Origin of the sequence: Streptomyces sp. NPDC101219 (assembly GCF_044767675.1) — a bacterium.
In the GTDB taxonomy this organism is placed as follows: Bacteria; Actinomycetota; Actinomycetes; order Streptomycetales; family Streptomycetaceae; genus Streptomyces.
On the sequence record NZ_JBIWOK010000004.1, the window covers coordinates 56222 to 111592 of the forward strand.

The following is a 55371-nucleotide window of genomic DNA, read 5'->3' on the forward strand; positions in this document are numbered from 1 at the left end:
CGCAGACCGACCGGGTCCGACAGGGGAGGAATGGGATGGGTTCGAGCCATGGAACCCCGCCGCGACAGGGCCCGCGCGCGGGGTCCAGGAGCCCGCGGCCACCCGGGGGCGGCTGTCATACCCTCGCGGTACGCTGCGCGAAAACGACCTTTCCCCCATATGGGAGGTTCTCGTGACCACGCGCCTCAACCCCTATCTGAGCTTCGACGGCGACGCCCGCCAGGCGATGGAGTTCTACCGGGACGTCTTCGGCGGTGAGCTGCGGCTCAACACGTTCGGCGAGTTCGGGCAGGCCGACACCCCGCACGCGGACAAGATCATGCACGGCATGCTGGAGAGCCCCTCCGGCCTGACCCTGATGGGTGCCGACACCCCGCCGGGCATGGAGTTCGAGCCGGGCGGCGGCTACTCCGTGAGCCTCAGCGGCGACGACGAGAGCGAGCTGCGCGGATACTGGGAGAAGCTGTCCGACGGCGGCTCGGTGTCCGTACCGCTGGAGAAGCAGATGTGGGGGGACGTGTTCGGCATGTGCACGGACCGCTTCGGCGTCCCCTGGATGGTCAACATCAGCACCCAGGACTGACCGGGCGGCCCGCCGGACCCGGGATCCCCCTCGTCCGGGGCGTCTGGCACGCTCGGGCGCGAACGCGGGCGGGGCCTCCTCGCCCGCGGTGCGTTCCCCCAGTGATCCCCCGTGGAGAGGCGACGGCATGCGCATCGGACTGCTCGGCACCGGCCCCTGGGCCCGGCTGGCCCACGCCCCGGCCCTGAGTGAACACCCGGACCTGGACTTCGTGGGCGTCTGGGGCCGTCGTCCCGAGGCCGCCGAGGAACTGGCCGAACAGCACGGCACCCGGGCCTACCCCGACGTCGACGCCCTGCTCGCCGACGTCGACGCGGTCGCCGTCGCGCTCCCCCCGGACGTGCAGGCCGAGCTGGCGGCCCGCGCCGCGCGGGCGGGCCGCCACCTGCTGCTGGACAAGCCGCTCGCGCCGACCGTGGCGGAGGGGCGTGCGGTGGTCGAGGCGGCCGAGCGGGCCGGGGTCGCCTCGGTAGTCTTCTTCACCACCCGCTTCCAGCCGGAGCCCGCCGCGTGGATCGAGGAGCAGCAGAAGGCGGGCGGCTGGTTCACCGGCCGCGCGGAGTGGCTGGGAGCGGTCTTCACCGTCGACGGCAACCCCTTCGCGGCCTCCCCCTGGCGCCAGGACAAGGGCGCCCTGTGGGACGTCGGCCCGCACGCCCTCTCCGTCCTGCTGCCCGTCCTCGGGGACGTCCGGCGGGTCACGGCGGCGGCGCCCGGCCCCGGCGACACGGTGCACCTCGTCCTGGACCACACGGACGGCGCGTCGAGCACGCTGACACTGAGCCTGACCGTGCCCCCGGCCGCCGCCGGGGCGACGGTGGAACTGCGGGGCTCCGCCGGCGTCACCCGACTGCCGGATGCGAGCCAGGGCGAGGTCGCGGCCCTCACCCGCGCCGCGGACGGCCTGCTGGCCGCCGCGGACTCGGGCCGCCCGCACCCCTGCGACGCCGCGTTCGCGCTGCGCGTCACGGAGATCCTCGCCTCGGCGGAGGACCTGCTGAACGCCGACCGCTGAAGCGCTACCCGGGGGGCACTCCCGCGCGCCCCCCTTAAGCGATCCTTAAGGAGCGGTTAAACAATCGTGCCGCTCTGTACGCCGCACCAAGAAGGCGCAGCTCAGGGCGAGTTGAGGGACAAGTCGGACCCGTTGGCGGGGCCGGTCGCGGTCCGTACCATCAGGGCCGCGCGCCGGTCCCGACGGTCGTCCTGAGAGCGCTCTCACACCGAGGGCGTTCCCGGCACGTCCACCCCCCTCGTCGGCCGGCGCGGTCCACGACCCGCACGAGCCATCAGGAGACCCCCCACATGACTCCTCGTCACCAGCGCACCCTCGGCCGTCGCAAGGTGCTCTTCGCGCTCGGCGGCGCGGCGGTGGCCGCGCCCGCCGTCGCGGCCCTCGCCCCGCACGCGCTCGCCGACGGGCCCGGCGCCCGGACGGCCGCCGCCGCCCTGCCGCTGACGATCGTCAACAACAGCGGCTCCTTCGACAACGCGAGCGTGCACCTCTACATCGTCGGCAACCAGGACGGCCGCCAGGTGCGGCTCACCCCCGAGGGCACCCTCGCCCCGATCGCCCTGTCGGACAACGGCCCCGACGGCTTCACCGACTACGCGATCAGCCTGGCCGGCAGCGGCGAGACCCGGCTCTCCCTCCCCCACATGTCGGGCCGGATCTACGTCGCGCTCGGCGGCAGGCTGAAGTTCAAGGCGGTCGCCGACGGCGACGGCAACGCGGCCCTCCAGTACCCGGCCGGCTGGGTCGAGTCCGACCCCAACTACGGCGTCCTGCACGACTGCGCGGAGTTCACGTACAACGCGGCCGGCATGTTCTGCAACACCACGATGGTCGACATGTTCAGCGTGCCGCTGAGCATCCGGCTGACCGGCGCCGGGGACCAGACCACCGGCACGGTGCGCGACGGGGGCCGGGCCGCCGCCTTCGACACGGTCCGCGGGCTGGACGCCTTCTCGCGGCTCGTCGTGGACGACACCCGGATCATCGCCCCCGGCCACGGCCTGGACGCCGGACTGTTCGACCAGGACTACCTCGCCCCGTACATCGACGAGGTGTGGAGCACGTACACCGGACGGGACCTGAAGGTCACCACGAACGCGGGCACGTTCACCGGCCGGGTGCGCGGGGACCGGTTCACCTTCGACGGACCGGCACAGGTGTCGTTCGGCCGGCCGTCCACCCGGGACGTGCTGTTCTGCGACGGCGCGCTCGCCGCGCCCAACGACGGCACCACCGGCCCGGTCGCCGCCGTGCTCGGGGCGGGCTTCAACCGCTCCACCCTGCTCAGCCACCCCGACCAGCCGACCACGGACGCGGAAGCCTTCTACCGCACCGAGCTCACGAACCACTACGCCAAGGCCGTGCACGCGGCCACCGAGGACGGCAGGGCGTACGGCTTCGCCTTCGACGACGTGGCCGACTTCGCCTCCTACATCCAGGACACGGCGCCCACGGGGCTGCGGCTGACGCTGTCGCCCTTCTAGGGCTTCTCGTTCGGATCACGCCGGGCGCGCGGGGTGCGGCCTGATCCGAACCAGACCCTGGCCGGACCCGCCGGGCCGGGAGCGGGCCGTCACGCCTGGCGCCCGGCCCGGCGGCGTGCCGTCCGGCGTGCGCGTCCCGGTCCGGCGTTGCAGCGTGGTCATGTGACAGGAGTGCGGGCCGGGCCGCCCCACCGGGACCGGGTGGGATATCTGCGGGGAGCGCCGCCGCCGGGCTGGGCCCGGCTGGTGCCGGTCGTGCTGCTCGCTGCGGTGTGCGTGGCGACGGCCGTGAGCTCCGAGCCGCTCGACATCGGCTTCGTCCTCGGCGCGGTCCCGCCGCTCGCCGTGCTGGCGAACGGCCCGGTCGCCACCGCCGTGCTGGGTGCCCTGACGCTGCTGGTGCTGAGCATGCCGGTGTTCAACCTGGACGCACCCGGCAGCACCGACATGCTGACCGTGGCGTTCGTCGCCGTGCTGAGTGTGCTGCTGTCCTTCATCCGCAGCCGGCGGGACGCCCAGCTGGTCACCGAGCGGGCCGTGGCCCGGGCCGCCCAGCGCGCGGTGATGCCTCCGCTGCCGGACCGGGTCGGCACGGTGCGCTGCACCGGTCTGTACCGGGCGGCGCAGCGCGGGACGCTGGTCGGCGGGGACTTCTTCGACGTCCGGGCCGGGCCGTTCGGGGTGCGGGCGGTCATGGGGGACGTGCAGGGTCACGGGCTGTCGGCGGTGGCGACGGTGGCGTCGCTGCTGGGCGCGTTCCGGGAGGCGGTGCTGGACGAGCCGGACCCGGAGTCGGTGGCGGCCCGGCTGGACCGGCGCCTGGCGGTGGACGCCGATGGGGATCCGCACGCCGAACTGTTCGCCACTGCGGTGCTGCTGGACTTCTCCGCCGACGCGCGGTCGGTGCGCCTGATGGCGTGCGGCCAGCCGGGGCCGTTCCTGCTGCGGGACGGGCGTGCGGTGGAGCTGGAGGTCGAACCCTGCATGCCGCTCGGCCTGGGGCTCGCGGAGCTCGGCACACCCGATGTGTCGGCGGTGCGGCTGCAGCCCGGTGACCGGCTGTTCCTGGCCTCCGACGGGGTCTTCGAGGCCCGCGACGCCGAGGGAGTGTTCTATCCGCTGGCCGAGCGGCTGACGCGGTTCGCCGACGGCGACCCCGCCGACCTGGCCGGGCGGGTGTGGACGGACCTGCTGCGCCACTCCCCCGACGTCCAGGACGACGTGACAATGCTCGTGCTGACGCCCGCCCCGCCAGAGGAGCGCGACGGCGGGCCGTGAACGCCGACGGCGCCCCCCGTCCCCGCGGTGGGCCGCGGGGACGGGGGGCGCCGGTGTGCCGTGCGACCGGCCCCCGGGTCAGTCCCTGTTGACGCAGACGTTGCCGAACACCGGGCTCAGCAGACCACCCGGAGCGAGTGAGTTGCCGCAGAAGTTGAGGTCCACGTCGACCGGATTCTGGATCACGTTTCCGGAGAGGACGCCGGGGCTGTGGGATGCGACGCCGACCGTTTCCGGACCGTCGTGGGCGACGGCCGTGCCGGCGGATGCCAGCAGGGCCGCACTCGCCAGGCCGGCCGCGGTGATCAGACGTGTGCGCATGGGAAGGCTCCTGTCGTTCGCTCGGACATGTGAGTCCACCTTGGCTCCGGCTGCCGCGGCACGACATCGGTGGGCGTCCGAACGGGCGGGCGGCCCCGCGCGCGCAGGTTTCCCGGGCGCCCGGGAAGGTACTCCGGCAGCCAAGGAGCGGCCCTCCACCAGGCGGCCCCCGCGCGCTTGCGGATGCACGCCGGGCTCCCGCGTTGAATGGTGAGAGCGGACCCGATGACCGCACCGGGGCCGCTACAGCGATCCGGACCGAGGAGCCAGAAGATGTCGACGTCCCAGCCCGACGCGTCGCAGCCCGGCGCGTCCCGGCCGCCCGAGGGCGGCACCACCCCGGACAACCTGCTCCACGCCCGCACCGGCACCGACGTGTCGCCGGAGGACGTGGTGCTCGCGTCCGGCAAGGACATCACGCCGGAGAACCTCGAATGGGCCAGGCGCAAACTGGCCGAGGAGGGACCCGCCGCCCTGGACAAGCTGCTTCCCTGAGGGCCGGACCACCGGGCGGTCCGGCCGCGGGGAGCCGCGTCCCGCCCGGGACGACGCCCTTGTCACGCGGACGGGCCGTGGCGGGTCCGGCGTTCACGCGCCGGGCCCGCCACGGCCCGTCTCCCGCACAGGTGCCTCGCGGGTCACCCGGGTCGGGGTCCGCCGGACGTCAGGGTGCCTCTTGGTCCTCCGGCAGCGCCGTCCCGTCCTCCACGACGTGCATCGCGGCCTCCTCGGCGCCGGCCGCCCCGCCGTCGATGCCCACGTCCTCGGCGACGGTCTCCTTCGTGGTGTCCTCGCGCACGCCCTCGTCCGGGGCGACCAGGCGCCCGGCCCGGCCGGTGCCCGCCTCCGGGTCGACCGGCTCGCCCTCGCCGCCGGGCAGGTCGCCCACCCCGTCCCCGGCCTGGCCGGGGGTGTCCGGCACCTCTTGCGCGAGCCGCTGGTCGAGGCTCTCGCCGTCGTGCTGCTCGGCGGCGGTGGTGCCGTACTTGGTCACGCCCAGCGGTTTCTCCGGCGGGGAGTAGCCCTCGTCGAGGGTCTCGTCGTAGGTGCGCTCGCCGAGGGCGTCCTGCATGTCCAGCGGCGCCGCGTCCTCCTGCTGCTCGTTGGTTCCGGTGGGCTGGTAGGCGTCGTCCGCCATCGGGCTGGTACCCATGCCGTCCTCCCTGTCGCACTGCGTCGGCTCGGTTCGTCCCGGGTGTCTGATCCGCGTTTCCCGTGACGCGATCTCTAACCTCGCCGAAGCGGTGTTCATCCCCCGGCCCGCTCCCCGGGCGGCGGCGCCACGCGGACTTCCAGCTCCCCGACGCGGTGGGCGGGCCAGGACCGGGCGTACGGGGCCGCGGCGCCGCCCGGGGCGACGAGCGTGGCGACCGGTACCCGGCCGGCGGTGCGCAGGATCGTGGCGACGGTGGTGTTCGCGTTGTTGCCGGAGGTCGCGCCGGAGGAACAGCCCGTGTAGTAGCCGATCGGGATGGCCTGGTGGCCGGTGATCAGGCAGGGCGGGCGGACGCCGAGCCGGTGCAGTTCGCGGGCGGTGCGGGTCCAGTCGCGGCGGCTGTCGATGTTGCGGTCGGCGGTGTACACGAGCACGGTCAGCTGCACCGCGAGGTGGCCGGCCACGCACAGGGCGACCAGGGGGGCCAGGACGGGCCGCCACCCGCCGCCCGGCCGCCGGGCCAGGTGCCACAGTGCGGCGGCCACCGGGAGGGCGAGCAGGGCGTAGGAGGGCTGGAGGAAGCGGGGCGCCGCGTAGCCGATCATGAACAGGTACGGGAGGGCCGCCGTGGTCGCGCAGGCCAGCGGCAGCAGGGTGCGTGTGACGCGCCCGGCGCGTACGGCCACGTGGAGGGCGAGGAGCGCGAGCAGCGGCAGGGCGAACCACCACAGGGTGATCACCGGGTGCGGCATGGATCCGGTGCAGGGGCGGCACAGGGCGCGCCCGCCCAGGCTGCGCAGCTGGTCGTCGACGGCGATCTGCCAGCCGAGGCCGCCCTGGATGCGGGACGCCTCCGCCAGCCGCTGCCCCAGTCCCCCGTAGGCGGTGTGGGCCTCCACGACCCACTCGGCCGCGCCTGCCGCGAGTCCCCCGGCGAGGACCAGCAGGAGCCGCCCGCGCCGCCGGACCAGGGCGAGGACGACCAGCGGGACGCTCACCCAGACGGCGTCCGTGGGCCGCATGACCGCCATGAGCGCCGCCCCGCCCGCCACACCCCACAGCGCGGCCCGGGCGGACGGGTTCTCGCTCCGGCGCAGGAAGCAGCCGACGGTCACCAGCGCGCCGATGGCGACCCAGTAGTTGGGCATGGCCTGCGGACCGTAGAAGAGGGTGATCCACAGGGAGGCGAAGAACGCCCCGCCGGTCACCAGCACCCGGGTGGGGAACAGGCCGCGCCACGCGCGCAGCGCCGCGTACAGGGCCAGGCCGGACAGCACGGCCAGGTAGCAGCGCAGCAGGACCGTCGAGGAGGACCAGGAGGCGACCGGCGCCACCAGCAGCGGGACACCGCGTGAGCGCGGGGCGCTGAAGAAGGCGGCGGGGTGGTGGGAGGTGACCTGGCTGACGTAGACGATCTCGTCCCAGCCGAGGCCGAGCACGGGGCGGACGAGGAGCAACTGGGCGACGGTGAAGACGGCCGCCACGGCGGCGAGCGGGCCGGTGCCGGCGACCCGGCGGCCCGGACCGGACGCGGACGTACGGTCGTTCCGCCGCTTGCCGAGGAGCAGGGCAGCGGTGCCGTCGGCCATCGTCGATCCCCGTTCCCGCGTGGTCGTCCGTAGCGGATCCCGCACCCGCCCGGGCGCACGCACCGGACGGTGAAGATCACATATAACGGTCAAAGTACCCCCGGGGTCGACGGCACGCAGGGCAGGACACGGCCGGCCATGGCACCGGGACCCGAGTGCCGCGGGGCCGCTGCCCGGCGCGCGTCGGGCACCGGCCGGGCCCTACGGTGCGCCGTCCAGGAGTTCGGCGAGGTCGGCGACGACGCGGTCGGCGCCGTGGGCGTACAGCTCGTCGCGGCGGCCGGTGCGGTCCACGCCGACGACGAAGCCGAACCCGCCCGCGCGGCCGGCCTCCATGCCCGCCAGCGCGTCCTCGAACACGGCCGCCTCGGAGGGCCGCACACCGAGGTCCCGGGCGGCGGCGAGGAAGGTGTCGGGCGCGGGTTTGCCGGGCAGTCCGCGTGCGGCGGCGGTGCCCGCGTCGACCCGGACGTCGAAGAGGTCCTCGGCGTCGATCGAGCGCAGGACGTCCCGGCAGTTGGCGCTGGAGGAGACGATCGCGGTGCGCAGTCCGCGGGCACGGACGGCCCGCAGGTAGCGCAGGGTGCCGTCGTACGCCTCGACGCCGTCGGTGCGGATCCGCCGCAGCAGCTCGGCGTTCTTGCGGTTGCCGAGGCCGTGCACGGTGGCGGCCCCGGGCGGGTCGTCGGCGTGCCCCTCGGGGAGGTCGATGCCGCGGGAGGCGAGGAAGGCGCGGACACCGTCGGCGCGCGGGCGGCCGTCGACGTGGGTCGCGTAGTCCGCCGTGGTGAAGGGGCGGAAGGCCGTGCCGTCCCGTTCGCGCAGGAAGGCGTCGAACATCTCCTTCCACGCGGCCTCGTGCACGACGGCCGTCCTGGTGACGACGCCGTCGAGGTCGAAGAGGCAGGCGCGGATCGTGCCGGGCAGACCTGTGTCCGTCATGAGGACACTGTGCCCCGGCGGCCCTCCCAGGACCCGGCCGCCGGCGCGCGGCGGGTGACACACTCTGCGGTGTGGCGCTGACCTTCGACGACCTCCTCCGCCGGGCCCGGGCCCTCCCCCGGGACGGCAGGCGCGCGATCCTCGGCATCGCCGGCAGTCCCGGCGCGGGCAAGTCCACGCTGGCCGAGCGGCTGGTGCGCGAGCTGAACGACACCGGAGGGCGGGCGTGGGCCGCCCACGTGCCCATGGACGGTTTCCACCTCGCCGACGCCGAACTGGTGCGGCTCGGCCGCCGGGACCGCAAGGGCGCCCCCGACACCTTCGACGCCGCCGGGTACGCGGCCCTGCTCCGGCGGCTCCGTGAGCAGCGGGACGACGAGACCGTCTACGCGCCCGCCTTCGAACGGGTGCTGGAGCAGCCGGTCGCCGGCGCCCTCCCCGTACCGTCGGCCGCCCGTCTGATCGTGACGGAGGGCAACTACCTGCTGTGCGGCGAGGGCGCCTGGGCGCGGGTGCGGCCGCTGCTGGACGAGGTGTGGTTCTGCGCCCCGGACGAGGACGAGCGGGTCCGGCGCCTGGTCGCCCGGCACGTGCGCTTCGGCAAGCCGTACGACGAGGCGGTGGCGTGGGTACGGCGCTCCGACGAGCGCAACGCCGCGCTGGTGGCGGCGACCCGTCCCTCGGCCGACCTCGTGGTTCCCGCGTCGGCGCTGCCGGAGCCGGCGGACGGCTGAGCCACGGTCCTGTCGGGCACGCCCGTGTCCGGCCCCCTCCTCCGAGCAGGAATCGCGGGAGGGGACCGGACGGCGCGACCCTCAGCGGTTCGCCAGGCCGAAGCCCTCGGCGCTCACATGGGGCATGACGCTGCTCGCCACGCGGTAGCGGCCGTTGGGCACGTCGCCGGACCTGCCGACGTGGACGGCGAGGGGGCCCGCCCACTCGTATCCCTTGCGGGCGCCGTGCCGGGCCAGACTGTCCGTCAGGGCCTGTCCCACCCGGCCCCCGCGGCGGGTGAGTTCCTCGTGCACCGGGCCGGAGAGTTCCACCTCGTAGGCGTTGGGGACCATCACGCGTCCCTCCGCGCACACGACGGCGTTGCTGTCGCACTCACGTCGCAGGGCGTCGACGAGTTCGACCTGTCCACGGTCGGACATCCGCGCCCACAGTGCCTCCCATCGGGTCTCCAGGGCCTTCTCCAACGCGCGCAGGGCGCTCATCGCGTCCTCCTGCCCGACGTCACCGGTTCCGGCCGTCGTCGAAGTCGTCGGGGCGCACGTCGGCCTCCTCCAGCGCCTCGCGCATCGTGCGGCCGGTGGCTCCCCGGTCGTGGGCCGCGGTCTCCTCGTCGTGCCGGCCGATCGTCTCGTCGGTGTCGTGGGTCTTGGGCCGGTTCTCCTCGGGGACGGTCATGTCCGTCGCGCTCCTCATGTCGTGGGTGGTCCTCGTGCTGTGACGGCGGGTTCCCAGGGGGCGCCGGGATATCCCCGACGGGTCGGGTGAGAAGCGCTGGTCACCACGGTGCGTGAGCTATGTTGAACTCTCGTGGGAGACGAAGGAGGCGTACACGTGCCATCGCCGCAGCAGGCACGCGCGCAGGCATCCGCGATCACCTCGGGCAGGGCGGCGCAGGACACCGACGTGTCCCCGACGTCCCGGCTCCGTGCGCTCTTCGACCGGCCCCGGCTCTCCCCCGGGCAGCGGCGCATCGCCCAGTACCTGATCGAGCACATCAACGAGGCCGCCTTCCTGTCGATCACCGATCTCGCGGACCGGGTCGGGGTCAGCCAGCCCTCGGTCACCCGGTTCGCGTCCGCGGTCGGCTTCAGCGGTTACCCCGCCCTGCGGGAGAAGCTCCAGTCGATCACCCTCGGCACCCTCACCGGCGGCCCCGACGAGGAGAGCCGGGGCAACGAACTGCAGGCGGCGGTCGACGCGGAGATCGAGAACCTGGAGAACCTGCGGCGGGACTTCGCGGACGCCGACCGGGTCATCGAGATGGGCCGCAACCTCGCGGCGTCCGCGCCGCTGACCGTGCTCGGCCTGCGTATCTCGGTCTCCCTGGCCGAGTACTTCGCCTACGCCGCGCGCCGCATCCACCCCGACGTGCGGGTCGTGACCCGGGGCGGCAGCGTCGCCTACGACGCGCTGCTGCAGTCACGGGAGGCGGGCGGCACCTGGGTGCTGGCGTTCTCCATGCCCCGGCACGCCCACGAGACGCTCACGGCGGTGCGGGTGGCGCGGGAGGCCGGACTCAAGGTCGCCCTGATCACCGACCTGGCGCTCGGACCGCTGGCGGACGAGGCCGACGTCACCTTCGCCACCGGCACCGGCTCCCGCCTCGTCTTCGACTCCTACGCGGCCCCGGGCGTGATGTGCGCGGCGCTGCTCCAGGCGATGACGGACGCGGATCCGGAGCGGTCGCAGGCCCGGCTCGAGGAGTACGAGCAGGTGGCGGACCAGCTCCAGTTCTTCCTGCGGGAGTGACCCGCGCCGACCCGTTCCGGCACTGGACCGGCCGGGCCGGGCGGAGCCCGCGGGCGTCAACGGGACGGCACCCGCGGCCCGTTGCCCCCGTGGCCGCACGGAGACCGCTGGATGCCCCGCGATCGAAGCGCGCATGAATGTTTTCATACGTCTTGCAAACCCGATGGCATATATAAATACTGCTCACGGATCGCGCCCGACCGCTCCGGACGCGATCCGCACGCTTCGTACCACCCGCTCCGCCCGGAAAGCCGACGGTCCGCCCATGCGCCGCATCACCACCTCGCCGCGGACGTTCGCCGGCTCCGACCGGGCCCCAGTGCGAACACCCGAAGCCGCCGGGTCCTACCCGCTCCGGCGGCCACGGTGTTCGGCCGGGCGTCCCCTTGCCCGGCCACCGTGGCGGCTCCGGTCATCCCCTAGACCGGGGCCGCCCCATCCCGTCGTCCACCCCAGCGACGCCGCACCTCTGGAAGCGATGACCATGACCGTGACCTCCACGCGCCTCGGCCCGGACTGGCCCTGCCAGGTGAAGACCCCCGGCAGCTACGACTGGGAGCGCTCGGCCACCCGGTGGCTGCGCGAGCTCGTGCCCTCGCGCTACGCGAGCTACCCCGCGTTCGTCCGGCAGCCCGTCCTGCTCGCCCGGCACGCGCAGATACAGGTCGAGCACGAGATCCGGGTGGCTCGTACCGCCCTGCAGACCGCCCGGGCCGATCTGCCCCGGCTGGGCCTCCACGAGGGTGTCATCGAACACACGATCAAGCTCTACGCGGCCGAGGTGATGCAGTTGCAGCACATCGCGCGCAGCGTGCGGGCGGTGACCCGCGCCCTGGTGGCCGCAGGCCGCTGACCGGCGCCCGGCCCGCGCCGGAATACCCGTCGCGGGGCTCCGGCGCCGTTCCGGCGGGGGCCGCCCGCTCCCGTCCGGGAACAAGCCGCTCTTCGAAAAAGATTTCGTGTGCGATGCTCAAGTCGTGATGAGCGAGCCTGTTACTCCACCAGAGCAGGGAGGCGTTCCGGGGCTGGCCGAAATGACCCGGGTCGTCGCCCGGCAGCGCGCCGAACTCGACCGGTTGCACGAACAGGCGGCGACCGCGGCCGTCGTCGAGCGTGCCAAGGGCGTGGTCATGGCGCTGACCGGCTGCTCCGCCGAGGCCGCGGGCGACACCCTGCTGCGGCGTTCGGTGACGGCCGGGCACAGTCTGCTGGAGGAGTGCCTGCTCACCCTCGGCGCGTCGGAACGGTCCGGTCCCCGGAGCCCGGAGGAGGTCCCGGCCACACCCGAGGAGCGACCGGCCGCCGGGACCCCCGGTGACGGCTCCGACGACGGCCTCGGACGCCTCGCCCTGGCGCTCGCGCACGCCCTCACCCCGCAGGACGTGGCGCAGTGCGTGCTCGACCACCTCTCCGCCGACCACGCCGCCGACTCCGTGGTGCTCTACGCCCGCCGGGCCGACGGCAGCCTGAACCTCATCGGCCACGCCGGCCTGGACTCCCGGGACGCGGCGCCCTGGCGGCAGCTCCCCCCGTTCAACGGGCTCGCCCCGCTGGACGCCCTGCGCGCCGGTGAACCGCGCTGGCTGGAGGACTTCCCCCAGGACAGCAAGCGGTACCTGCTCATCGGGGAACCCCCGGAACGCTGGCGCTCGCGGGCCTGGCTGCCGGTGCCCGGCGACGAGGGCGCGGACGCCTGTGTCGGCGTCCTGCGCTCAGGGGAGCAGCCGTTCTCCCCGGGTGACCGGGCCCACCTGCTGGAGGTCGCCCGGCTGTGCGCCGGCCCTCTGCGCACCTTCACCGCGGCGGCCCGGAGCCCGGGTTCGGCACCGGCCGACCCCGTCGGATCCCTGTTCGAGGCACTGCCCGTCGCGGCGATGCTGCTCACCCCGCTGCGCACCTCCTCCGGAGACACCGAGGACTTCCGGATCGAGGCCGCGACCGCGCAGGCGGGCGCCTTCCTCGGCGGCGACGGCGACCCGGTGGGGCAGCGGCTGCGCGCCTACCGGCCCGGGGTGGCGGACGAACCGCTGTGGCAGTGCTGCCTGGCCACCCTGGCCACCGGCGAGCGGCACGAGGGCGAGCCCTTCGCGCACGAGGAGACGGTGGACGGCGCCACCGAGCTGTCCACGTACACCGTGCGGGTCACGCCCCTGGAGGACGCCCTGGTCGTCATCTGGGTCCGGCACGCCCCGTCCGACCGGCAGGAGCAGCGGCTCGCCGACCTGCAGCGGCTGGGCAACCTCGGCTGGGCGAACTGGAACCTGCACACCCTGGAGGCGTCCTGGTCGTCCCAGGCGTACGCCGTCCTCGGCCGTGACCCCGCCCTCCAACCGGTCCCGCTCGCCGACCTGCCGCAGCTGGCCCTGCCCGAGGACCGGCCCGCCCTGAGCTGCGCCGTGCGGGACATGACCGGGGAGGGCCGCCCCTTCGACGTCCTGTTCCGGGTGCGCACCGCGCAGGGGGTACGGCATCTGAGGCTGGTCGCCGAGGCCCTCGCCGACGTCCATGGCAGACCGGTCGACGTGCACGGCTTCATACAGGACCTGACCGCGCGGCGCCGGGCCGAACTGGCCCTGGTGGAGAGCGAACGGGAGATCCTCACCCAGCACGACGTGCTGCGCACCGAGCGGGCCCTCGTCGCCCGGCTGCAGCACGCCCTGCTGCCGCTGCCCGGGCAGCCGGTGCACCCGGCGGGACTGCGCGTCGAGGTCGCCTACCTCCCCGCCCAGGCCAACATCCACGTCGGCGGCGACTGGTTCAGCGCCATAGAGCTGCCCGACGGCGACGCCCTGTTCGTGGTGGGGGACGTCGCCGGGCACGGCGTCGACGCGGTCGCCACCATGGCCCAGCTGCGGTTCACCGCGAAGGGCATGGTCATCACCGGTTCGTCGCTGACCGGCGCGCTCGGGCGGCTCAACACGCTGCTGCTGCACTCCCGGGACACCCGGGCCACCGCGACCATGGTCCTGGCCCGCTACCGGCCCTCGGAACGCCGGCTCGTGTGGGCCCAGGCCGGTCACACGCCGCCGCTGCTGCTGCGCGACGGCGGCGTCACCTATCTGCGCCGCCCGCCCGGCATGCTGCTCGGCGCGGCTCCCGCCCCGCACTTCGAGGAGGCCGAGTGCGTGCTGGAACCGGGCGACCGGCTCCTGATGTACACGGACGGCCTGGTGGAGCGTCCGCCGGAGAACATCGACGTGGGCCTGGAGCGGCTCGCCGAGGCCGTGGCCCGGCACCCGGACGAGGAGTCGGGCTCCCTGCACGGGCTGCTGGAGACGATGCTGGCGGAAGACGACCGCCGCGACGACGTGTGCGTCCTCGACATCCGCGTGCCCAAGCAGGAGGAGTAGCCGCCGGTCCCGCGCCGGCGCCGGGTCACCTGCTCCCCGCCGGCGTGCGGGACTCCAGTGCCTGGCGGGTGTCGTCGCCGTAGACACCGTTCTCGTCGCCGCGGATGCCGTACCAGAGCTGGAAGCGGGCGACCGCCGCGGTCAGGGCGGTGTCGTAGCGGCCGTCGGTCCGGCCGTCGCGGTAGACGTCCGGGATGCGCAGCAGGCGCTGCTGCAGTTCGCTCACCTCCGGGCCCGCGTCGCCCTCGCGCAGCACGCCCGGCCCGGCCGGTGCGTCCGGCGCGGGCGGGGGCGGGGTGCTCGTCGCCGGGTCCGGGGCGGGGGCCGCGCCGTGGGCGGGCGGCGTCCGCCGGTCCGGGCCCGCCCGCTCCCCGGCGGTCCCGCCCAGGAGCAGCGCGGCGGCCCCGAACCCCAGCAGGGCCGCGGCGGCGGTGGCGATCACCACGGCGGCGCGGCGCTGTCCCGGGCTGTGGGCGGGCGTCCACGAGCGGACCGGCCGGGCGTCGGGCACCGGGGGCAGTTCCCGCGTTTCCGCCTCCGCGCCGCCTGCCGCCGGCGCCGGACCGGACAGGGGCACGGGCTCGTAGCCGGCCGCGGTGTCCCGCTCGAACTCCCGGAAGAGTTCGGCGAGGGCGTCGGTACGGCGCGGGCGCAGGACCCGGATGGGTTCGAGGGGCGGCCCGTCGTCCGGTGGCCGGGGGCCGGGTGGTGTCGGCACGCTGCTCTCCTTCCGCCGGGGCGGGCACGGTCGCCCGTACGGGGAGGGATACGCGGCGCGGGACGCGGTGGTTCAGCGGTGGGCGTCCAGGAAGCGGTGCAGGGAGGACGTCAGGGCGGCCACGAAGGAGTCCCGGCCCGCGTCGTCGAGGGCGTCCAGGGACAGGTAGGGGTTGTGGTCCTCCAGCTCCACCAGCAGGAGTTCGCCGCCGGGGGCACGGCAGGCGTCGACGCGCTGGATGCCGTGGGCGAGGGTGTTCCACTCGATGAAGCTCCGGGCGAAGGCGAGGTCGGCCGGGTCCGGCCGGTAGGGCTCCAGCTCCCAGCGCCGGTCCGGGACGGGGGCGTGGAGGGCGTACTGGAAGGCGTCGTCGACGAAGTAGAAGGAGATCTCGTGGACGAAGTCGATGTGCGGCTGGACGAGCAGGCCGCCGTCGGCGAGGGCGGGCACCACCTCGTCCTCGGACACGATGCGCAGCCCCACGGAGTCGGCGCCCCGCGGTGGCTTGACCACGTACCGCTCCGCCCGGGGCAGCCGGGGCAGGTCCTCCCGGCGGTCGACGGTGGGGATCACCGGCCGGCCCGCGGCGAAGAGGTCGAGCAGATACTGCTTCCCGGCCATGTCGCCGCGGCCGGTGAGCGGGTTGTACACCGGGATGCCCGTCTCCTCGGCGCGGGCGCGGAAGGCGTCGTGGGCGTCCTGGTAGTGGAGCACGGGTCCGCTGTTGCGGGTGACGACGGCGTCGAAGCCGTCCATCAGCGCCGCGGCGTCGCGGGGGTGGCACAGGGCCAGGTCGAAGGTGTCGCGCAGCCGCGAGGTCAGGAAGATGTCCTCGTCGCAGTAGCGGCGTCCGCGCGCCGGATAGGCGAGGTCGGTGACGTAGAGAAGGCGGGCGCGGGCGGACGGCATGGAGGGCTCCTCGGGAACGGCGTGAACCGATCATAGGAAGGACCTCCCGCCCTCTCCGCTGCCACAGCACTCAGTACCGCGGAGTGCTGCACCGAGTGCCACGAGGGGGGTTCCGGGTGCTACGTTCACCTGCATGAGTTCCAGCGGGGCGGCTGCCGGCCGCGGTGACAGGACCGAGCAGCCGCCCATGCGGGACGCCCTGATCGCGGCGGCCTTCCGGCTGTTCCCGGAGCGGGGCTACGAACAGACCACGGTGGACGACATCGTGGCGCTGGCGGGCGTCGGACGGCGGTCGTTCTTCCGCTACTTCCCCACCAAGGAGGACGTGGTCTTCCCCGACCACGAGCGCTGTCTGGCCGACATGACGGCCTTCCTGGCCGCGAGCCCCGACGACGCCGAGCCGGTGGCCCGGGTCTGCGATGCGGCCCGGCTGGTGCTGCGCATGTACGCCGACAAGCCGTCCTTCTCCGTGCAGCGCTACCGGCTCACCAAGCAGGTGCCCGGCCTGCGCGCCTACGAGCTGTCGGTGGTGTGGCACTACGAGCGGGCGATGGCGCGGTTCCTGCGCGAGCGGTTCGCAGGGCATCCGGACGGCATCCTGCGGGCCGACGTGATCGCGGCGGCGGTGGTCGCCGCGCACAACAACGCCCTGCGCTCCTGGCTGCGTTCGGACGGGCGGGAGGACGCGGAGGCCGCTCTCGACCACGCGCTGGGGCAGGTGGTCGAGGCGTTCGGCGCCGCGCCGCAGCCGTCGCCACCGCAGCCGTCGCCACCGCCGTCGGGGTCGTCGCCGTCGGGGGCGTCGGGCGAGGACGTGGTGGTCGTGGTGTCCCGGCGCGACGCGCCGCTGTGGCGAGTGGTGCGGGAGCTGGAGTCGGTGCTGGGGAACGGCTGACGGATCGGCCGTGCAGGGCACCTCCCGGGTAACGAGGGAACGCAGTGCCTTTACGAGTGACACTGAGTGCCATACTCTGTCGCTGTGCTCGGCGGCACGGCGTACCGGGCACCCGTGTGCCCGGCGGACCGCGCACCGGTTTCCGGCCCAGTGCAGGGAGTTGACAGCGTGTACCACCACTCAGGGAGCGTCGTTCAGCAGGCGGCCGGTATCGCGACCGGTGTGCTCGAGGCCCATGGCGCGGACAGGGACGCCATGCTCTTCCAGCGCTGCACCTGGTGCGGCACCGCCATGTACCACCGGCTGCTGTGTCCGGTGTGCCAGGGCAGTGACCTGCGGACGGAGCGCAGCGAGGGAGTCGGCACCGTCCGTCATTCCACGGTGCTGCACCGCAACACGCCCGCGGCCCGCAACGTGTCGCTCATCGAGATGGCCGAGGGCTTCGTCGTACGGGGCCGGGTCATGGGCCCGCCCATCGGCATCCACAGCGGCGACCGGGTGCGGCTGTCCACGGCCAAGGACCCGGTGCGCGGCGAGCCCGTCTTCCAGCTGGTCGACGAGCCCTACCGCGCCTGGACCTGACGGGCCGGCACACCCTGCTTTCCCGGCCGGGCCGGGGACTTCCGGGCTCCGGCCGGGTCAGGGGGCCGGGGTCACCCGGATCCCGACCGTGCCGTCGAGGCCGCGGCGCAGACGGCTGCCGAGGAGGGTCAGACGGCCCATGAGGCCGTACTTGCGGGCGATCAGCTGCCGGTAGCGGGCGGTGGTGGCCGCGTCCACGACGGCGGCCACGGCCGGGAGCTGCTCGCCGGTGGGGTTGCCGCGCAGGTCGCACGGGCCGACCAGCACGTCGGCGCGGGCCCTGATCCGCTTCACCTTCCAGGAGTCCGCCGCGGTCCACACGCCGAGCCCGTCCCCGTCCCGTACCACCCACACCGGGGTGGCCACCGGCGAACCGTTCTTGCGGAAGCTGGTGATCAACAGGTACTTGCCCGATCCGAGCCGGTCCAGGGCCGCTTCGTCCATGGCGGGAAGTCTAGAGCCTCCCGTCCGGATCGCGCCGCGCGCGCGGGGCCCGGCCCGAGCAGGACGAGAGTCCCAGGGCCGGCGCGGCCCTCCCCGCCGGGCCCGCGACGGGCCGGCGGCCCGATGTGCCGGACAGCGCCCCCGGCCCGAGGTTCACCGGGGGCGGCGCGGTCCGCCAGGACCGCGCCCCCGCCCGGCCGCTCAGCCGGCGCCGCCCTGCCGTGCGGCGGCGCGCCCCATCCGGCGCACCGCCTCCGTGAGCACCTCGGCCGACGTCCCGAAGTTCAGCCGGGCGTGCCCCTCTCCTCCCGTGCCGAACGTCGGGCCGGGGTTGAGGGCGACCCTGCCGTGCTCCAGGAAGACGCTCGCCGGGTCGTCGCCGAGGCCGAGGGCACGGCAGTCGAGCCAGGCCAGGTAGGTGGCGGCGCCGGGACGGTAGCGGACCCCGGGCAGGTGCTCGGCGAGGAGCGACGCCAGCAGGGACCGTTGGGCGGCCAGGCCGTCGAGCAGCGCGTCCAGCCAGGCGGTGCCGTCCGTGAGGGCTGCGGTCTGGGCGATCACGCCGACGTGGTTCGGGCCGTCTGCGGCCTCCTCGGGCAGCCGCGCCAGGTCACCGGCGGCCGCCGGGCCGGCCACGGCCACGGCGGCCCGCAGACCGGCCAGGTTCCACGCCTTCGAGGCGGACATCACCGACAGGCCGCGTTCGGCGCCGGGCACGCTCAGGTACGGCACGAACGGTTCGTCGCCGACGACCAGCGGCGCGTGCGCCTCGTCGGCGACGACCCGCACCCCGTGCCGCTCGGCGAGCGCGGCGACGCAGGCAAGCTCCTCGCGGGTGTGCACGGTGCCGGTCGGGTTCTGCGGGCTGCACAGCAGGTGGGCGGCCTGCCGCCCGTCCTCCGTCACCCGCCGGTAGGTGTCCTCCAGGATTCCGGGATCCAGTCGTCCGTCCGCGCCGAGCGGGGCCTCGACGACCCGGCGGTCCAGGTGCCCGACGAAGCCGTAGAAGGGCGGGTAGACCGGCGGGTTGACCACCACCGCGTCCCCCGGCCTCGTGACCAGCTTGAGCATCTCGACGACGCCCGTCATGACGTCGGGCACGACGGCGGTGCGCTCGACGGCCACCCCGTCCCAGTTCCACCGTTTCGCGGCGAACGCGGCCAGTGCCTCCGCGTAGCGGGTGCCCGACGCGTATCCGGTGTCGCCGAGGGCGAGCGCGTCGGTCACGGCCCGCACCACCGGTTCGGCGAGCGGGACGTCCATCTCGGCCACCCACAGGGGCAGCACGTCGTCGGGATAGGTGCGCCACTTCGCGCTGGTGCGGCGGCGCAGCTGGTCGAGGGAGAGGACCTGCAGCGGATTCGGTTCACCGGACGGCTCGTGCGGGATCCTGGTCATGAGCACACGATAGGGGGCCGAGGAGTGGACGACGACGAGGCGAACACGGCAGGCGGCGCGGAGACCGGCCCCGCGCTGGAGGTGGCCTGCGACGAGTCCGGGTCGGACGGCGAGAACCTGACCGGCGGGAACACCGACGTGTTCGCCCACGCCGGGGTGCACGTCCCGGTGGCCGCGGCGGCCCTGGCCCTGGAGGAGGTCCGCGACCGCATCCGCTCCCCCGCCGAGGAGTACAAGGCCAACCACCTGCTGCGGGAGAAGCACCGGCGGGTCCTGGAGTGGCTGCTGGCCCCCGGGGGGCCGATCCACGGCCGGGCCGGGGTGCATCTGACGGAGAAGGCGTACTTCGTGGTGGACCGGGTCACCGTTCTGCTGCTGGGCGACCCGCGGGCGGCCGCCGCGCTGTTCCGCACCGGGCGCCGCGACCTCGGGGACGAGGGGTGGCACGCGTTCCTCGCGGCGGCCAACCGGCTGCTGCGCGCCCGCGACGACGGGGACCCGCGAGCGCCCGTCGCGCACTTCCTCACCACGCTCGACGCGCTGCGCGCGGCCCGCCCCGGCACGCCGGCGGCCGGCGTCCTGGACCGGCTGGCGGAGCAGCGGGACCGGGCCGAGGCGTACCGGGCGGGGCTGTCCGACGGTGCGAACGGGCGCATCCCGGTGCTGGAACCGCTGCTTCCGGCCATCGTCTCGACGGCCGCGCACTGGAGCGCGGGCGGGCGGGCGGTGCGGCTCGTGCACGACCGGCAGAACATCCTGACGCCGGAGCGCATCGCGTGGGTCGAGGAGTCGGCCCGGCGGGCGGGCATCCGTCTGCGCGGTCTGGAGCTGGTGGTCGCGCGCTCGGACGCCCGGGTCCAGCTGGCCGACTTCCTCGCCGGGACGGCCCGGCGGATCGCCTCCGACGAGCTGAACGGGCGCGGCGATCCGGCCCTCACCGCGCTGCTGCGCCCCTACGTCGTCGCGACGTCGGTGTGGGGCGACTCCGGGAGCTGGCGCGCCCTCGCCCCGGGCGCCGGTCCGGCGGTCCACGTGGCCGGTTGACGTCCCTCCGGGACGGACCTCCGGTCCGCGGGTGAACACCCGGGCGCCCGGCGCCGTATGGAGAGGGGGCACTCCACTCGGCGGAGGCCTCCGCGGTGCGCGCGCACCGCGTTGTTCTGGTTCGGGAGCCATGCATGAGGCACGCACGACGACGGGTCGTCCGGCGAGTGACACGGCTGGCGGCCGTCGGCGGACTCCTCCTGGGAGGCACGATGGTGACGCGCGCCGTCGCGAGTGAACCCCAGGTTCCGGACGCGGTCCCGTACGCCGCCGCCGAGCAGGAGGCGGGCCCCGGTGCGGAGTTGGTGTCGCGGCTCGGGGCGTCCCGCACGGGCGGCAGCTGGATCGCCGAGGACGGCGGCACGGTGGTCGCGGTGACCGACGAGAAGGCCGCGGACGAGGTGCGCCGGGCCGGTGCCGAGCCCCGGATGGTGCGGCACAGCCTGAAGGACCTCAAGGCGGCCACCGGCACCCTGCGGGCGGCCCCGCGGGTGCCGGGCACGGCGTGGGCGCTGGACTACCGGTCGAACGAGGTGGTGGTCCGGGGCGACCGCACGGTGTCCGCCGACGACTGGTCCGAGCTGACCGGTGTGGCCGAGGACATCGGCGGATTCGTCCGCATGGAGCGCACGGAGGGGACGTTCACGCTCCGCCTGAACGGGGCGGAGCCCATCCTGTCGACCGCGGGCCGCTGTTCGGCGGGGTTCAACGTGACCGACGGCAGCCGGGAGTTCATCCTCACGGCCGGGCACTGCGGGCCGGACGGCTCGGTGTGGTTCGCCGACGGCGGGGGGCGGGAGCAGGTGGGCACGACGGTCGGCGGCAGCTTCCCCGGCGACGACTACTCGCTGATCGAGTACGACAGCGGCAAGGCGGGCCCGGGCGCCGGGGTGGTGGCGGTCGGGGACGGCAAGGGCATCCGGATCACCGGGGTGGGCGAGGCCACCGTCGGCCAGCGGGTGTTCCGCAGCGGCTCCACGACCGGACTGCGCGACGGGGAGGTCACCGCGCTCGGTGCGACGGTCAACTACCCGGAGGGCACGGTCAGCGGCCTGATCGAGACCAACGTGTGCGCCGAGCCGGGCGACAGCGGCGGCCCGATGTTCTCGGAGGGCGTCGCGCTGGGTGTCACCTCGGGCGGCAGCGGCGACTGCCGGGCCGGCGGCACGACGTACTTCCAGCCCCTGACGAAGGCGCTGACGCAGTTGAGGGTGAAGCTCATCGTGTCGGGGCAGGACGGTGACGGCACCGCGACGGCCGCACCGGCCCCGTCGGCGGGCGAGGCCGCCGACGCGGCGGGCGGCACGTCACCGGGGACGGGCACGGGCATCCCGGACGCGTCGACGCTGCTGTCGCGGCTCACCGACCCGCGGAATGCCGGGCCGGGCATGCTGATCATGGGGGGCAGTCTGGTGGCGCTGGTGGCGACCCGCTGGATCCGGGCCGAGAAGGACCGCAAGGCCTACCGGCGGCACTACTCGGCCACCTGGGGCTGACCGGCCCCGAAGACGCCGGAAGGGCACCCGCGCAGGGCGGGTGCCCGGTGGATGACGTGCGCTGCCGAGGTCCGCGGGGGTCAGGCCGCTTCGGCCGAGTGCGGGAGGGCCGCGGCCCATTCCAGGACCAGGCGCTGGTACTGCTCGCGCTGCTCGACGCTCAGTGTCCCGCCCGACCGGAGCCACAGGGCCCGGATCTCCTCGTTGACCTCGGCAGCCGATCGCTCGGAGGCTTCAACACTGGTGGACATGCTGTGAAGCATACGGCGACCGACGTGAAGGCGCTGTGAGTAATCGCACGCGCATCGGACATTTCAGACGTGTCGCTGATCACGTCCATCTGCCGCCGAACGTGGGCGAGTTCACACCCCGCACGGGCCGGGTGCCCGGCCGTGTCAGGTGCCCGGCTTGCGGCCGTACACGTAGACGTCGTCGTTCTTCTTCAGCAGCGACCAGTACTTCTTGGCGTCCTTCTTCGTCATGTTGACGCAGCCGTGCGAACCGGGCGGGTTCCACATGCTGACGCCCGCCGAGTGGAAGGCCTGCCCGCCGTCGAAGAACTGGCTGTAGGGCATCGGCACGTCGTAGATCGTCGAGACGTGGTCGATGTTGCGCCAGTAGATCTTCTTCAGGCCGGTGCGGGTCTCGTGCCCGTCGCGTCCGGTGCGCACCGGCACGGGACCGTACCTGAGCTTCTTGCCGTCCTGGATCCAGCTGATCTGCAGCGTGAGGTTCACGCAGGCGATCCGGCCCTTGTTCACCGGGCACTTGCCCGCCTTGTTGGGGTTCTTGCCGACGGCCTTCTGCTTCTGCATCAGGTTCATCACGCCCCAGGTGACCGGGCCCGCGTAGCCGATGTTCGGCGAGATGCCGTGCTTGGTCTGGAAGGCGCGGATCGCCTTGCAGTCCGCGGCGGACTGCTTTCCGTCGGCCGGGCGGCCGAGGAACTTCTCCACCTTCTTCTGATACGGCCCCGCCTTGGTGGTGCAGCTCGCGGCGTGCGCCGGGGCGGTGCCGACGGTGAGTGCGAGCGGGGTCACCAGCGCGGTGATCCCGAGGGCGACGGCGCCCCGTCTGCGAATGTCCCCCATGGTCCGTCATGCCTTTCCGGGAAGCGGTCGTGGTCCGTGCTGTACGTCACCTAGACATCCGCCCGGCGGGTTCGGTTGTGGCCGCGGGCCGGTCGCGACCGAACGGTGACAATCGCGCGGCCCGGCGGCGTGAAACGGGCCACCCGCCGCGCGGTGGACCGGGACCCCGCCGCGGGCCGGAGCCTAGGCTCCGGTCATGGACCGTGCACTCGCCGGTGATCTCGCCCGGCTCCCCCAGCTCCTGCAGAGCGCCCGCGACTTCGCCGCCCGGGAGGTGGGCGGACTGTCGGAGCGGCCCGTGGCCCGTCTCGACGCGGCGCCGGCCCCGCGGGAGCTGCCCCCGCACGGGATCGGTGCCGACGGCGCGCTGGCCCGGTTCGCCGAACGGTGGGCGCCCGGCTTCTCCGGCTCGGCGGGCCCCCGCTACCTCGGCTTCGTGACCGGCGGGGCGACGCCCGCAGCGCTCACCGGCGACTGGCTGACCGGCGCCTACGACCAGAACGCCAACGCCGCCGTGGGTTCCTGGGCGGCGGCCCTGGAGCGGGAGACGGTGGGCTGGCTGCGGGAGCTGTTCGGGCTGGGCGAGGAGCACCACGGGGCGTTCGTCTCCGGCGCGACCATGTCCAACACGGTGGGACTGGCCGTCGCCCGTGAATGGCTGGGCGAGCGGCTCGGGGTGGACGTGGCGAACGACGGGGTGGCCGCGCTCGGGCAGGTCGAGGTGCTGTCGGGCAGCCCGCACTCCACGATCGGCAAGGCGCTGTCCGTCCTCGGTGTGGGCCGGGGCGCGCTGCGGCAGGTGCCGGTCCTGCCGGGCAACCGCGAGGCGGTGGACGTGGCCGCGCTGGACACCGCGCTCGCCGAGCGGGCCGGGCGGCCGGTGGTCGTGGTGGCGAACGCGGGGACGGTGAACACCGTGGACTTCGACGACCTGCGGGCCGTGGCCGCGCTGCGCCGGAAGCACGACTTCTGGCTGCACGTGGACGCCGCCTTCGGCGGTTTCGCCGCCCTCTCCCCCGCCCACGCGTCCCTGGTCGACGGACTGGACGCGGCGGACTCGGTCTGCGTGGACCTGCACAAGTGGCTGAACGTGCCCTACGACTCCGCCGTGCAGTTCACCCGGCGCCGGGACCTGCAGACGGCCGTGTTCCACAACGCCGCCGCCTACCTGGGCCCGCCCGGCGGTGAACCGGACTTCCTGCACCTCACCCCGGAGACCTCGCGCCGCCTGCGGGCGCTGCCGGCGTGGTTCTCGCTCATGGCCTACGGCCGGGCCGGGCACCGCGAGATCGTCGAACGCAACGTGGCGTCGGCGCGCCTGCTCGGTGAGCACGTCGAGCGCATCCCGGGGCTCCGGCTGCTGGCCCCGGTCCGGCTCAACGTGGTGTGCTTCACGCTCTTCGACGACCCGAGCCCGGAACGGGTCGCCGCGCTGGACCGCACGGTGGCGGCCGGCGGCGAGGCGTTCCTGACGCCGACGGTGTACGGCGGGGTGCCGGCGCTGCGGGCCGCGTTCAGCAACTGGCGGACGCAGCCGGCGGACGTGGAGCGGGTGGCCGGCGCCCTGTCTGCGGCCCTCGCCGGCTGACCGCCGGGCCGGGTCGCGGTCGGGCCGGGTCGCGGTCGGGTCAGTCCTCCTGCGGGCCGGACAGGGCGTGCAGGAAGCCGGAGTTGACCGCGGTGACACCGCCGTCGACGACCAGGGTGTGGCCGGTGATCCAGGCGGCGTCGCGGGAGGCGAGGAAGGCCACGGCGGCGGCGATGTCCTCGGGCTCGCCCACCCGGCGCAGGGGGTAGACGCGGCGCACGGCCTCCAGGTCGTCGTCCCGGCCCTCCCAGGCCCGGGTGCGGACGGTGCCCGGCGCCACCAGGTTGACCCGCACCCCGCGGGGTCCGGCGTGGCCGGCGAGGGTGCGGGTGAGGGACATCAGCCCGGCCTTGGCGGCGCTGTAGGCGTGGTTGCCGAAGTGCTGGAGGCCGTTGACCGAGCCGATGCTGACCACGGCGCCCCGGCCGGAGGCGGCGAGGTGGGGCAGGGCGGCGCGGCAGCAGCGGTAGGCGCCGACGAGGGTGACGTCGAGGTCGGCGGCCCAGTCCTCGTCCTCGCCGTCCTCGAAGCGGGGCCCGTCCGGGGTGCAGTGGGCGGCGTTGTTGACCAGGACGTCGAGCGAGCCGAAGGCGTCGACGGCGCGTGCGACGGCGGCCTCGACCGAGGCCCGGTCGGCCACGTCGCATCCCACGCCCTCGGCCGTGGCCCCCTGGTCCCGCAGAGCGGCGGCATGCCGTTCGGCCTCGGCCGCGTCCCGGTCGGCCACCAGGACCCGGGCCCCTTCCCGCGCGAGCCGCTGGGCGGTGGCGGCGCCGATGCCGCGTGCCCCGCCGGTGACCAGAGCCCCGTACCCGTCGAAACGCCCGCTGTCCGTCGTCATGGGGTGACGGTACTGGCCGGACGATCACCGCGGCAGGGGGCGGCGGCGATCAGCGGTATCCGGTCACGTCGGCGGGCAGGTCCCGGTCCTGGACCTCGACCAGGTAGCGCCAGGCGTCGGGCCGGCTGCCGTCGAGGTCGGTGAAGCCGTACGCGCGGGCGAGGCCGCCGCTGGAGAGGGACGTGCCGTTGAACCGGGCCACGTCCGGGTCGGCGGCGAGCGCGGCGACGGCGCGGCCGACGTAGCGGGGCGTCTCGGAGATGGCGAAGTGCGGGACGCGGTCGAGGGCGTCGCGCCAGTTGTCCTCGCGGACTCCGAAGTGCTCGAGCATGATCTCGGAGCGCAGCCAGCCGGGGGTGAGGGCGACGGCGGTGGCGCCGCGCGGGCCCAGCTCGTGGCCGAGGGCGAAGGCCATGCGCAGTACGGAGGACTTGGCGAGGTCGTAGAAGAAGGACACGCGGTAGGTGTCGCGGTTGTAGTCGGCGGTGCCGTCGGTGACCTCGACGACGAGCCCGCCGGGGTGGCGCAGCAGCAGGGGCAGAGCGTGGTGGCTGGTGACGGCGTGGGTGTCGACGGCGAGCCGGAGCAGCCGCAGCCCCTTGTCGAGGTCGTGCTCCCAGACCGGCACGTCCCATCCGAACAGGTTCTCTCCGCCCCAGATGTCGTTGACGAGGACGTCGAGCCGGCCCTGTTCGTCGTCGATGCGGTCGACCAGCGCGCGCACCTGGGCGGGGTCGAGGTGGTCGGTGGGCACCGCGATGCCGGTGCCGCCGGCCTCGGTGACCAGGTCGGCGGTGTCCTCGATGGTCTCGGGACGGTCGTACTCGGAGCGGCGGGCGCGGGTGGTGCGGCCGGTCACGTAGACGGTCGCGCCGGCGGCGCCCAGTTCCACGGCGATGCCGCGTCCGGCGCCCCGGGTCGCCCCGGCCACCAGTGCGACCCTGCCCTTGAGCTGCTCCGACATGTCCGGCCTCCTGTCACCGCGCTGTGCTGTCCCGTCACAGGGTGGCGGGTAAGCCGGACATCTTCTGTCGCCTTTTACGGGGGAGTCGCCCGGCCGGACGCACCGGTCGGCCGGGCGGCGGCCGCCCGCGGCTCAGTGGCCGCGGGCGATCCACTCCTCCAGGTGCGGGGCCTCCGCGCCGATGGTGGTGCTGTCGCCGTGGCCGGTGCGGACCTCGGTCTCGGGCGGGAGGGTGAGCAGCCGGTCCCGGATCGAGTCGATGATCGTCGGGAAGTGGGAGTACGAGCGGCCGGTGGCGCCGGGCCCGCCCTGGAACAGGGTGTCCCCGGTGAAGACGGTGCCCAGGCCCTGGTCGTAGAGGCAGACCGCGCCCGGCGCGTGCCCGGGGGTGTGCAGCACCGTGAGGTCGCAGCCCGCCGCCTCGATCACCTGGCCGTCGACCAGCCAGTGGTCGGGGTCGCGGTCCGGGTGCGTCTGCTTCCACAGCGGCAGGTCGTCGCGGTGCAGCCAGATGGCGGCGCCGGTGCGCTCGGCGAGCGCGGGCGCGGCGTTGACGTGGTCGTTGTGGGCGTGAGTGCACACGATCGCGGTGAGCCGGCGGTCGCCGACGGCCTCGGCGATGGCGTCGGCGTCGTGGGCGGCGTCGATGACGATCACCTCGTGGTCGTCGCCGACGATCCACACGTTGTTGTCCACGTCCCAGGTGCCGCCGTCGAGGCTGAACCGGCCGGAGGTGACGAGTCGTTCGATGCGGGCGGTCATCACAGCACCACCACCGAACGCAGCACGTCGCCGCGGTGCATCCGCTCGAACGCCTTTTCCACGTCGTCCAGTCCGATCGTCTCGGTCACGAATGCCTCCAGATCCAGCCGCCCCTGCAGATGCAGGTCGACGAGCATCGGGAAGTCCCGGGACGGCAGGCAGTCGCCGTACCACGAGGACTTCAGTGCGCCGCCGCGGCCGAACACGTCCAGCAGCGGCAGTTCCAGCTTCATGTCGGGGGTGGGCACGCCCACCAGCACCACCGTGCCGGCCAGGTCACGGGCGTAGAACGCCTGCCGGTAGGTCTCGGGGCGGCCGACGGCCTCGATGACGACGTCGGCCCCGAAGCCGCCGGTGAGCTCCCGGATCGCCTCCACGGGGTCGGTCTGCCGGGAGTTGACGGTGTGCGTGGCGCCCATGGAGCGGGCGGTCTCCAGCTTCCGGTCGTCGATGTCGACGGCGATGATCTTCGCGGCGCCCGCCAGCCGGGAACCCGCGATCGCCGCGTCGCCGACGCCGCCGCAGCCGATGACGGCGACGGAGTCGCCGCGGCCGACCTCGCCGGTGTTGATGGCGGCACCGATGCCGGCCATCACCCCGCAGCCCAGCAGCCCGGCGACGGCGGGGGAGACGGCCGGGTCGACCTTGGTGCACTGCCCGGCGGCGACCAGCGTCTTCTCGGCGAAGGCGCCGATGCCCAGGGCCGGGGAGAGTTCGGTGCCGTCGGTCAGGGTCATCTTCTGCCGCGCGTTGTGCGTGTCGAAGCAGTACCAGGGGCGTCCGCGCAGACAGGCCCGGCACGCGCCGCACACCGCACGCCAGTTGAGGACGACGAAGTCACCGGGGGCGACGTCGGTGACGCCGTCGCCCACCGACTCCACCACGCCGGCCGCCTCGTGGCCGAGCAGGAACGGGAAGTCGTCATTGATGCCGCCCTGCTTGTAGTGCAGGTCGGTGTGGCACACACCGCAGGCCTGGATCTTGACGACCGCCTCGCCCGGCCCCGGGTCGGGTACGACGATCGTCTCGACGCGTACCGGCTCGTCCTTGCCCGGTGCGATCACGCCGCGCACTTCCTGCGCCATGCTGACTCCTTCGTCCGCTGCGGTCACGTGCTCCTCCGACCCTACGACGAAACCGCCGGTGACAGGCCGTGCCGGGCAGGTGGCGGCCCCGGCCGCCGGGAAATCCGCGGGCCCCGGGACCGGGCGCCGACGTAGCCTGTGGGCCGAGCCGACGCGCCGAAGGGACACCGTGAGCCTGACCGAGACGGAGAGCGGCCCGCCTGCCCGGCGGCTGCTGCTGGAATACGTGCGACCGCACCGGTGGGCCCTGCTGGGCGGTGCCGTGCTGTCGCTGATGACCGGGGCGACGGGCCTGATGCTGCCGCTGGTGGCCCGTGACCTGATCGGTGATCTGGCGGACGACCGGGCCATCACCGGGGCGGTGCTGCTGATGTCGGCGCTCGTCGTCGCCAACGCGGTGCTGGGCGCAGTGGGTTCGTACGTGCTGCGGCGCACCGCGGAGTCGGTGGTCCTCGGGGCGCGGCGTTCGCTGTCGTCGTACCTGCTGCGGCTGCGCGTCCCGGCCGTCGACCGCAGCGAGCCCGGCGACCTGATGGCGCGGATCACCTCCGACACCACGCTGCTGCGCGAGGTCACCACCGATTCTCTGGTCGGTGTCGGCACCGGTGGGCTCACCCTGGTCGCGACCGTGGTGCTGATGGGCTTCGTGGACCCGGTCCTGCTGGCGGTGACCCTGGCGGTGATCGCGGGCGCCGGCACGGTCCTCGGGGTGATCGTGCCGCGCATCAGCCGGGCCAGCCGGCAGGCGCAGGACGCGGTCGGGGTGATGGGCGCGTCGCTGGAGCGGGTGCTGGGCGCGCTGCGCACGGTGAAGGCGTCGGGTGCGGAGCCGCGGGAGGAGCGGGCGCTGCACGAGGCCGCGCAGGAGTCGTGGCGGCAGAGCGTGCGGGCGGCCAAGTGGTCGGCGGCGGCGGGCAACACGGCGGGACTGTCGATGCAGGTCGCCTTCATCACGGTGCTCGCGGTGGGCGGTGCGCGGGTCGCGACGGGCGCCATCGACATCGGCACCCTGGTGGCGTTCCTGCTGTTCGTGTTCTACCTGATGGCGCCCATCTCCCAGCTCGTCGGCGCCGTCACCCAGTACCAGACGGGCAGTGCGGCCCTGTCCCGTATCCAGGAGGCGCTGCGGCTGCCCGCCGAACCGGCGGCCCGCCCGGCCCCGTTGCCCGAGCCGGGCACCGCGCCCGCCGCGCTCGCCTTCTCCGACGTCCGCTTCCGCTACGCCGACGACCTGCCGTTCGTCCACCACGGGGTGACGTTCACGGTGCCCGCACAGGGCATGACGGCGTTCGTCGGACCGTCCGGCGCGGGCAAGACGACCGTGTTCTCGCTGATCGAGCGGTTCTACGAGCCGCACTCCGGCACGATCACGCTGGACGGGCGGGACCTGGCCGACTGGGAGCTGCCCCGGTTGCGGGCGTCCATCGGTTACGTGGAGCAGGACGCGCCGGTGCTGTCGGGCTCGCTGCGGGACAACCTGCTGCTGGGCAACCCGGAGGCGGACGACGCCACGCTCGCGCGGGTGCTGAAGACGACCCGGCTGGACGGTCTGGTGGACCGGCTGCCCGACGGTCTGGACACGTTGGTCGGGCATCGCGGCACCAAGCTGTCCGGCGGTGAGCGGCAGCGGGTCGCCATCGCCCGCGCCCTGCTGCGCCGCCCGCGGCTGCTGCTGCTCGACGAGGCGACCTCGCAGCTCGACGCGGTGAACGAGGCGGCGCTGCGCGACACCGTCGCCGACGTGGCGCGGTCGACGACGGTGCTGGTGGTGGCGCACCGCCTGTCGACGGTGACGGCGGCCGACCGGATCGTGGTGATGGACGCCGGCCGGGTCCGCGCCGTCGGCACGCACCGCGAGCTGGTGACCGGGGATCCGCTGTACGCGGAGCTCGCGGCGACGCAGTTCCTGGCAACGGCCGACTGACGGAGGGGCGGCCCCCGGTGCGGACGGACGCGGGGGCCGCCCCTTCAGGGACGGCCTCTCGCGCGGCGGGGACGCGGCGCGTCAGGTCTGGACGGCGGGGATCGCGCCGAAGACCGGGGCGGCCAGGCCGGTGAGCTGGTTCAGCTGGTTCAGGTCGTTGAGCCGGTTGAGGCCGGTCAGCTGCGAGGAGGGCAGCAGCATGTCGTCCTTGTGCTCGACGGGGATGTCGCTGACCACCAGCGAGTCGAGGGTGCTGACCGGGTTGAGCGGGCCGGCCGCCGGGAGGCCGGCGGCGCTCGCCATCGGCGCGGCGAGGCCGGTGACCGAGGCGGCGAGCCCGACGGCGGCGACGAGACGTCGTGTGGAGATCATGCTCTCAGCAACGCCCGCGGACCCGTCCGGGTCACGGGGCGGGCACCCCGGCTCACCCGTCGGGCGGAGCGCGCGGAGCGCGCTTGCCGTGGCCGCCGATGCGGAGGAGTCTCGTAGGAGAGGCGTCTCGTGGCCCGCACCGGGCCGGGCCGCGGCTCCTCAAGGAGGTCATCATGACTACCTCGGCAGGACCCACCTTCGACAACGACACCCTGCGCCGGGGCATCGAGGCGGACAACGCGGAAGTTCTGCTGTCGCTCTACGCGGACGACGCCGAACTGCGCATCGTCGACCACACCGCACAGCCCAGCCACCCGAAGGTGCTGCGCGGCCGGGACGAGATCGCGGCGATGCTCGACGACGTCTACAGCCGGGACATGACGCACAAGCTGGAGCAGTGCGTGGTCCAGGGCGATCACGCCGCCTACAGCGAGAGCTGCCGCTACGCGGACGGGGTGCGGGTGCTCTCGGAGTCGATGCTGTCGCTGCGGGACGGCAGGATCACCGAGCAGACACTGATCCAGGCCTGGGACGAGTAGGGCGTGCGGTCCCGCGGCGGGCGGCGGCGCCGGGAGGTGCGGGCCGCGTCCCGCCGTGGGCCGGGTGATCAGGCCGCCGGGGCCGCCCAGCCCGCGGGGCGCAGGACGGCCAGGAGCTGACGGACGAGTTCGTCCACCACCTCCTCGCGGGTGGCGTCGACCCAGCCCGCACTCCAGTCGTGGAGCAGGCCGTTGACGCTGCCGATGAACGCCGTGGCGGGCAGGCGGTAGTCGCGCGGGGCGGCCTCCCCGCGGGCCGCGGCGGCGTCGGCCTCGGCGCGGATGAGGTCGATCCAGCGGGCGCGGCGGGCGAGGCGCTGGCGTTCCAGGCGCGGGCTGACGCCGACGATCTCGACGAAGGTGATGCGGATCCGGCGGGGGTCACCGGTGACGTGGGCGGCGTAGGCGTGGAAGATCGCGGTGGCGCGCTCCGGGAGCGGCAGCCCGGTGGCGGCGGCCGCGGCGGCCAGCACCGCTTCCTCGGTCCGGTCGTTGACCGCCAGGTGGAGCGCGGCCAGCACGTCCTCCAGGGTGCGGAACTCCTCGTAGAACTGCCGGGTGGACAGGCCCGCGGCCTCGCTGAGGGCGGCGACCGTGGTGGCGCGGTAGCCGGGGCCGGCACCGAACAGCTGGAGCGCGGCGTCGAGGAACCTGCGGCGGCGTTCCGCCCTGCGTTCCTCGGCGGACTTGCCGGCGTAGCGCCCGCTCCGCGTCCTGGTTCCGTCCGGCACCGGCCCTCCCCTCCTCCTGCGATCTCCAAGTTTGTCGTGTACGCGGTCTTGTGGAGAAGGCCCCCCGTCCCTACTTTTCAGTAAGTTGATTCTGAAAGCATCGCTGTTCAGATCTCCAGCCTTCTTGTTGGCATGCTCGCGTCACCTTCCTGAGCGCCGTCCGCCCGCCCCCGTCCCCTTCCCGGAGGGATCCGTCATGCCGGTCCGCAGAACCAGGCACCTGTGCTCCGTCGCCGCCGCCCTCGCCCTGACCCTCACCGCCGTCCTGCCCGCGACCACCGCCACCGCAGCCGAGGGCGGCCCCGGCGGCTCGTCGGCAGCGCGGGAGGTGCTGTTCGTCGGCAACAACTGGGACGGCACCGCCGATGTCATCGCCTCCGGCGGCGACTTCGCGAAGATCGGGCGGATCGACGTCGTCCCCGACCGCAAGGAGCGCATGGCGCAGATCAACGCCGACCCGATCCGCTGGATCTACTTCATGGCCATCCGCAACGGCGTCGGCGAGGGACACGACCAGCTGGTCGACGACATGTACTCCACCCCGGACGGCCGCTCGGTGGTGGTCTCCCGGCCCAGCTTCGCCGACGTCGTCTCCCTGGACCTCGCCACCGGCCGGATCAACTGGCGCTTCCCGGTGTCGGGTTACCGCTCCGACCACATGGCCGTCTCCCCCGACGGCACCCGGGTCGCGGTCTCCGCCTCCACGTCCAACACGGTGCACGTGCTGGACATCACCACCGGCCGGCAGGTCGGTTCCTTCCGGACGGGCGACAAGCCGCACGAGAACATCTTCAGCTCCGACGGCCGGTACATCTGGAACATGTCCATCGGCGAGGTGAACACCGCGCTCGACGCCCCCTGGCTGGACTGGACGAAGGGCGACCGCCGGATCACCGTCGCCGACGCCACCACCTTCGAGCAGGTGAGGGTGGTCGACATGCGGGACCGGCTCGACGCCGCCGGGCTGAAGGAGCACTCCGACGCCGTCCGCCCGGCCGTCTTCTCCCCCGACGAGTCCACGCTGTACTTCCAGGTGTCGTTCTTCCACGGCTTCTTCGAGTACGACGTCGCCACCGACCGCGTCACCCGCACCAAGACCCTGCCGAAGAACCCGGCCACCAGCACCGACCGCACCACCTGGGTCAACGACTCCCGTCACCACGGCATCACCATGAAGCCCGACGGCAGCAAGCTGTGCGTGGCGGGCACCATGGACGACTACGCCACGGTCGTCGACCGCGCCACCCTGCAAGAGGGCCCCCTCGTCCCTGTGTCCAAGCCGTACTGGGCGACCGTCAGCGGCGACGGGCAGTCCTGCGTGGTGTCCGAGAGCGGTGCCGACCGGGTCACGGCCGTCGACTTCGCCACCGGTGAGAAGACCGTCTCGGTGCCCGTCGGCGACCACCCGCAGCGGGTCCGTCTCGGCACGGTCCCGGCCGGCTGGACCGGTCCGTCGGGCGGCTGAGAAAAAAGGTGTGTGAGTGGGCCGGGGAGGGGTAGTCGCCCCGGTATCACCTCCGAGCGTCGGAAGGAGGTCCGTGAGAGCGCAACTACTCGCAGCGCCCGGGCCGCTTCCACCGACACGAAGCGGCCCGGCCCGTCGGCCGGGCCCTCAGCGCCGGGGTGGCAGCCGGTGGAGTTCCACCGACTCCAACGCACCTGCGGTGACCGTGGCGGTCATGTAGGTGCAGTGCGGCTGTCGGCGACGGTCCGTCGGTGAGCCCGGATTGAGCAGACGCAGTCCCGTGGCGGCCGTGGTGTCCCACGGGATGTGGCTGTGCCCGAACACCAGCACGTCGAGGTCGGGGAACCGGGCGGCGCAGCGGCTCTCCCGCCCCTGGGCGGGTCCGGTCTCGTGGACGACTCCGAGGCGCAGGCCCTCCAGATCGGCGTACGCCACCTCCGGCAGCCGTGTCCGCAGACCGGGGCCGTCGTTGTTGCCGTAGACGGCGAGGAGCCGGCGGCTGCGGTCTTCCAGCACGTCGAGCGTGGCCTCGTCGACCCAGTCCCCGGCGTGCACGACGAGGTCGGCACGCGGCAGTTCACCGAGCAGTCGGGCAGGCAGCGCCTTCGCACGTCTGGGCACATGGGTGTCGGACATCAGCAGCAGTCGCACGGGAGGCAACCTATCCGCACCACACGTCGCGACGGGTCACCGCACGCCGTGGCGCGGCCCCAAGTCGCCTGCCGTGCAGGCCGGTCGGCGGGGACGCGCCGGTGTCGATCGCGGGGCCCGGCGGGCGGCGGTGGGAGGATGGGAGGGCGGTGTCCACACGGCTGCGGCCGGGCAGCGCACCCCACGTCCGCCCGTTCGACGGCACCTCACCCGAAGGGCCCCACATCGCGATGCCGGTCAAGGTCAGCGTCATCGTTCCCGTGTACAACCCGGGAAACTACATCGAGGACTGCATCTCCTCGCTCCAGCGGCAGTCACTGCCGCACGACGAGTACGAGGCGATCTTCGTCGACGACGGATCCACGGACGGGACACCGGACCGCCTCGACCGGCTGGCCGCCGAGGACCCGCGGATGCGGGTGATCCACCAGGAGAACTCCGGCTGGTCGGGCAAGCCGCGCAACGTCGGCATCGCCGCCGCGCGCGGCGAGTTCGTGATGTTCGTCGACAACGACGACTACCTGGGCGACGAGGCCCTGGAGCGGATGTATGCGTACGGCGTCGCCCACGGCGCGGACGTCGTCGTCGGCAAGATGGCCGGCAAGAACCGCGGGGTGCCGGTGGAGCTGTTCCGCCGCAACCACCCCCGGGCCACCGTCGAGAACGCCCCGCTGATCGACAGCCTCACGCCGCACAAGATGTTCCGCCGGGAGTTCCTCGACCGGACCGGTCTGCGCTTCCCGGAGGGGCGGCGGCGGCTGGAGGACCACGTCTTCGTCACCGAGGCGTACCTCCGCGCGGACAACGTGTCGGTGCTCAGTGACTACGTGTGCTACTACCACATCCGCCGGGACGACGCCTCCAACGCCGGTTTCCAGCGCTTCGACCCGGTGGGCTACTTCAAGAACCTCCGTGAGGCGCTGGACGTCGTGGAGCGGTACACCGAGCCGGGGCCCCTCCGGGACCGGCTGTTCCGCCGCTGGCTGCGGGTGGAGATGGTGGAGCGGCTGCGCGCCCGGCGCGTGCTGGCACTGCCCGACGACTACCGCCGGGAGCTGTTCGCGGAGATCCACAAGGTGGTCGTCGAGCGGTTCGGCCCCGGGGTCTCGGCCGGACTGCAGCCGACGCAGCAGGTCGTGGCCGCGTTCACCGCGGCCGACCGGTACGACGACATGGTGGCCTTCGCCGAGTGGGAGGCCGGGGTGGCCCCGGTCGCGACGCCCACCGCGGTCGAGTGGCGGGACGGCGCGCTGCACGTCGGCTTCACCGCCGAGTACACCTCGGGCGGGCGGCCCATGACGTTCCCGGCCGACGCCGCCCGCACACCGCTCACCGACACGCCGAAGAACGTGGAGGAGGCGACGGCCTGGGTGACGGCGGAAACCGCGGCCCGCGCCGGGCAGGCCACCGCGGACCTGCTGCTGCGGGAGCGGTCCACCTCGGCCCAGTACTTCCAGCCCGTCGAGTTCACCCGGGAGACGGTCCCCGCCGACGACGGCGAGCGGGTCCGGCTGGTGCTCCGGGCGAGCGCGGCCGTCGACCCCGGCGCCCTGCCCCGCGACGGCCTCTGGGACGCCGTGGCCCGGGTCAGACTGGGCGGCTGGACCAAGGAGTGCCGCCTGGGCCCCGCCCCCCGCGCCACCCGCCCGGAGCCCGACGCGGGCGTCACCGACGGCGGCCGCGCGGTGCTGCCGTACTGGACGGAGCCGCAGGGCCACCTCGCGCTGAACGCGGGCGTGAAGGGCCGCCGCCTCGGCCTGGACCGCGTGCGGCGGCCGGACGTGTCCTTCTCCGGAGCCCGGCTGCGGGCCCGGCTGCCGCTGCACGCCCGGCACGGCACGCCGGTCCGGCTCCGGTTCACCGCGTCGGGGCGGACGCTGCACGCGGCGGGGACGCTGAACGCCGCCCCCGGCGACACGGGTTCCTGGCTGGAGTCGACCCTGCCGGCCGGGCTGCCGCGCGGCACGTGGCGGGTCGCCCTGTCCCCGGCCCCTGACTCCGGCGCACCACGCTTCACACCTCTGCCGTTCGCCCTGCGCGCCCGCGGCGGCAGGACGCTGGTGGTGCCGGTTCCGCGCCCCGGCGCGGCACGGAGACTTGCGGGACGGGCCCGGCGGGTGCTCGGCTCCGTCCGCGGGCGAGTGGCACCGATGATCAAGGGAAGGCGGTGACGGAGTGCGCGCGCTGGACATCGAGGGCGCCTGGGTGCTGGAACCCAAGGTGTTCCCCGACGAGCGGGGCAGCTTCCACGAGTGGTACCGGGGCGAGGAGTTCCGTGAGGCGACCGGCTACGACCTGACCCTCGCGCAGGCCAACTGCTCCGTCTCGCGGCGGGGCGTGGTGCGCGGGGTGCACTTCTCGGACGTGCCGCCCGGCCAGGCCAAGTACGTGACCTGTGTGCGGGGCGCGGTCCTGGACGTGGTGGTCGACCTGCGGGTCGGCTCCCCCGGCTACGGGCGCTGGGAGGCCGTACGGCTCGACGACGACACGCGGCACGCGGTGTTCCTCGGCGAGGGGCTGGGGCACGCCTTCATGGCGCTGACCGACGACGCGACCGTGGTGTACCTGTGCTCGACGGGCTACGCGCCCGGGCGGGAGCACGGGGTGCACCCGCTGGACCCGGCCCTCGGCATCGCCTGGCCGGAGGGCATCGACCCGGTGCTGTCCGCGAAGGACGGGCAGGCGCCGACGCTGGCCGAGGCGGAGCGCCTCGGCCTGCTGCCGTCCTACGCGGCCTGCCGCGCACGCTCCGAGGAGCTGCGCGGCAGGGGGCTCAGCGGCTGACGCCGACCTGTTCCAGGGCGCGGCGCAGGGGCTCCCAGCCCATGCGCCGCGACAGGCCCCGGTTGCGGGCCTGGACGAGCGCACGCCAGAACCCGGCCTCGAGCAGCGCCTCGGGCGGCACCGCGCCGGCCCGCTCCAGGATGGCCTCCGGGACCTTCTGCGGGTCGGGCACCTTGTACTCGGCCATGAGCTCGTCGTACTTGTCGTGCAGCACCGTGTTGCCGGGGTCGGCGCCGAAGACGACGAGCTGTCCGGTGGGCTGGGTGTCGACGAGGATCGTCATCAGGTCGGGGCGGTGCCGCGCCAGCACCTCGGTGATCTTGTAGACGTCGCCGGTCCAGGCGCCGGTGTGCCGGTCCCGGGCCGCCTCGTCCACGCTGCGCGGCAGCATGTCGTCGAAGACGATCACGCTGGACCAGTCGGAGTGCTTCTCGACGTTCATGAAGTCGCGCAGCGCGTACTCGAACAGGTGCATGCCGTCGATGAAGGACAGGTCGAGCGTGGTGCGGCGCCAGTGCCCGAGGGGGCTGCGGCCGCGGCGCAGGTTGCGCAGCGGGTGACGGCCGCCCTTGAGGTGGGCCAGGGGGTTGTCGCGGGCGAAGAAGTCGTCACTGGTGGCCTTCACCAGGTGGACGTCGCACTTGATCTCCGAGACGACCTTGAAGGCGGGGTCGATGGCGATGCTGGGGACGCGGGACAGGCGCAGGCTGCGCCCGTCGTTGACGCCGATCTCCAGGTAGTTGCGGTTGGCGCTGACCTTGTGCAGTTCCCGCAGGAACTCATGGCGTTTCACGAAGGGGACTCTCCTTGCGGATGCGGGGCAGTGCTTCGTGCAGGGCGGAGCGCCAGTCGCGGGGCTCCGGCAGGCCGATGTCCTGCCAGCGGCCGTGTGCGAGGGCGCTGTAGGCGGGGCGCGGTGCGGGCCGGGGGAAGGCCGCGCCGGTGGTGGGCCGGACCCGTGCGGGGTCGGCTCCGATGAGCCGGAACACCTCCCGGGCCAGCTCGTACCAGGTGGCCTCGCCGGAGTTGGTGGCGTGGAAGACGCCGTGCGTGCCGTCGCCGACGCGGGGGCCGAGGTCGGCGATGCGTTCGGCGACGTCCGCGCTCCAGGTGGGCTGTCCCCGCTGGTCGTCGACGACGTCGACGGTGGGGCGGCCGGCCTCGAGACCGATCATCGTCCGCACGAAGTTCTTGCCGTGGACCCCGTACAGCCAGGCGGTGCGCACCACGGCGCTCGCGTCGGGGAGTTCCTCCAGCACGGCCTGTTCGCCGGCCAGTTTGGAGCGGCCGTAGGCGGTGCGCGGGCCGGTGGGGTGGTCCTCGGGGTAGGGGGTGGTGCGGGCGTCGCCGGAGAAGACGTAGTCGGTGGAGACGTGGATCAGGCGGGCGCCGTGGGCGGCGCAGGCGCGGGCGAGCTGCCGCGGGCCGTCGCCGTTGACGCGGGTGGCGGCGGCCTCGTCGGTCTCGGCGGCGTCGACGGCGGTGTAGGCGGCGCAGTTGACGACGAGGGAGGGACGGTGGGCGGCCAGGGCCCGGTCGACGGCGTCGGCGGAGGTGATGTCGAGGGCGGCCCGGTCGAGGCCGGTGACCTGCTCGCCGCGCCGGGTGAGGGCGTCGACGACGTCCCGGCCGAGCATCCCGCCGGCGCCGGTGACCAGCCAGTTCACGGCCGGCCTCCGGTGACGCGCTGCTTCAGCGGTTCCCACCAGGCGCGGTTGTCCCGGTACCAGGCGACGGTCTCGGCGAGGCCGGTGGTGAAGTCGTGGCGGGGCCGGTAGCCGAGTTCGTCGCGGGCCTTGCTCCAGTCGACGGAGTAGCGCAGGTCGTGGCCCTTACGGTCCTCGACGTACTCGACGCTGTCCCAGCCGGCGCCGCAGGCGTCGAGGAGGAGGCCGGTGAGTTCCTTGTTGGTGAGTTCGGTGCCGCCGCCGATGTTGTACACCTCGCCGGGCCGGCCCTGGGTGCGGACGAGTTCCACACCGGCGCAGTGGTCGTCGACGTACAGCCAGTCGCGGACGTTGAGGCCCTCGCCGTAGAGAGGGACCTTCTTCCCGTCGAGGAGGTTGGTGACGAAGAGCGGGATGACCTTCTCGGGGAACTGGTGCGGCCCGTAGTTGTTGGAGCAGCGGGTGACGCGCACGTCCAGGCCGTGGGTGCGGTGGTAGGCGAGGGCGAGCAGGTCGGAGGAGGCCTTGGAGGCGGAGTACGGGGAGCTGGGCTCCAGCGGGTACTCCTCGGTGGCCGAGCCGGAGGCGATCGAGCCGTAGACCTCGTCGGTGGACACGTGCACGAAGGTGCCGACGCCGTGGCGCAGGGCGGCGTCGAGCAGGACCTGGGTGCCGACGACGTTGGTGAGGACGAAGTCGGAGGCGGTGAGGATGGAGCGGTCGACGTGGGACTCGGCGGCGAAGTGGACCACGTGGTCGGCCTCGGCGGTCAGCTTGCCGACCAGTTCGGCGTCCCGGATGTCGCCCTGCACGAACTCCAGGCGCGGGTGGTCGAGTTCGAGGTTGTCGAGGGTGCCGGCGTAGGTGAGGGCGTCCAGCACGGTGATCCGCGACGCGTCGGGGGCGTCGGCCGCGAGCAGGGAGCGGACGTAGCGGGAGCCGATGAAGCCGGCGGCGCCGGTGACGAGGAGGTTCATGTGTGGATCTGCACCTTGCTGTGGTCTCCGAGGACGAGTCGGTGGGCGCTGGGGACGCTGGGTGCCGGGGTCACCTCGACGTGCCGGCCGATCAGCGAGGCCTCGATGCGGCTCACGCCGTCGATGGAGGAGTCCCGCAGCACGATGGAGAACTCGACCTCGCTGTCGGTGATCCGGCAGTTCTCGGCGACGGAGGTGAAGGGACCGATGTAGGAATGTGTGACGACCGTACCGGCGGCGATCACGGCGGGCCCGACGATGCGTGAGCTGACGATCCGCGCCCCTTCCTCCACGACCACCCGGCCGATGGCCTCCGAGTCGTCGTCGATGTCGCCGTCGATGCGGCGGTCGAGCCCTTCCAGGACCGAGCGGTTGACCTCCAGCATGTCGACGACGTTTCCGGTGTCCTTCCAGTAGCCGTGGATGACGGTACAGCGCACGTCGGCACGGGCGTCGATCAAATGCTGGATGGCGTGGGTGATTTCGAGTTCGCCCCGCCAGGAGGGGCGGATGGCGCGCACCGCGTCGTGGATCGCGGGGGTGAAGAGGTAGACACCCACCAGGGCGAGGTCGCTCTTGGGGTCGTCGGGCTTCTCCTCCAGGCCGATCACCTGCCCGGAGGCGTCGAGTTCGGCCACGCCGAAGGAGCGGGGGTCGGCGACGCGGGTGAGCAGGATCTGCGCGTCGGGCCGGTGACGGCGGAACTCGTCGACGAGACCGGTGATGCCGCCGACGATGAAGTTGTCGCCGAGGTACATCACGAAGTCGTCGTCGCCGAGCCAGTCACGGGCGATCAGCACGGCGTGGGCCAGCCCTAGGGGCTGTTCCTGGGGGATGTAGGTGACCTTGAGACCGAACGCCGATCCGTCGCCGACCGCTTCCTCGATCTCCGCGGCCGTGTCACCGACGATCATCCCGACGTCCGTGATACCGGCGTCCGCGAGGGACTCCAGCCCGTAGAACAGCACGGGTTTGTTGGCGACGGGCACCAATTGCTTGGCCGAGGTGTGGGTGATCGGCCTCAGCCGGGTTCCGGCACCGCCGGACAGCACGAGAGCCTTCATTCGACTCACCATAGTGGTCTCGAGGCCTCATGGGCGTCATGTGTTGTGCTCGTTCATGACGACTTTCGGCGAGAGTTCCGGTCAAGCCCCTCAGGTCCCGCTTCGTCCCGGCGGCGGACCGTCAGTCCTCGCCCCGCACGATGTTCGTCTCGGCGCCCCTCCCCGGCGTGGCGGACTCGGCGCGGTCGGCCACGGCCGGCAGGCAGGTCCGCAGCGGCGGCTCGCTCCTCAGTCGCCGGGCCCTCGCCCACCCGGTCTCCGACCGGGTCGAACGCTCTGTCTCCTGGATCTGCGTGGTCACGACGCATCATCTTCCTTCTGGAATCCGCTGGGGCCCCGGGTCCCCGGCCGTCCGGCGGGCAAACCCGGCGGCTGCGTCACGGGCCCCGGGGAGCCCCCGCTCGGCCGTCCCTCGTGGGCAACACGGCGCTGTGTGCGGGCAGTTCCCGATCCGTACATCCGTACATCCGTCCGGGCCGGTGGTCACGTCCCGGGGCGCGCGGCACTGATCCCGCCGAGCGCGGAATCCGGGTCACGCTCCATCGCGACGTCACCCAAAGAGATGACCCCGACGAGGTGCGCGCCGTCGACGACCGGCACCCGGCGCACCGCGTGTTCGCGCATCAGGTGTACGGCGCGGTCCAATTCGTCGTCCGGGCCGACGGTCACCGGGTCGTCCGTGCACGCCCCGGCCACGGTGGTCTGCTCGGGGTCGGTGCCGCGGGCGAGCGCGCGCACCACGAGGTCGCGGTCGGTGACCACGCCGCGCAGCCGGTCGCCGTCCGTCACCAGGACGGACCCGAGGTCGCGGTCCCGCATGACGCGGGCCACCTCGGCGACCGAGGTGTGCGGTCCCACGGTCACCGGGACGGAGGTCATGATGTCGCGGACGTACTGGGCCATGGCGGGGTCCTCCCTGGGCTGGTCCCTGGACTCGGCTGCGCACGCGTCGCATGCGCCGGGCCCGGGTACCCGGTGCGGCCGGTCGGTCACCGGTGCGTGACCGCGGCGCGCGGCGGCGGCCCCGGCCTCCCCCGCTCCGGATCCCGGCCTCTTCCGGCCCGGATCCCGGCCTCGCCCGATCCGGGCCGGGCTGCCCACTCGCTCCGGCCCCGGGGGCCCACTCGCTCCGGCCCCGGGGGCTCACTCGCTCCGGCGCCGGGTGCTCACTCGTGCCCGGTCCCGGCTGCTCCCTGCTCCAGGGCGAACTCCGCCCACACCTGCTTGCCCCCGCTGACCGGGAGCGTCCCCCAGGAGTCGGACACGGCCTCCACCAGGAGGATGCCCCGGCCGCCCGTGGCCTCCCAGCCGATGCTGGTGGGCTTGACCGGGCTGCGGGGCGAGGAGTCGGCGACGGCGAGGCGCAGCCGGTTGTGGACGAGGGTGAGGTCCAGGCGCACCTGGCCCTCGGTGTGCACGAGGGCGTTGGTGACCAGTTCGGACACGGCCAGCAGGACGGCGTCGAGGGCGGCGGTCACGCCCCAGGACCGCAGGGTGCGCCGGGTGAAGCGGCGGGCGTGCCCGACGGCCTGCGGGACCCGCCACACCGTCCAGGTCTCGCGGAGCGGACGCAGCGCCATCCCGTCGTAGCGCACCAGCAGCAGGGCGATGTCGTCGCTGCGCGGGGCCCGGGCGAGGAGGGTGTCGGCGATGCCGCCGAGCTCCGCCGGGTCGGCGTCGGACAGGTGGGCGGCGAGTTCCCGCATGCCCTCGTCGATGTCGGACTCCGGGGTCTCCACCAGGCCGTCGGTGGTCAGGGCGATCAGCGTGCCGGGGTGGAGCCGGAGCGGGCTCATCGGGAAGTCGGCCCGGCTCACCACGCCCAGCGGCGGACCGCCCTCGGCCTCCACGATCTCGGTGCGCCCGTCCGGCTGCCGCAGGACCGGGGGGAGGTGCCCCGCGCGGACGCACCAGGCCGAGCCCTCCTCCATGTCGATGTCGACATAGCAACACGTGGCGAAGAGGTCGGTCTCCATGTCCATGAGCAGCCGGTTGGCGTGGGAGACCACGACGTCCGGGGGATGCCCCTCCACGGCGTAGGCGCGCAGCGCGGTCCGCATCTGGCCCATCAGGGTGGCCGCGGCGGCGCTGTGGCCCTGGACGTCGCCGATGACGAGGGCCACGTGGTGGTCGGGCAGCGGGATGACGTCGTACCAGTCGCCGCCGAGTTCCAGCCCCGCCGTGCTGGGCAGGTAGCGGGCCACGGCGACGGCGCCGGGCAGCCGCGGGAGACGGCGCGGCAGCAGCTGGCGCTGGAGCATGCCGACGAGTTCGTGTTCGGCGTCAAAGGCGCGGGCCCGCATCAGGGCCTGCCCGGCGAGACCGGCGGCGGCGGTGAGCAGGGCGCGTTCGTCGGTGCCGAACTCGTGCGGGGTGTCCCAGCCGATGAGGCAGGCCCCGGCCATGCGGTTCCCGGCGGGCAGCGGCAGCATGGCCAGGCCGCCGGGCCCGACCTCGGCGAGAGCGGCCTCCAGGGGGCTGCCCGCGGGCCAGATCCGGGCCCGGCCCTCCCGCAGGGCGGCGGCGAGGGTGGGCATGGACCGCACCGGCGCATCGGGCCATTCGCTGCGCCACTCGGCGCGCCACAGCTCCGGCCAGGACTCGGGTTCGGGCGGGTCGAGGACGGTGACCACGAGCCGGTCGCTCTCCAGCTCGGCGAGCGCGATCCGGTCGGCGCGCAGGGGGCGGCGCAGCGCGGCGACCACGGCCTTGCCCACGTCGCGGACGGTGACCGCGGTGGCCAGCGCGGCGGCGAGCCGCTGGACGCGTGCCACGTCGGTGAGGTCGGAGCGCAGGGTGGAGGCGTCCGCCACGGAGCCCACGAGGCGGGCGGGGCTGCCCTCGCCGCCGGGCAGGAGCCGGCCGCGCAGCCGCAGCCACCTCGGCGGACCGGTGGGCTGGAGCACGCGGAACTCCAGCTCACGCTCGCCGATCGACATGTGGTCGGCCTCGACCACGGACATCAGGGACGGCAGGTCCTCCGGCACGGTCAGGCCGAGCAGGCTCTCCACCCGGCCGTCGAACTCGTCGGGGTCCAGGCCGAACAGTTCGAGGATGTGCTCGCCCACCCGGACGCGGCCGGAGTCCATGGCCAGGCTGAAGCCGCCCGGGGGCAGGTCGTCGCCGTCCGCGGGCACGGCGGGGGGCGGGGACCCGATGGCGTCGGCGACCAGCCGCAGGCCGGTCCGGTCGTCGTGGTCGAAGCCGTCGGGGCGTTCGCTCACCGCGAGGAGGCAGCCGCCTCCCTCCCGCACGGGCAGTGCGGCCAGGAAGAAGTCGCGCGCCGGGACGCGGCGCGAGTGCGCGTGCTCGGCGAGCTCCTTCGGCCCGAGCCACACCGGCCGGCCGGTACGCACCGCCTCGGCGGCGGGGAAGCGGCTGCCGAGCGGATAGCTGTCCCGCACGCCGTACAGGTTCCTGGGCACCCCCACCGATTCGACCAGGCAGAGCGCGTCGTCGTCGGCGCCGGGCGTGTACAGGGCGGCGAACGCGGCCCCCGCGAAGACGAGCGCCTGTTCGAGTGTCCTGCGCACGCGTTCGGGGGACTCCTGGTCGGCCGCGATCGTCCGGAGAGCACTTTCCGCACGCAGCGTCCTCGTGCTGCGTTCCGCAGCGCCGTCACCGACCACGTTCGCCATTACAGCGCGTAAACCAGCCCTGCGCAGCCCCTGCGGCCCGTTCGGGCAGGGGACGCGGGAAGGGCGGAGGGCCGGGCGGGCGGACACGGGGCGGCACGGGCGCCGTGCGCAGCGGGTGGGGCGGGTGGAGCGGGCGTGGGGCGCGGCACCGGGTGGGTGCCGGGGGCGGCGGCCGCTGCGAGGACACGGGGGGCGGGAAGGCGGGGCACTCGGGCGGGGGCCGGGCGCTGCCCGAATGCCCTGCCCGGGAGCCGGGGCGGCGCCACGGCAGCGGCCGTCGCGCGCGTCCGGACCGCAGGGCGGACACGGCCGTGGACGGACGCGGCCGCGGGCCGGCTGTCTGCCGCACCGGACGGCGCCACAGCGCGGGCGCTGGCCAGAACCGGGACGCCCCACGCCCCCGAGCCCGGGACGACCCTCACGCGCACCCCGACCGCAGGGCGGACGCAGCCGCGGGCCGCACACCGCGCCGGACGTCGCCGGAGTGCAGGCGCGAGACGGAACCGGGACGCCGCACGGGCCCGAGCCCGAGACGACCCTCACGCGCACCCCGACCGCAGGGCGGACGCGACCGCGGGCCGCACACCGCGCCGGACGTCGCCGGAGCGCGGGCGCGGGACGGAACCGGGACGCCGCACGGGCCCGAGCCCGGGACGGCCGTCGCGGCGCACCCGGACCGCAGGGCGGACGCGGCCGCGGGCGGCTGCACGCCGCGCCGGACGGCGGGGCGGCGGCCCGAGCGCCGGGCGGCCCGGGAGCCCGAGCCGGGGCCACGGCAGCGGCCGTCGCGCACCCCGACCGTGGGCGGGCCGGCCCGCTCGCCGTGCGGGACGGCGTGGCTCGGGGGAGATTGGGTGCGCGGAGCGTGGTGCGGCCGGGTCGGGAGGTGGTCGGCGTGTCCGAGGGGCAGGCGTCCGTGTGGCCGGCCGGGGAGCAGGCACGGCCGGCGGCCGGCGGGCCGCTGCCGCGCGGTGCACGCGCACCGGGGGCCGGGATCCCGCCCGGCGTCCAGGCTCCTGCCGGGACACCGGGCCCCGTCGGGCGGCCGATGCTGTCGCTGACCCTCGCCTCCCTGATGGACGAGGTGCACGCGCACTCCGGGGCGGTGTACCTGCTGGCGCCGGACCAGCCGGTGCTGGAGATGGCCGTGACGGCGGGGCTGCCGCGCGCCTTCGCGGCGCCCTGGGAGCGGATCGGGCTGAGCGCTCCGCTGCCCGTGTCGGAGGCGGTGCGCGAGCGGCGGCTGGTGTGGGTCGGCGGCGAGGAGGAGATGGCGCGCCGCTACCCCCGGATCGCCATGGTGCTGCCGTACCCCTTCTCCCTGGCGGCGCTGCCGATCGCGACCGGGACCCGGGCGTACGGGGCGGTCTACGTGACCTGGCCCGGCGCGCACCCGCCGGAGCTGTCCGACAGGGAGCGGGATCATCTGACCGCCGCCTGCGACCGGCTCGCGGTGCGGCTGGAGCGGGCCGCCGAGCAGAGTCTGCCGCTGCCGCCCGAACCGGACCTGTCGACCGCCCCGCTGCTGGGCCAGGTGTCCGGCACGCTCGGCTCGGTGGAGGCCGTGCGGATGGTGGCGCGGCTGCCGTACGGCCTGTGCTCGCTCGACCTGCACGGGCGGGTCGGTTTCGCCAACGCCGCCGCGGCCGACTTGCTGGGCGTGCCCGCCGAACGGCTGGTGGGCACGCAGCTGTGGGCGTCCGTGCCGTGGCTGAACGACCCGGTCCACGAGGACCGCTACCGGGCCGCGCTGCTCAGCCAGCACGCCACGTCGTTCGTGGCGCTGCGCCCGCCCCACCAGTGGCTGTCGTTCAGGCTGCACCCGAGTACGACCGGGCTCAGTGTCCGCATCAGCCGCGCGGGGGCGGTACGGAGGCCGAACCGGCCCGCGCCGCCGCCGGGTGACGCCCCGGCCCGGCTGGTGGACATCTCGCAGGTGCTGAGTCTGGCCGGTGCGCTGACCGAGGCGGCGGGCGTGCAGGACGTGGTGCAGCTGGTCGCGGACGAGATCGCGCCGGCGGTGGGCAGCCAGGGCCTGGTGATGCTCGGGTCCCGGGCGGGGCGCCTGCTCGTGCTGGGGCACCGCGGGTACCGGGACCCGCCGGTCGTGGAGCGGTTCGACGGCATGCCGCTGTCCGAGCCGACGCCCGGCAGCCAGGTGCTGCGCACCGGTGTGCCCGCCTTCTTCGAGTCCCGCGAGGAGCTGGAGCGGCTGTATCCGGTGCTGATCGTGAACCCGTCGACGTTCGCGTCGTGGGCCTATCTGCCGCTGATCGCCTCGGGCCGCCCGGTGGGCACCTGTGTCCTCGCCTACGCCGAACCGCACCGTTTCGCGACCGAGGAACGGGCGGTGCTGATCTGCCTCGCCGGGCTGATCGCCCAGGCCCTGGACCGGGCGCTGCTCTTCGACGCCAAGCAGCGGCTCGCGCACGGGCTCCAGGAGGCGCTGCTGCCGCACACCCTGCCGTCGGTGCCGGGCCTGGAGTCCGCCGCGCGGTATCTGCCGGCCACCCGGGGCATGGAGGTCGGCGGCGACTTCTACGACCTGGTGGGGACGGGCGACGCGGCGGCAGCGGTGATCGGCGACGTGCAGGGGCACAACGTCACGGCGGCCGGGCTGATGGGGCAGGTGCGGACCGCCGTCCGGGCGTACACCACGGTCGGGCAGGCGCCCGAGGAGGTCATGCGCAGCACCAACCGGCTGCTGCTGGACCTGGGCTCCGACCTGTTCGCGAGCTGTCTGTATCTGCGGCTCGATCCCGTGCGCGGGCGGGCGGTGATGTCGCGCGCGGGGCATCCGCCGCCGCTGCTGCGCAGGCCGGACGGCCGGGTGCGGGTGCTGGACCTGGCCGGCGGGCCGCTGCTGGGCATCGACGGCGGGGCGGTGTATCCGGCGACCGAGGTCGGCCTCTCCCCCGGTTCGCTGCTGGTCCTCTACACCGACGGTCTGGTCGAGTCGCCGGGCACCGACTTCGAGGAGGCCCTCGCCGCGCTGGGCCACCGGCTGGCCGAGCTCGGCGACCTGCCCCTGGACGAGCTGGCCGACGCACTGGTCCAGCCCCGTGCGGCCGCCGAGCACCGCCTCGATGACATCGCCCTGCTGCTGATCCGGTCGTGAGCAGGGGCGTAGGGATGTCCGGCAGGGCGCGCGTCCGGCCCCGCTCGTGGGGGCGGGGCCGGACGTGTGGTGCCGCGGAACGCGCCGAGGGGTGCGCGTCCGGGGCACGTCAGTGGGTTTCGGTCAGACCCTCCTCGCGCGCGCCCTGGCCCGCGCCGTCGCCCGCACCGGCCTGGCCGTCGCCACCCTGCGCGCCGGCCCCGGCGTCCTCGCCGCCCGCCTGCTGGCCCGCACCGGCGTCCTCGCCGCCCGCCTGCTGGCCCGCACCGGCGTCCTCGCCGCCCGCCTGCTGACCGGCACCGGCGTCCTCGCCGCCCGCCTGGGCGCCGCCGCCCGAGCCGAGGGTGGCGCCGACCGCGGCCAGGGCCGTGGTGACCGGCTGGAAGAAGGTCTCCCCGCCGTTGGTGCAGTCGCCGCTGCCGCCGGAGGTCAGGCCGATGGCCAGTCCGTCGCGGGTGAACATGGAGCCGCCGCTGTCGCCGGGCTCGGCGCACACGTTCGTCTGGATGAGTCCGGTGACCGTGCCCTCGGGGTAGTTGACGGTGGCGTTGAGGCCGAGCACCTGGCCGTCGGCGAGGCCGGTGGTGCTGCCCATCCGGAACACCTGCTGGCCGACGGTGGCCTCGGCGGCCTGGTTGATCTGGACCGTCTGGCCGCCGACGTTGACGTCGCTCGGCGCCTGGGTGGCCGGGTCGTCGTACTTGACGAGCGCGAAGTCGCCCTCGCCGGGGAAGACGGCCTGGTCGATGGTGGCGATCGGCGCGCCGCCCTGCTGGTCGGACCACTGGTTGCCGCCGAGCGCGCAGTGACCGGCCGTCAGGAAGGCCGGGGTGCCGTCGCTCGCGGTGACGTTGAAGCCCAGGGAGCAGCGGGAGTTGGCGGCGAAGATGGCGTCGCCGCCGGACACGAAGGTCCGGAAGGTGCCGGTGGACTTCTTGATGGTGGCCATGTCGGAGCCGAGGCTCTCGACGGTGGACTCCAGGCGGTCCCACTTGTCGCCGGTGACGGTGCTGTCCGCGGTGACGAGGATCTTGTTGGTGCGCGGGTCGACCGCCCACGAGGTGCCGGGGATGCTGGCCTCGGACTTCAGGGTCTTGGCCCCGGCCTCCAGCTCGCCCATGCTGTTGTCGACCTCGCGCACGGCCGCGCCCGCCCGCTTGGCCTGCACGATCACCTGATTGTCGTCGCCCTGGACGACGTTGACGACGAGCTGCTTCTTGTCGCCGTCGTAGTAGGAACCGGCGAAGCTGTCACCGAGGAGCCCGGCGAGCTGCGAGGCGAGGTCCGAGGCGTCCGCCGCCTTCAGTGTCTTCGGCGCCGCTGCCGCCTCGTCCGACGCGCCGTCCTGCGAGGCGTTGGCGTTCGGGAGCAGCAGCGCGGCAGCGCCGAGCGCCACGACGCTGCCCGCCGCTATCGCGGCCTTGCGCTTCGGAATTCGCTTGTGACTCAAACTTCTCGACCTCCTGGGGGGACCGGAGTCGGGCCGCCGTTCGGCAGCGGTGGGGCGCCTGGATGGCAGTTGGTACGCACGAGCCGGGTGGGGCGTTCAATCCCGTGCGGGGACGTTCAGTTGACGGTCCGGATCCGGCCGGATCCCTCCCGCGGTCCGGCCCCGGCCGGCCGGCCCGGCGGGCCACTCTCCGCGACGGCGCGGGGACGTTCCGTGGTGGACAGGGGGCGGAATCCTGGCTTCAGCGAATCTGCACAGCCCGTGCCCAAGGCGGTCACCGGAACGGGAACGGGCACGGGGCGCGGTGACCGGGTCACGCCTTTGCGACGGGTGTGCCGGGTTCGGCGCGGGAGGGCGCAAGGGGCCGGACGGGGCGATGCCGTGGACCATGTGAAGAAGTCGCCAGCGCGCCGTGCCGCCGTCTGCACGGTTGGGTGCCACAGGGTCGCAACCTGCCTGGTGAGCGGCCGGTTTGATTGGAAGCCCGGACCGCTGCCGTGCTTACATCCATCGCACCGCAAGGCCGTTCCGGGCTTCCCGTGACGGGCCGTCCGGCGCCCGCGGTCGCGGCCTTCGACTGTCCCCAGTGGGGGCCGCTCTCCCCCTTGTGAAACACCCATACGAAGGGAAGTTCCATCATGAACTCCACCCCCCAGGTCGAGACCGCCGAGATCTCGGACGCCGAGCTGGACAACGTCTCCGGCGGCCTGTCCGTGAACGCCGTGAACACCCTGACGGGCGCGGTGGACGGCATCGCCCCGGTCTCCGGCCTGGTCGACACGGCCGTCGGCACCGTCGAGGGTGTCACCGGCCTGAACACCGCCCCGGTCACCAACCTGGTCGCCGGTCTCTGATCGCGCCTTCGGGCAGACCGGGTCCCGGAACCGTTCCACGGCTCCGGGGCCCGGCGGCGCCGTTCCCGGGCCCGGCCGCACCCGCGGCCCGCCCGCTCCCGCGTCCCGTTCCGCTTCCGCTTCCGCTTCCGCAGTACGCCGCACCGTTTCCACAGGTGAGGGAAGACCCGTGCAGTTCCGCCAACAGGCCCTCGCCAAACTCCAGTCGCCGGAGGAACTCGACCTCCCCGTGCGCTTCGCCCGCCCCCAGGGGTGGCTGGTGCTGTCCGTCACCGTCGTGGCGATGGCCGCCGCGTCCGTGTGGGCGCTGACCGGATCCGTGGCGTCCACCGTGACCGCGCCCGCCGTCCTCACCCACGGCCGGGGCAGCTACGTCCTGCAGAGCCCCGTCTCCGGACAGGTCACCGAGGTCCTCGTGGAGCAGGGCGAGCGGCTGACCGCCCGCTCCCCCGTGCTGAAGGTCCGCACCGGGCAGGGCGACGCCGTCGTCCGCAGCCTCGACGCCGGACGCGTCACCACCCTCGCCGCGAGCGTCGGACGGATCATCAGGACCGGTGCCGACGTCGCCGCCGTGGAACGCACCGCCCGCGCCCAGGACCCCCTCTACGCGACGGTGTACGTGCCCGCCGACCGGGCCGCCGCCGTCCCCGCCGACGCGTCCGTGGACCTCACCGTGCAGTCGGTGCCGAGTCAGGAGTACGGCGTGCTGCGCGGGACGGTCGAGTCGGTGGACCGCTCGGCGCAGTCGGCCGGGCAGATCTCCTCCTTCCTCGGCGACCCGGCCCTCGGGGAGCAGTTCACGCGGGAGGGCAGGCCGGTGGCCGTCACGGTGAAGCTGCGCACCTCGTCCGCGACGAAGAGCGGCTACGCCTGGTCCTCCGCGGACGGCCCGCCGTTCCGGCTGACGTCGATGACCCTGGCCTCCGCCTCGATCCGGCTCGCCGACCGGCGCCCCGTCGACTGGCTGCTGCCGTGACCACGACGCCTGAGACCCGCGGCAGGCGCCGTGCCGCCCCGCCCGCCCGCAGGGTGCCCAAGGCCCGCGCCCGCACCGTCCGTACGCCCACCGTGCTCCAGATGGAGGCCGTCGAATGCGGCGCCGCCTCGCTGGCCATGGTGCTCGCCCACTACGGCCGGCACGTCCCGCTGGAGGAGCTGCGCATCGCCTGCGGTGTCTCCCGCGACGGCTCGCGCGCCGGCAATCTGCTGAAGGCGGCCCGCAGTTACGGGCTCACCGCCAAGGGCATGCAGATGGACCTGGCCGCCCTGGCGGAGGTGGCGGCACCGGCCGTCCTGTTCTGGGAGTTCAACCACTACGTCGTCTACGACGGCATGGGCCGCCGGTTCGGCCGGCGCGGGGTGTTCGTCAACGACCCCGGCAAGGGCCGCCGGTTCGTCCCGCTGGAGGAGTTCGACGGCAGCTTCACCGGCGTCGTCCTCGTGATGGAACCCGGCGAGGACTTCACCCGGGGCGGCCGCAGGCCCGGTGTCCTCGGCGCGATGCCCGCCCGGCTGCGGGGCACGGCGGGCACCCTGCCGGCCGTGGTGCTGGCCAGCCTGCTGCTGGTCGCGGTCGGCGCGGCCGTGCCGGGACTGAGCCGCGCCTACATCGACGAGTTCCTGATCGGCGGCCAGACCTCGACGCTGGACGTGCTGTTCGCGTCGATGGGCGCCTGTGTGCTGCTCACGCTGCTGCTGACCTGGCTCCAGCAGGCCAACCTGCTGCGCGGGCGGATCATCTCCTCCACCCTGTCCAGCGCCCGCTTCCTGCGCCATCTGCTGCGGCTGCCGGTGACGTTCTTCGCCCAGCGCAGCCCGGCGGACCTGGTGCAGCGCCTGCAGTCCAACGACGCGGTGGCCGAGACCCTGGCCCGCGACCTGTCGGCGGCGGGCGTCGACGCGCTGGTGGTGGTGCTGTACGCGGTCCTGCTGTACAGCTACGACCCGCAGCTCACCTTCGTCGGCATCGGTGTGGCGCTGCTGAACATCGTGGCGATGCGGGTGGTGGTGAAGCTGCGCGCGACGCGCACCGCGAAGCTGCGGGCGGACCTCGCGCGGCTCACCAACACGGCGTACACCGGGCTGCAGCTGATCGAGACGATGAAGGCGACCGGCGGCGAGGACGGCTACTTCCGCACCTGGGCGGGGCAGCACGCGACCACGCTGGAGGAGCAGCAGCGGCTCGGGGTGCCGACCGCCTGGCTGGGCATCGTGGCGCCGACGCTGGCCACCCTCAACAGCGCGCTGATCCTGTGGATCGGCGGCCTGCGGGCGGTCGAGGGCCACATCTCGGTGGGGCTGCTGGTCGCCTTCCAGGCGCTGGTGACCCGCTTCACCGCGCCGCTCACCCGGCTGAACGGGGTGGCCGGCCGCATCCAGGACTTCGCGGCCGACGTGGCCCGGCTGAAGGACGTGGAGAACTTCCGGGCCGATCCCCTGTACGGGCGCCCCGGCGCCACGGAGTCGACGCGACGGCTGCACGGGCACGTCGAGCTGCAGAACATCTCCTTCGGCTACAACCCGCTGGACAAGCCGCTGCTGACCGGTTTCGACCTGACCGTCGGGCCGGGGCAGCAGGTGGCGCTGGTCGGCGGTTCCGGCAGCGGCAAGTCGACGGTGTCCCGGCTGATCTCGGGCCTGTACACGCCGTGGGACGGGGTGATCCGGGTCGACGGGCGGCGCATCGAGGACATCCCGCGCGGGGCGCTGGCCTCCTCCGTGTCCTTCGTGGACCAGGACGTGTTCCTCTTCGAAGGCACGGTGCGGGACAACGTGGCGCTGTGGGACCCGTCGATCCCGGACGAGGCCGTGGTGGCGGCGCTCGAGGACGCGGCCCTGTACGACGTGGTCGTGCGGCGGCCCGGCGGCATCCACAGCCGGGTCGAGCAGGACGGCCGGAACTTCTCCGGCGGGCAGCGGCAGCGGCTGGAGATCGCGCGGGCGCTGGTGCGGCGGCCGAGCATCCTGGTGCTGGACGAGGTGACGAGCGCGCTGGACGCGGAGACGGAGCAGGTCGTGATGGACAACCTGCGGCGCCGCGGCTGTGCCTGCGTGGTGATCGCGCACCGGCTCAGCACGGTCCGCGACAGCGACGAGATCGTCGTCCTGGACCGGGGCACGGTCGTGGAGCGCGGGCGGCACGAGGAACTGGTGGCGCGCGGCGGCGCGTACGCGGCGCTGGTCAGGGAGCGGTGAGATGACGACCGTGCACGACGGCCTCGGCGGCGATGTGGTCCTCGGTGCGCTCGGAGTGCTGGGCACGCCGGTGGACTGCTCCGGCTCCGGCCGCCTGGACCTGGAGGGTCCGGAGGTGCTGTGGCTGGTGGTGTCGGGGGCCATGGACCTGTTCGCGGTCGACGCCGGGCAGCAGGGCCACTGGCACCACCTGGGCCGGCTGGAGGCGGGCTCGCTGCTGCTGGGGCCGGTGACCGGCCCCCGGCACACACTGGTGGCGCGCCCCCTGCGGGACTGCGTGGTGCACCGCATCGGGCTGCGCGAGCTGTATCAGCCGGCGCACACCCAGACCTGGTCCTACGACGCGTACGGCAACCCGCAGTACGTGCCCCCGGCCACGAGCCCGCTGGAGTACGCACTCGCGCTGGGCGTCGGCCGCAGCCTGTCGGTGCTGTTCCAGGCGCCGACGGCGGGTGAGCGCACGGCCGCGCACGGCGGGGGCCCGGCGGGTGCCTCCGGCGCGGGCGAGGACGAGGACGTGTTCTGGATGCACGTGCCGCCGGGCAGCGTGCAGTACGGGTCGGCCTACGGCGCCGAGGCGGCGGCCGATCTGCTCATGGACCCGGCGCTGTGGCAGAGCATGGTCGACCAGCAGTACCGGCTGACGACCGCCCTCGACCGCTGGATCGAGCAGCTGGAGCAGGCCCACGCGTCCCGCACCGCCGAGGGCATCCGGGCGGGAGAGGCGGTGCGCGCCCAGGCCGACCGGACGCTGCTGGCGTCCATCGGCAGCCGTCCGGGCGGCGCGCGCACGGCGACCCCAGCCGACGCGGACGCCACCTACGCGGCCTGCAGGCTGGTGGCGCGTGCCGCCGGGATCACGCTCGCCGGTCCCCCGCCGTCGGGGGTCGGCGGGGACCGTCTGGACCCGGTCGAGCAGGTGGCCCTCGCCTCCCGGGTCCGCACCCGTGCCGTGCGTCTTCAGGGGCGATGGTGGCGGGAGGACGTCGGTCCGCTGGTCGGCCACCGGGCGCTGTCCGGTGCCCCGGTGGCCCTGCTGTGGCGGCGCGGCGGCTATGTGGCGGTCCATCCGGGCAGCGGCCGGGAGACGCCGGTGGAGAAGGCCAACGCCGGGGAGTTCGAGCCGCAGGCGGTGATGTTCTACCGGCCGCTGCCCGACCGGCGGCTCGGTCCGCTCGGCCTGATGCGGTTCTGCATGGCGGGCACCCGCCGGGATCTGACGGCGCTGCTGCTGAGCGGGCTGGTGACGGTCGCGGTCGGGGCGCTGGTGCCGGTCGCGACGGGCCGGGTGCTCGGCGAGTTCGTGCCGACCGCGCAGACCGGCCTGATCGTGCAGGTGTGTCTCGCGGTGATCCTCAGCAGTGTGGTGGCCGCGGCGTTCATGCTGCTGCAGAACCTCACCCTGCTGAGACTGGAGGGCCGGGTGGAGGCCACGCTCCAGCCGGCCGTGTGGGACAGGCTGCTGCGGCTGCCGACGGCGTTCTTCACCGAGCGCTCCACCGGGGAGCTGGCGAGCGCGGCCATGGGGGTCAGCGCGATCCGCCGGCTGCTCGCCGGGGTGGGGCCGACGGTGGCCCAGTCGGTCACCGTCGGCGCGGTGAACCTGGGTCTGCTGCTGTGGTTCAGCGTGCCGATGGCGCTGGCGGCGATCGGGATGCTGGTGGCCGTCGCCGCGGTGTTCCTGGGGCTCGGGCTGTGGCAGGTCCGCTATCAGCGGCGGCTGGTGGTGCTGACCAACAAGCTGAACAACCAGGCGTTCCAGACGCTGCGCGGGCTGCCCAAGCTGCGGGTGGCGGCGGCGGAGAACTACGCCTACGCGGCGTGGGCGTCGGAGTTCGCCCGCAGCCGTGAGCTGCAGCAGCAGGCGGGCCGGGTGAAGAACCTGACGGCCGTGCTGGGCGCCGTCTATCTGCCGCTGTGCACGCTGGCGATGTTCATGCTGCTGGCCGGTCCGGCGCGCGGCACGATGACGGCGGCCCAGTTCCTCACCTTTCACACGTCGGTGACGATGGTGCTGACCTCGGTGACCCAGCTGACCGGCGCTTTCGTCTCCGGGGTGGCAGCGCTGCCGCTGCTGGAGCAGATCGAGCCGGTGCTGGACGCGGCGCCGGAGGTGCGCTCGGGGAGCACCCGGCCGGGTCCGCTGTCCGGGGCGGTCGAGGCGCGGCGGCTGTCGTTCCGCTACTCCGACGACGGGCCGCTGGTGCTGGACGACGTGTCCCTGGAGGTGCGGCCGGGCGAGTTCGTGGCGGTGGTCGGCCCCAGCGGCTGCGGCAAGTCGACGCTGCTGCGGCTGCTGATCGGCTTCGACCGGCCGCTGTCCGGCAGTGTGCTCTACGACGGCCAGGACCTGTCCGCGCTCGACCTGTCGGCGGTGCGCCGCCAGTGCGGGGTGGTGCTGCAGCACGCCCAGCCGTTCACCGGCTCCGTCATGGACGTCATCCGCGGGACCGAGCCCTACACGCCGGAGGAAGTGATGGCGGCGGCGGAGCTGGCGGGGCTGGCCGAGGACATCCGGCGGATGCCGATGGGACTGCACACCCTGGTGTCGGGCAGCGGGGCGGTCTCCGGCGGGCAGCGGCAGCGGCTGATGATCGCCCAGGCGCTGATCCGCCGCCCGCGCATCCTCTTCTTCGACGAGGCGACCAGCGCCCTGGACAACGAGACGCAGCGCACGGTGATGGAGTCCACGAGGGCGCTGCGGGCCACCCGGATCGTCATCGCGCACCGGCTGTCGACGGTGCTGGACGCGGACCGGGTGGTGGTCATGGAGGACGGCCGGGTGGTGCAGCAGGGGCCGCCCGCCGAGCTGCTGGCGGACACCGGCGGCCGTCTGCACGAACTGGTGCGGCGGCAGCTGGCATAGCCGCACCGGCCCGGACGAACCGGGCGTCCGGTCCGGGTCCCGTCCCGCCGGGGTCGC

The 55371-nt window shown here is 74.0% G+C and carries 51 protein-coding genes; 24 read left to right on the forward strand and 27 right to left on the reverse strand.

The annotated features are described in order from the left end of the window. Positions 1-172: 172 nt before the first annotated feature. From ACIRPP_RS08935 to ACIRPP_RS08950, 4 genes are all read left to right on the forward strand, one after another. Entirely contained in the window at positions 173-583 is a 411-nt protein-coding gene (locus ACIRPP_RS08935) for a VOC family protein (protein ID WP_403639272.1), read from the forward strand. 127 nt (positions 584-710) lie between these two features. Beyond that, positions 711-1598: a Gfo/Idh/MocA family protein gene (locus ACIRPP_RS08940; RefSeq protein ID WP_403639273.1), complete on the forward strand. Its 888-nt coding sequence runs from the start codon at positions 711-713 to the stop codon at positions 1596-1598. 290 nt (positions 1599-1888) lie between these two features. Next, the gene (locus ACIRPP_RS08945) at positions 1889-3082 is read left to right on the forward strand and encodes a glycoside hydrolase family 64 protein (RefSeq protein WP_403639275.1); all 1194 of its coding nucleotides are present in this window, start codon (positions 1889-1891) and stop codon (positions 3080-3082) included. Between the two features lie 162 nt (positions 3083-3244). Continuing rightward, the gene (locus tag ACIRPP_RS08950) at positions 3245-4360 is read left to right on the forward strand and encodes a PP2C family protein-serine/threonine phosphatase (RefSeq protein WP_403639276.1); all 1116 of its coding nucleotides are present in this window, start codon (positions 3245-3247) and stop codon (positions 4358-4360) included. 78 nt (positions 4361-4438) lie between these two features. Here ACIRPP_RS08950 and ACIRPP_RS08955 read toward each other — a convergent pair whose 3' ends face one another. Beyond that, positions 4439-4681: a chaplin gene (locus ACIRPP_RS08955; RefSeq protein ID WP_403639278.1), complete on the reverse strand. Its 243-nt coding sequence runs from the start codon at positions 4679-4681 to the stop codon at positions 4439-4441. A 273-nt stretch (positions 4682-4954) separates the two neighbouring features. Here ACIRPP_RS08955 and ACIRPP_RS08960 point away from each other — a divergent pair, with 273 nt between their 5' ends. After that, positions 4955-5176, forward strand: a complete 222-nt coding sequence (locus ACIRPP_RS08960) for a hypothetical protein (protein WP_164337422.1) — start codon at positions 4955-4957, stop codon at positions 5174-5176. A gap of 169 nt (positions 5177-5345) precedes the next feature. Here ACIRPP_RS08960 and ACIRPP_RS08965 read toward each other — a convergent pair whose 3' ends face one another. The 3 genes from ACIRPP_RS08965 to ACIRPP_RS08975 all read right to left on the reverse strand — a co-directional run bounded on the left by ACIRPP_RS08965 (position 5346) and on the right by ACIRPP_RS08975 (position 8368). Continuing rightward, positions 5346-5834 (reverse strand): DUF5709 domain-containing protein, encoded by a 489-nt coding sequence (locus ACIRPP_RS08965; protein WP_403639281.1) that lies wholly within the window; start codon positions 5832-5834, stop codon positions 5346-5348. A gap of 95 nt (positions 5835-5929) precedes the next feature. Further along, positions 5930-7426, reverse strand: coding sequence for a hypothetical protein (locus ACIRPP_RS08970; RefSeq protein ID WP_403639283.1), 1497 nt, complete (start codon positions 7424-7426; stop codon positions 5930-5932). A 201-nt stretch (positions 7427-7627) separates the two neighbouring features. Continuing rightward, positions 7628-8368, reverse strand: a complete 741-nt coding sequence (locus tag ACIRPP_RS08975) for an HAD family hydrolase (RefSeq protein WP_403639285.1) — start codon at positions 8366-8368, stop codon at positions 7628-7630. 71 nt (positions 8369-8439) lie between these two features. On the opposite strand from ACIRPP_RS08975, the gene ACIRPP_RS08980 reads away from it, so the two are divergent. Further along, positions 8440-9102, forward strand: coding sequence for a nucleoside/nucleotide kinase family protein (locus ACIRPP_RS08980; protein ID WP_403639287.1), 663 nt, complete (start codon positions 8440-8442; stop codon positions 9100-9102). Positions 9103-9183: 81 nt separating this feature from the next. On the opposite strand, the gene ACIRPP_RS08985 is transcribed toward ACIRPP_RS08980, so the two are convergent. Together ACIRPP_RS08985 and ACIRPP_RS08990 are read right to left on the reverse strand one after the other, a co-directional pair. Next, on the reverse strand, positions 9184-9585 hold the full coding sequence (locus tag ACIRPP_RS08985; protein WP_403639289.1) for a DUF3662 domain-containing protein: 402 nt from the start codon (positions 9583-9585) through the stop codon (positions 9184-9186). Positions 9586-9604: 19 nt separating this feature from the next. Next, positions 9605-9796, reverse strand: a complete 192-nt coding sequence (locus ACIRPP_RS08990; RefSeq protein ID WP_403640127.1) for a hypothetical protein — start codon at positions 9794-9796, stop codon at positions 9605-9607. A 138-nt stretch (positions 9797-9934) separates the two neighbouring features. Here ACIRPP_RS08990 and ACIRPP_RS08995 point away from each other — a divergent pair, with 138 nt between their 5' ends. The 3 genes from ACIRPP_RS08995 (at position 9935) to ACIRPP_RS09005 (ending at position 14202) form a co-directional block, all read left to right on the forward strand. After that, positions 9935-10852, forward strand: a complete 918-nt coding sequence (locus ACIRPP_RS08995) for a MurR/RpiR family transcriptional regulator (protein ID WP_403639291.1) — start codon at positions 9935-9937, stop codon at positions 10850-10852. Positions 10853-11330: 478 nt separating this feature from the next. Then, complete coding sequence (locus ACIRPP_RS09000) at positions 11331-11705, forward strand: hypothetical protein (RefSeq protein ID WP_164332515.1); 375 nt, start codon at positions 11331-11333, stop codon at positions 11703-11705. Positions 11706-11886: 181 nt separating this feature from the next. Continuing rightward, on the forward strand, positions 11887-14202 hold the full coding sequence (locus tag ACIRPP_RS09005) for a SpoIIE family protein phosphatase (RefSeq protein WP_403639293.1): 2316 nt from the start codon (positions 11887-11889) through the stop codon (positions 14200-14202). Positions 14203-14227: 25 nt separating this feature from the next. Here the strand turns inward: ACIRPP_RS09005 and ACIRPP_RS09010 are convergent, their stop codons facing one another. Together ACIRPP_RS09010 and ACIRPP_RS09015 are read right to left on the reverse strand one after the other, a co-directional pair. Then, the gene (locus ACIRPP_RS09010) at positions 14228-14920 is read right to left on the reverse strand and encodes a peptidoglycan-binding protein (RefSeq protein WP_403639295.1); all 693 of its coding nucleotides are present in this window, start codon (positions 14918-14920) and stop codon (positions 14228-14230) included. Between the two features lie 72 nt (positions 14921-14992). Beyond that, positions 14993-15829: a hypothetical protein gene (locus ACIRPP_RS09015; RefSeq protein WP_403639297.1), complete on the reverse strand. Its 837-nt coding sequence runs from the start codon at positions 15827-15829 to the stop codon at positions 14993-14995. 133 nt (positions 15830-15962) lie between these two features. On the opposite strand from ACIRPP_RS09015, the gene ACIRPP_RS09020 reads away from it, so the two are divergent. Together ACIRPP_RS09020 and ACIRPP_RS09025 are read left to right on the forward strand one after the other, a co-directional pair. Continuing rightward, entirely contained in the window at positions 15963-16724 is a 762-nt protein-coding gene (locus ACIRPP_RS09020) for a TetR family transcriptional regulator (protein WP_403639299.1), read from the forward strand. A 168-nt stretch (positions 16725-16892) separates the two neighbouring features. After that, a complete protein-coding gene (locus ACIRPP_RS09025; RefSeq protein ID WP_164338978.1) occupies positions 16893-17306 on the forward strand; it encodes a Zn-ribbon domain-containing OB-fold protein in 414 nt (137 codons plus the stop codon). A 57-nt stretch (positions 17307-17363) separates the two neighbouring features. On the opposite strand, the gene ACIRPP_RS09030 is transcribed toward ACIRPP_RS09025, so the two are convergent. Together ACIRPP_RS09030 and ACIRPP_RS09035 are read right to left on the reverse strand one after the other, a co-directional pair. Beyond that, positions 17364-17750 carry a PPOX class F420-dependent oxidoreductase gene (locus ACIRPP_RS09030; RefSeq protein ID WP_164351362.1) on the reverse strand — a complete coding sequence of 129 codons (387 nt, stop codon included), beginning with the start codon at positions 17748-17750 and terminating at the stop codon, positions 17364-17366. Between the two features lie 201 nt (positions 17751-17951). Next, positions 17952-19148 (reverse strand): MalY/PatB family protein, encoded by a 1197-nt coding sequence (locus tag ACIRPP_RS09035; RefSeq protein ID WP_403639301.1) that lies wholly within the window; start codon positions 19146-19148, stop codon positions 17952-17954. A 24-nt stretch (positions 19149-19172) separates the two neighbouring features. On the opposite strand from ACIRPP_RS09035, the gene ACIRPP_RS09040 reads away from it, so the two are divergent. After that, positions 19173-20192: a hypothetical protein gene (locus ACIRPP_RS09040; protein WP_403639303.1), complete on the forward strand. Its 1020-nt coding sequence runs from the start codon at positions 19173-19175 to the stop codon at positions 20190-20192. 134 nt (positions 20193-20326) lie between these two features. After that, complete coding sequence (locus ACIRPP_RS09045) at positions 20327-21688, forward strand: S1 family peptidase (protein WP_403639305.1); 1362 nt, start codon at positions 20327-20329, stop codon at positions 21686-21688. Between the two features lie 80 nt (positions 21689-21768). On the opposite strand, the gene ACIRPP_RS09050 is transcribed toward ACIRPP_RS09045, so the two are convergent. Together ACIRPP_RS09050 and ACIRPP_RS09055 are read right to left on the reverse strand one after the other, a co-directional pair. Beyond that, entirely contained in the window at positions 21769-21951 is a 183-nt protein-coding gene (locus ACIRPP_RS09050) for a hypothetical protein (RefSeq protein ID WP_164441861.1), read from the reverse strand. A 132-nt stretch (positions 21952-22083) separates the two neighbouring features. After that, positions 22084-22779 carry a L,D-transpeptidase family protein gene (locus ACIRPP_RS09055; protein ID WP_403639307.1) on the reverse strand — a complete coding sequence of 232 codons (696 nt, stop codon included), beginning with the start codon at positions 22777-22779 and terminating at the stop codon, positions 22084-22086. Between the two features lie 196 nt (positions 22780-22975). On the opposite strand from ACIRPP_RS09055, the gene ACIRPP_RS09060 reads away from it, so the two are divergent. Continuing rightward, positions 22976-24367, forward strand: coding sequence for a pyridoxal phosphate-dependent decarboxylase family protein (locus ACIRPP_RS09060; RefSeq protein ID WP_403639309.1), 1392 nt, complete (start codon positions 22976-22978; stop codon positions 24365-24367). A 40-nt stretch (positions 24368-24407) separates the two neighbouring features. Here ACIRPP_RS09060 and ACIRPP_RS09065 read toward each other — a convergent pair whose 3' ends face one another. From ACIRPP_RS09065 to ACIRPP_RS09080, 4 genes are all read right to left on the reverse strand, one after another. Then, positions 24408-25208, reverse strand: a complete 801-nt coding sequence (locus ACIRPP_RS09065) for an SDR family NAD(P)-dependent oxidoreductase (RefSeq protein ID WP_403639311.1) — start codon at positions 25206-25208, stop codon at positions 24408-24410. Positions 25209-25257: 49 nt separating this feature from the next. Then, positions 25258-26172, reverse strand: coding sequence for an SDR family oxidoreductase (locus ACIRPP_RS09070; protein WP_403639313.1), 915 nt, complete (start codon positions 26170-26172; stop codon positions 25258-25260). A 132-nt stretch (positions 26173-26304) separates the two neighbouring features. Next, positions 26305-26934 (reverse strand): MBL fold metallo-hydrolase, encoded by a 630-nt coding sequence (locus tag ACIRPP_RS09075; RefSeq protein WP_403639315.1) that lies wholly within the window; start codon positions 26932-26934, stop codon positions 26305-26307. Further along, positions 26934-28019 (reverse strand): S-(hydroxymethyl)mycothiol dehydrogenase, encoded by a 1086-nt coding sequence (locus ACIRPP_RS09080; protein ID WP_403639317.1) that lies wholly within the window; start codon positions 28017-28019, stop codon positions 26934-26936. The genes ACIRPP_RS09075 and ACIRPP_RS09080 overlap by 1 nt, the downstream gene beginning before the upstream one ends. Before the next feature lie 169 nt (positions 28020-28188). On the opposite strand from ACIRPP_RS09080, the gene ACIRPP_RS09085 reads away from it, so the two are divergent. Further along, positions 28189-29943 (forward strand): ABC transporter ATP-binding protein, encoded by a 1755-nt coding sequence (locus ACIRPP_RS09085; protein ID WP_403639319.1) that lies wholly within the window; start codon positions 28189-28191, stop codon positions 29941-29943. An 81-nt stretch (positions 29944-30024) separates the two neighbouring features. Here the strand turns inward: ACIRPP_RS09085 and ACIRPP_RS09090 are convergent, their stop codons facing one another. Then, positions 30025-30315, reverse strand: coding sequence for a hypothetical protein (locus tag ACIRPP_RS09090; protein ID WP_403639321.1), 291 nt, complete (start codon positions 30313-30315; stop codon positions 30025-30027). A 173-nt stretch (positions 30316-30488) separates the two neighbouring features. Here ACIRPP_RS09090 and ACIRPP_RS09095 point away from each other — a divergent pair, with 173 nt between their 5' ends. Beyond that, positions 30489-30854 carry a nuclear transport factor 2 family protein gene (locus ACIRPP_RS09095; protein WP_403639323.1) on the forward strand — a complete coding sequence of 122 codons (366 nt, stop codon included), beginning with the start codon at positions 30489-30491 and terminating at the stop codon, positions 30852-30854. Between the two features lie 68 nt (positions 30855-30922). Here ACIRPP_RS09095 and ACIRPP_RS09100 read toward each other — a convergent pair whose 3' ends face one another. Next, a complete protein-coding gene (locus ACIRPP_RS09100) occupies positions 30923-31585 on the reverse strand; it encodes a TetR/AcrR family transcriptional regulator (RefSeq protein ID WP_403639325.1) in 663 nt (220 codons plus the stop codon). Between the two features lie 196 nt (positions 31586-31781). On the opposite strand from ACIRPP_RS09100, the gene ACIRPP_RS09105 reads away from it, so the two are divergent. Then, entirely contained in the window at positions 31782-33050 is a 1269-nt protein-coding gene (locus ACIRPP_RS09105; protein ID WP_403639327.1) for a YncE family protein, read from the forward strand. 147 nt (positions 33051-33197) lie between these two features. Here ACIRPP_RS09105 and ACIRPP_RS09110 read toward each other — a convergent pair whose 3' ends face one another. Beyond that, positions 33198-33701 carry a metallophosphoesterase family protein gene (locus tag ACIRPP_RS09110; protein WP_403639329.1) on the reverse strand — a complete coding sequence of 168 codons (504 nt, stop codon included), beginning with the start codon at positions 33699-33701 and terminating at the stop codon, positions 33198-33200. Between the two features lie 230 nt (positions 33702-33931). Between ACIRPP_RS09110 and ACIRPP_RS09115 the strand changes: the two genes are divergently transcribed. Next, entirely contained in the window at positions 33932-35872 is a 1941-nt protein-coding gene (locus ACIRPP_RS09115; protein ID WP_403640071.1) for a glycosyltransferase family 2 protein, read from the forward strand. Between the two features lie 4 nt (positions 35873-35876). Next, positions 35877-36485 carry a dTDP-4-dehydrorhamnose 3,5-epimerase gene (gene rfbC, locus ACIRPP_RS09120; protein ID WP_164338413.1) on the forward strand — a complete coding sequence of 203 codons (609 nt, stop codon included), beginning with the start codon at positions 35877-35879 and terminating at the stop codon, positions 36483-36485. Here the strand turns inward: rfbC and ACIRPP_RS09125 are convergent. The 7 genes from ACIRPP_RS09125 to ACIRPP_RS09155 all read right to left on the reverse strand — a co-directional run bounded on the left by ACIRPP_RS09125 (position 36475) and on the right by ACIRPP_RS09155 (position 43831). Next, positions 36475-37278 carry a class I SAM-dependent methyltransferase gene (locus tag ACIRPP_RS09125; protein ID WP_164351448.1) on the reverse strand — a complete coding sequence of 268 codons (804 nt, stop codon included), beginning with the start codon at positions 37276-37278 and terminating at the stop codon, positions 36475-36477. The genes rfbC and ACIRPP_RS09125 overlap by 11 nt on opposite strands. Continuing rightward, positions 37265-38152, reverse strand: coding sequence for a dTDP-4-dehydrorhamnose reductase (gene rfbD, locus ACIRPP_RS09130; RefSeq protein ID WP_403639331.1), 888 nt, complete (start codon positions 38150-38152; stop codon positions 37265-37267). The genes ACIRPP_RS09125 and rfbD overlap by 14 nt, the downstream gene beginning before the upstream one ends. Further along, positions 38149-39129 (reverse strand): dTDP-glucose 4,6-dehydratase, encoded by a 981-nt coding sequence (gene rfbB / locus ACIRPP_RS09135; protein WP_403639333.1) that lies wholly within the window; start codon positions 39127-39129, stop codon positions 38149-38151. Before rfbB ends, rfbD begins: the two co-directional genes overlap by 4 nt. Beyond that, on the reverse strand, positions 39126-40193 hold the full coding sequence (locus tag ACIRPP_RS09140) for a glucose-1-phosphate thymidylyltransferase (protein WP_403639335.1): 1068 nt from the start codon (positions 40191-40193) through the stop codon (positions 39126-39128). Before ACIRPP_RS09140 ends, rfbB begins: the two co-directional genes overlap by 4 nt. A gap of 121 nt (positions 40194-40314) precedes the next feature. Beyond that, positions 40315-40494 carry a hypothetical protein gene (locus ACIRPP_RS09145; protein ID WP_403639337.1) on the reverse strand — a complete coding sequence of 60 codons (180 nt, stop codon included), beginning with the start codon at positions 40492-40494 and terminating at the stop codon, positions 40315-40317. A gap of 182 nt (positions 40495-40676) precedes the next feature. After that, the gene (locus ACIRPP_RS09150) at positions 40677-41096 is read right to left on the reverse strand and encodes a CBS domain-containing protein (RefSeq protein WP_403639338.1); all 420 of its coding nucleotides are present in this window, start codon (positions 41094-41096) and stop codon (positions 40677-40679) included. Positions 41097-41359: 263 nt separating this feature from the next. Then, a complete protein-coding gene (locus tag ACIRPP_RS09155; protein WP_403639340.1) occupies positions 41360-43831 on the reverse strand; it encodes a SpoIIE family protein phosphatase in 2472 nt (823 codons plus the stop codon). Positions 43832-44879: 1048 nt separating this feature from the next. Here ACIRPP_RS09155 and ACIRPP_RS09160 point away from each other — a divergent pair. After that, the gene (locus ACIRPP_RS09160; protein WP_403640074.1) at positions 44880-46949 is read left to right on the forward strand and encodes a SpoIIE family protein phosphatase; all 2070 of its coding nucleotides are present in this window, start codon (positions 44880-44882) and stop codon (positions 46947-46949) included. Positions 46950-47058: 109 nt separating this feature from the next. On the opposite strand, the gene ACIRPP_RS09165 is transcribed toward ACIRPP_RS09160, so the two are convergent. Continuing rightward, on the reverse strand, positions 47059-48399 hold the full coding sequence (locus tag ACIRPP_RS09165; protein WP_403639342.1) for a S1 family peptidase: 1341 nt from the start codon (positions 48397-48399) through the stop codon (positions 47059-47061). A 638-nt stretch (positions 48400-49037) separates the two neighbouring features. Here ACIRPP_RS09165 and ACIRPP_RS09170 point away from each other — a divergent pair. From ACIRPP_RS09170 to ACIRPP_RS09185, 4 genes are all read left to right on the forward strand, one after another. Beyond that, complete coding sequence (locus ACIRPP_RS09170; protein ID WP_164333238.1) at positions 49038-49253, forward strand: type A2 lantipeptide; 216 nt, start codon at positions 49038-49040, stop codon at positions 49251-49253. A 169-nt stretch (positions 49254-49422) separates the two neighbouring features. After that, the gene (locus tag ACIRPP_RS09175) at positions 49423-50229 is read left to right on the forward strand and encodes an HlyD family efflux transporter periplasmic adaptor subunit (RefSeq protein WP_403639344.1); all 807 of its coding nucleotides are present in this window, start codon (positions 49423-49425) and stop codon (positions 50227-50229) included. Further along, on the forward strand, positions 50226-52448 hold the full coding sequence (locus tag ACIRPP_RS09180) for an NHLP family bacteriocin export ABC transporter peptidase/permease/ATPase subunit (RefSeq protein ID WP_403639346.1): 2223 nt from the start codon (positions 50226-50228) through the stop codon (positions 52446-52448). The genes ACIRPP_RS09175 and ACIRPP_RS09180 overlap by 4 nt, the downstream gene beginning before the upstream one ends. Before the next feature lies 1 nt (position 52449). Further along, positions 52450-55314 carry an NHLP bacteriocin export ABC transporter permease/ATPase subunit gene (locus ACIRPP_RS09185; protein WP_403639348.1) on the forward strand — a complete coding sequence of 955 codons (2865 nt, stop codon included), beginning with the start codon at positions 52450-52452 and terminating at the stop codon, positions 55312-55314. Positions 55315-55371: the final 57 nt, after the last annotated feature.

Excerpts from the sequence above, each read along its gene's own strand:
- ACIRPP_RS08940 (WP_403639273.1), top strand. The coding sequence starts at position 711 with ATGCGCATCGGACTGCTCGGCACCGGCCCCTGGGCCCGGCTGGCCCAC.
- ACIRPP_RS08945 (WP_403639275.1), top strand. The coding sequence starts at position 1,889 with ATGACTCCTCGTCACCAGCGCACCCTCGGCCGTCGCAAGGTGCTCTTC.
- ACIRPP_RS08955 (WP_403639278.1), bottom strand. The coding sequence starts at position 4,681 with ATGCGCACACGTCTGATCACCGCGGCCGGCCTGGCGAGTGCGGCCCTG.
- ACIRPP_RS08960 (WP_164337422.1), top strand. The coding sequence starts at position 4,955 with ATGTCGACGTCCCAGCCCGACGCGTCGCAGCCCGGCGCGTCCCGGCCG.
- ACIRPP_RS08965 (WP_403639281.1), bottom strand. The coding sequence starts at position 5,834 with ATGGGTACCAGCCCGATGGCGGACGACGCCTACCAGCCCACCGGAACC.
- ACIRPP_RS08970 (WP_403639283.1), bottom strand. The coding sequence starts at position 7,426 with ATGGCCGACGGCACCGCTGCCCTGCTCCTCGGCAAGCGGCGGAACGAC.
- ACIRPP_RS08975 (WP_403639285.1), bottom strand. The coding sequence starts at position 8,368 with ATGACGGACACAGGTCTGCCCGGCACGATCCGCGCCTGCCTCTTCGAC.
- ACIRPP_RS08985 (WP_403639289.1), bottom strand. The coding sequence starts at position 9,585 with ATGAGCGCCCTGCGCGCGTTGGAGAAGGCCCTGGAGACCCGATGGGAG.
- ACIRPP_RS08990 (WP_403640127.1), bottom strand. The coding sequence starts at position 9,796 with ATGAGGAGCGCGACGGACATGACCGTCCCCGAGGAGAACCGGCCCAAG.
- ACIRPP_RS09000 (WP_164332515.1), top strand. The coding sequence starts at position 11,331 with ATGACCATGACCGTGACCTCCACGCGCCTCGGCCCGGACTGGCCCTGC.
- ACIRPP_RS09005 (WP_403639293.1), top strand. The coding sequence starts at position 11,887 with ATGACCCGGGTCGTCGCCCGGCAGCGCGCCGAACTCGACCGGTTGCAC.
- ACIRPP_RS09015 (WP_403639297.1), bottom strand. The coding sequence starts at position 15,829 with ATGCCGTCCGCCCGCGCCCGCCTTCTCTACGTCACCGACCTCGCCTAT.
- ACIRPP_RS09020 (WP_403639299.1), top strand. The coding sequence starts at position 15,963 with ATGAGTTCCAGCGGGGCGGCTGCCGGCCGCGGTGACAGGACCGAGCAG.
- ACIRPP_RS09030 (WP_164351362.1), bottom strand. The coding sequence starts at position 17,750 with ATGGACGAAGCGGCCCTGGACCGGCTCGGATCGGGCAAGTACCTGTTG.
- ACIRPP_RS09035 (WP_403639301.1), bottom strand. The coding sequence starts at position 19,148 with ATGACCAGGATCCCGCACGAGCCGTCCGGTGAACCGAATCCGCTGCAG.
- ACIRPP_RS09045 (WP_403639305.1), top strand. The coding sequence starts at position 20,327 with ATGAGGCACGCACGACGACGGGTCGTCCGGCGAGTGACACGGCTGGCG.
- ACIRPP_RS09050 (WP_164441861.1), bottom strand. The coding sequence starts at position 21,951 with ATGCTTCACAGCATGTCCACCAGTGTTGAAGCCTCCGAGCGATCGGCT.
- ACIRPP_RS09055 (WP_403639307.1), bottom strand. The coding sequence starts at position 22,779 with ATGGGGGACATTCGCAGACGGGGCGCCGTCGCCCTCGGGATCACCGCG.
- ACIRPP_RS09060 (WP_403639309.1), top strand. The coding sequence starts at position 22,976 with ATGGACCGTGCACTCGCCGGTGATCTCGCCCGGCTCCCCCAGCTCCTG.
- ACIRPP_RS09065 (WP_403639311.1), bottom strand. The coding sequence starts at position 25,208 with ATGACGACGGACAGCGGGCGTTTCGACGGGTACGGGGCTCTGGTCACC.
- ACIRPP_RS09070 (WP_403639313.1), bottom strand. The coding sequence starts at position 26,172 with ATGTCGGAGCAGCTCAAGGGCAGGGTCGCACTGGTGGCCGGGGCGACC.
- ACIRPP_RS09075 (WP_403639315.1), bottom strand. The coding sequence starts at position 26,934 with ATGACCGCCCGCATCGAACGACTCGTCACCTCCGGCCGGTTCAGCCTC.
- ACIRPP_RS09080 (WP_403639317.1), bottom strand. The coding sequence starts at position 28,019 with ATGGCGCAGGAAGTGCGCGGCGTGATCGCACCGGGCAAGGACGAGCCG.
- ACIRPP_RS09090 (WP_403639321.1), bottom strand. The coding sequence starts at position 30,315 with ATGATCTCCACACGACGTCTCGTCGCCGCCGTCGGGCTCGCCGCCTCG.
- ACIRPP_RS09095 (WP_403639323.1), top strand. The coding sequence starts at position 30,489 with ATGACTACCTCGGCAGGACCCACCTTCGACAACGACACCCTGCGCCGG.
- ACIRPP_RS09105 (WP_403639327.1), top strand. The coding sequence starts at position 31,782 with ATGCCGGTCCGCAGAACCAGGCACCTGTGCTCCGTCGCCGCCGCCCTC.
- ACIRPP_RS09115 (WP_403640071.1), top strand. The coding sequence starts at position 33,932 with ATGCCGGTCAAGGTCAGCGTCATCGTTCCCGTGTACAACCCGGGAAAC.
- rfbB (WP_403639333.1), bottom strand. The coding sequence starts at position 39,129 with ATGAACCTCCTCGTCACCGGCGCCGCCGGCTTCATCGGCTCCCGCTAC.
- ACIRPP_RS09140 (WP_403639335.1), bottom strand. The coding sequence starts at position 40,193 with ATGAAGGCTCTCGTGCTGTCCGGCGGTGCCGGAACCCGGCTGAGGCCG.
- ACIRPP_RS09150 (WP_403639338.1), bottom strand. The coding sequence starts at position 41,096 with ATGGCCCAGTACGTCCGCGACATCATGACCTCCGTCCCGGTGACCGTG.
- ACIRPP_RS09155 (WP_403639340.1), bottom strand. The coding sequence starts at position 43,831 with ATGGCGAACGTGGTCGGTGACGGCGCTGCGGAACGCAGCACGAGGACG.
- ACIRPP_RS09160 (WP_403640074.1), top strand. The coding sequence starts at position 44,880 with ATGCTGTCGCTGACCCTCGCCTCCCTGATGGACGAGGTGCACGCGCAC.
- ACIRPP_RS09170 (WP_164333238.1), top strand. The coding sequence starts at position 49,038 with ATGAACTCCACCCCCCAGGTCGAGACCGCCGAGATCTCGGACGCCGAG.
- ACIRPP_RS09185 (WP_403639348.1), top strand. The coding sequence starts at position 52,450 with ATGACGACCGTGCACGACGGCCTCGGCGGCGATGTGGTCCTCGGTGCG.